Below are 57,671 nucleotides of genomic sequence, written 5' to 3'. Positions count from 1 at the left end.
GGATCGCCACGCGCTCGCCGGGTTTGATCTCCAGCTGGCCGATGCCGAGCACGTTCGGCGCATTCTCCTTATCGTAGGTATATTGCAGATTGCGTACGTTGAAGTGGCCGCTCAGCGTCGGACAGTGCGACAACTCGGCATCTGCCGGGCGGTCGATGGGTTTTTTCAGCAATTCATCCAGCCCGTGCATGGCGCTTTTGGCGTGCTGCCAGCGCGAGAACACCATGGTCAGCTGCATCAGCGGCGCGATGGTGCGCGATGACAACATGCTGCAGGCCACCAGCGTACCGGTGGTGATATCGCCGCTCAGCACCAGATACACGCCGAACACCAGCATGCCGCCGTAGGTCAGCTGCTGCACCGTCGACGCCCAGCCGGTCAGGCGCGCGCCCCACAGACGCTGCTTCATGCCGACCGCTGCGCTCACTTCATGCGTTTGTTCCCACTGACGCTGAAAGTAGGCTTCAGCCTGTAACGCTTTGATGTCTTCGATTCCTTCGATCGTTTCCACCAGTACCGCATTGCGCAGCGCACTTTCACGCATCCCCTCTTTCGCCAGTTTGGCCATCGGCCACTGGATCAAAATGCCGGGAATGACGATCAGCGGGATGGCCAGCAGCGGGATGATCACCAGCGGGCCGCCGATAAAGAACATAATGCCAAGGAACAGCAGCACGAACGGCATGTCAGCGGCAGCGCTGACGGTGGTCGAGGTGAGGAGTTCGCGCACCTGATCGATTTCGCGCAGCTGAGAGATAAAGGAACCGGTGGATTTTGGCCGGTCATCATTTTTGATGTTCATCGCCCGCACAAAAAACAGCGAGGAAACTTTGAGATCGATGCGTTTACCCATCAGATCAGACACCAGCGTGCGCATCAGGCGGATGATATATTCCAGCCCCGCCGCCAGCACCACGCCGAAAAACAGCACCCACAACGTCGGGAAAGATTGCGCCGGAATAACGCGGTCGTAGACCTGCATCGAGAACAGAATGCCGGCCAGCGCCAGCACGTTACCAATGATTGAGGCCAGTGAGATTTCGGCGATTTTCCGCCCTGAACCACGGAAGTTTTCCCAGAACCAGTGTTTGCGGTGCGGTTGCACGAACTGGTCGATGCGCTGATCGCGCCCGCGCGGTGCCACGCCGACTAAGAAAACCGGGCCGGAGCTTTGTTCGAGCATCGTCGCCAGTTCCATCGAGCGCAGTAAATCGCCGCCGTCGCTCAGCCAGTAATCGACCGTGCCGTCATCATGCAGATTTTCCAGTACCGCAATGCCACCCTGTTTCAGCGTGACCACGGCGGGCAAGACTTCCTGGCGCCAGCGCACCTGACTCCAGCTGACCATGCCGACCTGTAAACCCATCAGACCGCTGAGGCGATCGAGCTGACGGCGCAATGGCTGATGTTCGAACCAGCGCATTTGCTGGCGAAGATAAAGCGGATCGGCTGGTTTACCGAAGGATTCGGCCACGCGCCCCATGGCGCTTATCCAGACGTCTATCGACAAAGGTGTTGCTGTCTCATTACTCATTTCAACCTCGTTATCGAATGCTTCTGGGTCATTCCCGTCGTGCCTGACCTTTACAGCGACGGGATGGTGTCACCGGTTTGTTTCTGGCGGTCGATGCCTAACATATCGACCAGATTGTCCACCGCTGCGGCGTAGCGCACCGTGGCGTCCCATCCGTCATACAGTGCGCCGATGCGCATGGTGTCAGCCTGAAAAACGTCTTGTTCGACGCTGAGTAAATCGTTCAGGCTGCGTTTGCTAAGTTTGTATTCGTCCTGATAGACACTGCGGGTGTGCGTGGCGCTGCCGTACTGTTCTTCGCCCGCCACCTGACGCTGCTGGCCGCCTATCATGTCGGCGTAGGCGGTCGAGGCTTTCTGGTTAATGTCGAGCTTGGCTTTTTCCACGTCCGCCTGCGCCGCCTGACGCTGGCCTTCCGCCGCGCGCACTTTGGCGCTCACCGCGCCGCCCTGATACACCGGCGCATCTACCGCCAGCTGCACCTGATCGTCCCAGTAGGAACCGCCACCGCCGGTATTTTCGTAACGGGTGCGACCGGCCTGAATTTTCAACGTCGGCCAGTGCTGCGCCTCGGTCTGATTGACCAGCTGGATCGCCGCCTGTTGCTTGGCCTGCGCCGCACGAACCAGCGTGCTGTTCTCATAGGGGATTTTGTCGAGGGTGACTTTCTGATCCAGCAGGCTTTGCGGCAGATCCGGCAGATTATCGGAGACCACGCCGGTCAGTACCGTCAGCTGCGCCTGCGCCGAGCGCTGCTGGGCGCGGTACTGTTCAACCGTGGCGCGCATCCCGGCGATGCGGGTTTCGGCCTGCAATACGTCGGACTGCGAACTCAGCCCGGCATCGGCGCGCAGTCTGGCGGTGTCTTTCACACGTTCGATAGAAACAATATTATCGCGGGCCGCGAGGCTGAGTGCCTGGTAGCGTTTGACAGACAGATAGGCCTGCATCGTGCTGAGCGCGACGTCGGTCATGGTGCTGTAGAGGGAATAGCGATAGGAGTCAGACAGGTATTCCTGCTGATCGATACTGCCGCCGGTGCGACCAAAGTCGTACAGCAACTGGCTCAGCTGGATCCCGGCGGAGGCGTTATTGCTCAGGCTGCCCGCCGAGTCCGTCTGGTGAGATTTGCCCGCGGTTCCCTGCAGGGAAATCTGCGGATACCACGCACTTTTGGCTTCATCAAGATTGCCGTTGCCGACGCGAATTTGCGCCGCCGCCTCGGCAATTTGCGGATTGCGCGCGAACGCCCGCAAAATCGCATCACGTAACGACAGGCTGGCGCGCATCTCTTCCGTCGGCGCTGCCTGCCAGTTAAATTCCGGCTGTTTGTCAGCCGCCCATACGTCGAAGTTCCCTGTTAAAGCCGTCAGGCACAAGGTGCCCAACAACACGGCTGCTCGCCGTTTCACAGTCTTATTTTTCATTACCGACACCACTTAATTACGCCGATAGATGGATTTGCTCCTTCCCCTATCGAGGGGAAGGTTGGGATGGGTGTGGGTTTGGCGACTCAGTCGCCAGCAATCCCCGTCCCCGCCTCCCCCTTCGCAGAGGGAGGAGCAAAGTCTTAGTTTTGTTGAACGTGTAAACCGTGCTGTACCAGTACGTCTCCCAACGTATTGGACGCGTCCATTGCCGCATTGTGATAAACGTCGAAGGTCAGGCCATCCACCGTGCGTTGCCCGGTTTCCGTCCATGCGCCGTCGGTGCCCATTTGCAGATTCACCAGACTGCCCTCGCCCCCTTTAATCACCACTTCATCGGTCGGATTATCTTTCACCGTCAGCGCTTCATGCAGGTTCAGCGAGATGCTGTTGGTGCCGGAGTTGCCCAGATCAAAGATTTCGATATGTTCAACTTTCAGCCCGAGCAACGTCAGATCCAAGTGCTGATTGGTGCCCGCCAGCAACAGGGTATCGGTGCCGGTGCCGCCGTCGATCAGGCCGAAGTCCAGCGTGTGCACAGAAATGGTGTCGTTGCCCGCGCCACCGATGGCCTCACCGTTGGTGGCGGTCAGGTCGATCGCCACACCGCCGATGGAGAACACCGTATCGGCGTGAGCGGTCGTTTCCGCTGCGGACGCCGTGGTAGTGGTCTCCGTTGTCGCCAGCGCAGAGACCAGCGTGCTCGCGGCATGCGTGGTATCGGTGGTGGACGTCGAATCGGCAGTGATACTTGCGCCCGCCAGTGCATGGCTATCGTCAGTGGTGGAGAGCAGGCTGGCCTGCGCTGCCAGTGTTTCCGGCGGCAGCGTCGAACCACCGGACAGCCCGACGTGAACGTCGAACCCGTTACCCGCCACGTCCGTGGCGCGCAGTTCCACCACGTCGCCGGTCAGTGCTGCCAGCAGCGCCGGGAGGTTCAGGATGCTGAAAGCATTGAACACCGCACTGCTGAATTTCACCGTCCATGTCCCGTCGGCCTGCACGATCCCGGACAACGTATTCCCCAGTAAGGTCACCAGCACCACACCGCCTGCGCCGATGTTGCGGCTCTTACCCGTGAGTGTCAGCCCCGAGCCCAAAATGCCGCCCAGCAAACCGGTCAGCGAACCGAGTGCGTCGAGAGACGCGACCGGCAACGCATGGGTTTTCACCGTCAGCGCCTGAGTCGTGTTGCTCACGTTGCCGAGCAAGTCGGTAATCGCGACCCCGACCTGGGTTGCACCGTCAGCAATGCCTTTCAGTTCTGCCGAGGTGAACGCCACATTCCAGGCACCGTTAGTGACCGTACCGGTATGCGTGATGCCGCCGACCGTAACGGACACCAGACTGCCGTTCGCCGCGTTGGTGGTTCCGCTCACGGTTTCGCTGCTGCTGGCTTCACTCAGGTTGAGGAAGCCATCGCCACCAAACAGGGATGGTAACGGGATGTTGATCGTCGGCAGATGCAATCCGACCGACGCCGAGCCCGTACCGGAGGTTGAGTGCCCGGCGGCATTGGTCAGGTTCGCACTGACGTTGAGCACGCCATCCGTCAGAGCCCCCAGTATTGACGCGCCGACGTTAGCAGAGAACGTGCCGTCCGCTTTCACCAACGCACTGACGGTAGAATTTCCGACCGTCAGCGTGACGGTCGACCCCACCGCATTGGTGGTGTGACCGGTGATGGTCTGGGTTAACAGCGCATCTGCGGCGTTCAGCAAACCGTCGCCGAAGATGCTGTCCAGCGTGATGGTTGGCAAAGACTGCGCGATAACGCTCAGCACGCCGGTTTGCGTTGCCTGGTTACCGACGCCATCCACGACTTTAGCCACCACGTCAAACGAGCCGTTAATCAGGCTGCCGAGATCCAGCGTTGGCACCGCCACGCTGAATGCGCCACCGATACCGACCGTCGCCAGATACGTTTTGCCCCCCAACGTCACCGTAACCTGCGTTCCCTGCGCCACATTGCTCGCCACGCCGCTGATGGTCTGCGCCGTGAGCAGATCCACCACGTTGAGAATGCCGTCGCCGAAGACAGGGTTAAGCACAATGCCCGGTGCAGCGTGAATACCGACCGTCACACCGGCATTGGTGGTCGCCGTGTTGCCGACCGTATCGGTCACGGTGACACCCAGCGTCAGGTTGCCGTCGAGCAGATTAGTCAGATTGGCGGCATTCAATGCAGCGCTGAATTTGCCGTCGGCACCGACCGTGGCGGTCAGGTTTAACACGCCCAGACTGATGGTGACGGTTTCCCCCTCACGACCGTTGATGACCGTACCGCTTATCACCGGAGACAGCAGGGATTCAGCCAGATTCAGGATACCGTCGCCACCAAACAGCGGATCGAGCACCACTTTCGGCAGAGAATGAATGATGACGTTTGCGGAAGCTGCGCCCGAACCAAGGTTGCCCACAGCGTTGGCGACAGATGCGCGGATGTCCAGCCTGCCGTCCTGGAACAGACTGAGGTCGCCCGGTTGCAGCGTGACGCTGAAATTACCGGCTGCATTAGTGGTCGTGCCCAGATAGGTTTTGCCGTTAACGACCACACTGACCGTCGAACCGGTCGCCACGCCGCTGGCGATCCCGCTGATGGTCTGCGTCAGCAGCGCATCCGCCGCACTCAGCAGGCCATCGGTGAACGGCGTATTGAGGGTTACGGTTGGCGCCGTGATATTGACGGTCGCCTCCGTAGTCAGGGTGCCGGTGTTGCCGTTGGTGGCATTCACATCCACTTTCACATCCAGCAATCCATTGAGCAGATTCGTCAGCAGATTGTTTGGCACGGTGACCGAGAAGTGTCCGCTGGCATCTACCGTGGCGTTAATCGCCGGGTTGTTGCCCACGGTGACAGCCACAGTAGAACCCGCCGCCACGTTCTTCACGGTTCCGGTGACTACCTGATTGAGCAGTAAATCCGCGGCGTTAAGCAGGCCATCACCGAACAGAGGATCCAGCACAATTTGCGGCAGGTTATTCACCGCAACGGTCAGGTTCCCCAGGGTCTGGGTGGTAATGTTGCCCGCGGCATCTGCCACGGAAAGCACTACCGGCACCACGCCGTCGGCCAGCGTATCCAGCGCATGCGCCGGTACGGCAATGGAGAACACGCCGTTAACGACGTTTCCGGTGAAGGTCAGCGCACCCACTTTCAGGGTGGCCAGTGTGCCGTTGACCGCCGTGGTGGTTCCGCTGACCACCTGTTCAACACCGGTTGTGGTGGTGTTGAGCAGGCTGGTGGTGCCCGCCAGCAGACCGCCGACGGTATCAATCACCGGTGCAAGGGAAGCCACCTCAATATTCAGCGGTTCGGAATGCACGTTGCCGTACTGATCGGTGATAGACAGCGTCAGGGCATTATTCCCCTGCAACAATCCCTGCAATACGTTTGGCAGCAGCGCCAGATTCCAGTTGCCGTCTGCGCCGACAACAGAACTCGCCAGCACGGTATCGCCCAGTTTGACGTTGACGGTAGATCCTGCACCGGCATCGGTTGTGCTGCCGCTCAGCACCTGATTGACCAGCAGCGCCGCGCCGTTAAGCACCGGCAGACCGGTCAGCAGGTTGACATCAAGCAGCTGATTGAACTGGAGATTCAGACCCAGATTCACATCCGTCGTGTTACCCGCCGAGTCAGCAACTGACGCAGAAACCAGATGTGTGCCGTCACCAAGAGCCAGTCCGGTTAACTGCTCTGGCAGCAGCGTCAGTTTCCAGGTGCCATCTCCCTGAACGTTAGCGGTACCCACGGTGACACCGGCAATTTTCACTGTGACCAATGAGTTGGTACCGGCATCGGAGGTGCCGCCGATCACGGTGCCCAGTAAGGCTTCGGTCAGGCTCAGGACGTTATCGACCAGATCGCCTCCGCCACTGGTCAAGCCCAGCGTCAGCAACGCGCCCACGGTATCGACCGTGAAGTTATGCGTGACGGTGGTGTTGTTACCGGCCAGATCGGTAAGCGATGCGGTATAGCTGTTATCGCCCTGTCCAAGTGCATTCCAGTCAGACGCCGGGACGCCAACACTCCAGCCGCCTCCGCCCTGCACCACGGCGGTGTAAGTTTTGCCGTTCATGGTGATGGTAACGGTACGCCCGACATCGCCCGTGTCTGCGGTGCCGCTGATGGCCTGATTCGCCGCGGCTTCGGTGGCATTAAGCACGTTGTTGTCTGCACTGATGTTGCCCGGTGTGAGTACCGGCGGCGTCAGATCGGTAAGTACGGTCTGGTTCGCTGTCGCAGTAAGCACCGTTGCTGTAATAACTGTGCTGCTGCCATCAGTAAATAAATTGGCTGGCACATTAACCGTCCATGTCCCGTCGGCCAGAACGGTCGCTGTAACTGGCGTTACCCCCACCAGAATAGCGACTTGTGAGACACCCGGAACTACACCAAGCCCGGCAGCGGCACCGGAAAGAGTGATGGTGCCGGTGTTGTGTTCAGCAAGGTTGATGTAGTTATCACCTGCGACCACGTTGAGGGAAATGGATGGCAGCGCTGGCACAGTCAGATCGACCCCAAAGTTCGGGAGAGTATCGGTCGCGGTATTGCCCGCGACATCCGTGACAGAAACGCTGATGGTGCTGTTGTCGGTGATCGCCTGAAGCTGCACGGGTGTCAGTGTCAGCGACCAGGAACCGCCCTCGCCGACGATGGCCGTTAACGGGCCCGCCACACCAGGAATAGTGATAGTGACCGTAGACCCGACCGCAATCTTGCTGGTGGTACCCGACAAGATTTGCGGTGAAAGACTCTCGGTGTAATTCAGGCCGTCGCCGCCGACAAAGGTATTGATGTCGATGGCAGGCAGACCTGCGCCGGAAGAGGCCACAATCACGCTGCCGGTTGCCGCACCTGGGTTACCGTTCTCGTCACTGACGGTCGCGGTGATGGCCAGACTGCCCTGTGCAACCGTAGAAAGCTGAGTATTATTCAGCGTCAGCGTCCAGTTTCCGCCTGCGTCCACGGTGGTGGTAAACGGACCGGCCGCACCGATATTCACGGAGACCGTGCTACCAAATGGCGCATCGGACGTCCCGGTGATCGCCGCGCCCGACAGCAGTTCACTCGCATTCAGGTAACCATCGGTAAACACGTCTGTAATCGTGATAGCCGGTGGCGTGAAGTCGGTAGTGAAGCTGAGCGTACTGCTGCCCGTATTACCGTTGGCATCGGTCACGTTAACGATGAAAGTATGATCCGTACCGGTCAGCGAACTGAGTACGCCTGCCGGAATACTGACCGTCCATTCACCCGTTGCCGGTATCACGGTGGCCGGATAGGTTTTGCCGCCCACATCAACGGTCAGGGTCACATTCTGGTTACCCAGCGCCCCTGATAATCCGCCAATCGACACCACACCCGCCGCTTCGGCAATGTTCAGCACAGGGCCGAAACTGTCGGTGATGGTCGGCGTCAGTTGCGTCACATCGGCGGTGAAGGTGGAACTCGCCGCCAGACTGGTGTTGCCGTACTGATCGGTAACCGTCGCCGTAATGGTGTGATCGCCGGTGGTGCCGAACTGCGCCAGTTGTGCCGGGGACAGTTCCAGGCTCCACGTGCCGTCAGCGGCTGGCGTCACGGTAAACGGACTGCCGGTGATCCCGGCGATTGTCACCTGAACGCTTTGATCGTTGCCGGTGATCCCCGTCGCGCCGGTGATCGTCTGCGCTGTCGCGGCTTCTGCGAAGTTCAGTACGCTGTCGCCAAACAGCTGATCGATAACCGGTGCCGCCGGAAGCGAAATCTGGACGCCCAGAATTTCGCTGTCAGTACTGGAGTTACCCACGGCATCAGTCACGGTGACGGTAACCGTCCAGTTACCGTTTGGCAGTGTTGCCAGCTGGGATGGCAGCAATGCCAGCTCCCACGTGCCCGTCGCCGCATCGACCGTGGCGGTGGTGTAGTCAGTGCCGTTGATGTTCACCACGACAGTTTGCCCGGCGGTGGTGGCACCGGTGAGGCCGCTCAGCGTCCCGCCCGCCTGCGCTTCTGCGTAGTTGATAAGACCGCCAAAACTGTCAGTCACGGTCGCCAGTGGCAGATCGTTCACGATAGTCGGCACATTAATGGCTGTGCTGTTGGAGTTACCGCCAACGTCTGTCACTACCACGGTAACCGGGGTACCGGCAGTGCTGTCAGGTAACGCAGAAAGCACGTCAGAAGGAATAGTTGCAGACCATGAGCCGTCCGGATTCACCGTGGCGATAATCTCGGTGGTACCCACGGTGACCAGCACCGATTTCACATCCGTGATACCGGTAGTGCCGCTGATAATTTGGTCTGCTGCCGCTTCAGCTGCGTTGAGTGCACCATCGCCAAACGGTTGATTAATCACCGGAGCAGGCACCGGCGTCAGGTCAACCGTCAGGCTGCCGCTGACAGAGGCGGTATTGCCGGTGACGGCGTCCACCGCTGTCACGGAAATATCCGCCGCGGAACCGAGCAGCACATTGAGCTGTCCGGCACCGACGTTCGCGGTCCAGACATTGCCGGTCACTGTGCCGTTGAACTGCACTGTACCGATGGTCAGAATAACCGCAGTGCCGTCCGGCAGATTGGACGCTGCCCCCGTGACGATAAAGCCTGCCGCTGATTCAGCAATATTGAGAATATTGTCTCCCGCCACTGGCCCAATCGTCAGCGTTGGCAGGGTGTTAATAGCCAGCGTGAAATCATCGGTCACCGTGTTGGTATTGCCATCAGCCCCCGTGACACTGACCTCGACGGTTTTCAGCCCGTCGGTGGTGATTCCCCGCAGGTCGAGCGTTGGAATGGTGACATTCCAGTTGCCGTCGTTATCAGAAACCGTGGTGTAGGTGATGCCGTTGAGTTTCACCGTGACGGTAACGTTGCTTTCCGTGATGCCGCTCACCGGCAGGCCGGTCAGCACTTCCGCAGCATTGAGGATATTATCCAGCCCGGTATCAACATCAACGGTCAGCAGCGTTGGCGTCGTGTGAACAGTAATGTCATGCGTAGCACTGGCCGGGTTACTCGCGATGTCTGTCGCCGTCGCAGTGATCAGATTGTCGCCTTCCGGTAACGCCTGAGTTTGCGCCACGGTGAGTGTGACGCTCCACGAGCCGTCAGACTGCACCAACGGCGAATAGGTGACGTTATTCAACGTGACGGTGATGATATTACCGGTCGGTACGTGGGTGGTGGTCCCGCTGAGGGTCAGCGGCTGGTTGTGCTCCTGCGAGTTAATAATGTCATCGCCGGACACCGTTTTGATGGTTACGGTCGGTAAATCACCCGCCTGGGCAATCACGGTCGCGTTGTGGGTGGTACTCGCCGGGTTGCCAGAGCTATCGAGCGAGCCCGCTGTCACGACCAGAGGCCCATCGGAAAGCCCCGTCAGGGCAGATGCCGGAATATTCACCGACCAGCTGCCATCAGTACCCACGGTGGTCGGATAGCTGACGTTATTGAACAGTACATTGACCGGCTGGTCAGCTTCGATATTGGTCGAGGTCCCGGTGATAGTGAAACCGTCGGTTTTTTCCGCCACGTTGATGTAATCATCGCCCGCGATATCGGTGATGGTCAGCGTAGGCAGAGTGGCCCTGGCGGCATCCACGGTGAAGCTGCGCGTTTCAGTCGTCATGTTACCCGCCGCATCCGTGAGGGTGGCGGTTAAGGAGTACGGGCCATCAGGAAGTTGTTGCACGACGTTACCCGGCAGCGTAAAGCTCCAGCTTCCGTCGTTTTGTACCAGCGCGGTGTAAGTCACACCGTTGAAATTCAGCACTACGGACACCGGTTGTCCGGCATCGGCGATGTCTGAGGTTCCGCTGATCACCACCTGTTGCAGGGCTTCAGCCGCGTTGATGATGTTGTCGCCCGCAACGGCGCCAATGACCAGCTCCGGCGCGGTGAAATCAACGGTTATCTGGTTGGTCGCCGTACCGGAATTGCCCGCCGCATCGGTGGCGGTGACCACCATCGGCAAGGTATCGTCGGTGAGGTTTTCCAGCACGGTGGACGCAATTGTGATCGACCATTGTCCCTGCGCATCCGCCGTGGTGTTGTAGGTCTCCCCGGCAAAGGTGACAGAAACAGTTTGCCCCGGTCCGGTCGCGCCTGTGCTGCCGGTGATGATTTGATCACTGCCCGCCTCAAGCGCATTAAGATAACCATCGCCAAACGGCGCGGTAATCGACGGTGTCGGTAAAGTGGTCGCAATGGCGATGGTCACCGGCAACGTAGTGGTGTTACCCGCCAGATCGGTCAGGCTGGCATTGAGAATGTAATTACCGTTCTGCAATCCGGTCAGATCTCCCGCCGGGATGTTGGTGGTCCATGAACCATCGGGCTGCACCTGCGCCGTATAGGTCACGTTATTGAACGTCAGCTGAACGAATTGGCCTGCATCCTCCGGACTCGCCGTACCGGTCAGTTCGACCGCACCGAGAATTTCGGTCGCATTGATCGCGTTATCACCGGACACCAGCGCCACACTGAGCGTCGGTGCGGTAAAGTCCACGGCGACTGAACCGTTGACGGTGCCGCCGTTACCGGCCGCATCCGTAACGGTGACCAGAATATTGTCCACATCCGCTGGCAGCGCTTTCAGCGAATCGGACGGGATGGTGACGGTCCATGTCCCGTCTGTGGCGACGGTGCCGGTGTAATTCTGTCCGGCAATGCTTACGGTGACCGTCTGGCCGTCACCGGTCAGACCCGTGGTACCGGTGAGCGTCTGGGCGGTTGCCGCTTCAGCGGTACTCAGACGTCCGTCACCAAAGGCCGGTTCAATAGTCGGCGTTGGCAGGGTGGTGTAAATACCCAGCGGTTGTTCGCTGGAGACCGGGCCATTGGCGGTGGTCACGGTGGTCACGACAACCGCCGAGGTACCTTCCGGTAATGTCGCCACCTGCTCTGGCGTCAGGGTATAACTCCAGGTGCCGTCGGCTGCGGTCTGTACCGTGACGTCAATCGTACCGATCACAATGCGCACGTCGGTTCCCTCAGGGACGTCAGAGGTGGTGCCGCTGACGATCACGCCGCTTGCCGCTTCCAAAGCATTGATTTTGTTGTCGCCCGCGATGATATCGATCCCCACACCGCCGAGCGTGGTATCCACGGTGAAGTTTTCAGACGCGCTGGCCGGGTTGCCCGCCAGATCGCTAACGGAGACATTGATGGTGACTGAACCATTCGCCAGAGCACCCAACGTGGCCGCCGGGACGGACACACTCCATGCGCCACTGGCTAACACGGTGGCAGTGAAGGTGGCATCACCAATCGTGATATTCACAATCTGACCGGCTTCCACGTTCGTGGTTGTACCGCTCAGGGTTTGCGCCACCTGACTTTCTGCCGCATCCAGCAGGTTATTGCCCGCGAAGTCGTTGATGTCGATGACGGGTTGTGCCGCCGGATTGGCAGCCAGGCTGACGTTTTCACTGACACTGGCAGTATTACCGGCGGCATCAGATAAGGACGCGGTCAGCGGATAAGAACCGTTAACGACGTTTGCCAGCACACCGGCCGGAATGGTCGCCGTCCAGGTGCCGTCCGCCTGAACCGTTGCGTTATAACTGAGCCCCGCAATGGTCACCGTCACAATGCCCCCGACTTCAGCGGCATCGGTTGAACCGGTGACCTGAATGTCGGCCGCCCCTTCAATGGCGTTCACACGTCCATCACCGGTCAGCGGATTTACCGTCAGGGCTGGCGGAGTGAGATCGAGCGTTATCTGGCTGGTGGTGGTCGTCGGGTTACCGGACGGATCACTGATCAGCGCCGACACGGTATAGCTGCCTGCCGGAAGTCCGGCCAGCGCGGTGGAAGGCACGGTTGTGCTCCACGAACCATCGGGAAGGACGAGCGCCGTAAAGAATTTATCGTTGAAGCTAATGGTCACCGTCTGACCGGCTTCGTCAGGCGACGTTGTACCGCTGAGCGTTATACCGGACGTCACTTCCGCCGCACTCACCAGACCGTCACCGCCGACTGGCGTAATGGTCAGAACCGGTCCGGTCTGATCCAGCGTGACCTGTCCGGTTGTGGTGGTGCTGTTGCCCGCCGCATCTTTGAGGGTCGCGGTCAGGGTGTAATCGCCGTCGGCCACACCGGTCAGCGTGCCGCCCGGAATACTGGTACTCCAGGTGCCGTTACCCTGTACCAGCGCGGTGTAGGTCTGGTTATTGAAAGTCAGCGTGACGGTTTGTCCCGCATCTTCTGGTGATGCCGTCCCGCTAAGGCTCAGACCGCTTGCGGCTTCAGCGGTGTTGATCACACCATCGGTCGCCACCGGATTGAGAAGCAGCGTTGGCGGCGTGAAATCAACATTCACGTTGCCGGTCAGCGTGCTGCTATTACCGGCTGCGTCTGTCACGGTCACGATAATTGGGTTATCCGTGGCTGGCAGGTTCTGCAAGTCAGCGGAAGGCACGGTCACGGTCCATGATCCGTCAGTCGCCACAGTGCCGGTGTAAGGAACGCCGTTAATTTCTACGGTGACAGTCTGACCATCGCCGGTCAGGCCCGTTTTACCGGTGAGCGTCTGATCGGTGGTGGCTTCGGTGGACCCTAACAGACCATCGCCAAATGGCGTATTCAGGGTCGGTTCCGGCAGTGTGGTGTAAATGCCCACGTCCTGCTGGCTGGTCACGGTGCCGTTGGCCGTGGTCACCGTCGAGACGATAACGTGACTGGTACCGTCGGCCAGATTGGCAATATCCCCTGCCGGAACGGTGTACGTCCAGTTACCGTCAACATCCGTGGTAGTGGTGTAGGTGATGCCGCCCAGTTTGATGGTGACCGTGGTGCCTTCCGGCACGTCTGCGGTCGTACCGCTGATGACAACCCCCTGCGCCGCTTCGCTGGCGTTGATGTTGTTATCACCGGCGATGGTATTGATGGCGATGCCGCCGAGGGTGGTATCGACCAGGAAGTCTGATGAGCCAGTCGCCGGATTACCGGCTTTATCGCTCACCGAGACGTTGACGGTCAGGTTGCCATTTTCCAGCGCATTTGCCGGAATGCTGACGCTCCATGCACCGCTGGCCTGAACAACAGCTTCGTAACTCAGTGGCCCGATAGTGACAGTGACAATCTGACCGGCTTCGACGTTGGACGTCGTACCGCTCAGGGTCTGCACAACCTGATTTTCAGCCGAATCCACCACGTTGTTACCCGCAAAGGTATTCACGCTGATGGTCGGCAACTGCGCCGGGTTCGCTGTGACGGTGACCGTTTCGCTGGCACTGCCGGTATTGCCTGCAGCGTCAGAGACGCTGGCGGTCAGGGTATAAGAACCGTTCGCCACGTTAATCAATGCATTGGCCGGAATGTTCACCGTCCAGCTGCCGTCATCCAAAACAGTGCCGGTGTAAGTGTGTCCGGCAATGGTCAGGGTCACCGTACGCCCGGCTTCCGCCACGCCCGCAGTCCCGGTGACAGGAATTAATGCGCCAGCTTCGGCGTTGTTAATGGTGCCATCAACGGCAACCGGATCCACCGTGACCACCGGCGCTACCGTATCAACAGTGACATTGGCGGTGATCAGGCTTTCGTTACCCACTTCATCTTTCGCAACGACCTGAACCGGTGCGTCACCCTGAGTAAGCGCGCCGAGATCGGCTGACGGTATGCTGACACTCCAGCTGCCATCAGCGCCGACTGTCGCCTGATAATCTTTACCGCCCAGCGTGACGGTGACTATTTGCCCGGTGCCACTGACGCCGGTTGAACCGCTCAGTGTTTGTACACTGCCCGCTTCGGTTGCATTTAACAGACCATCACCAAATGGCGTATTCAGCGTAACAGAAGGCAGGCTGTGGGTGATCGCGTCAAAGCTCAGGCTGCTGCTGACCGGATTACCGGCCGCATCGGTCGCTGATACATTGAGGGTATGCGTGCCGTCAGAGAGTAAAGCCAGATCGCCCGCCGGAAGCTGAACGCTCCAGCCACCGCCGACGCCCACGGTAGCGGTGTAGGTTTTACCGTTGAGCGTGAGAGTAACAACGCCGTTGACCGGTACGTTGGTCGAGGTGCCGGTGAGCGTTACGCCCGCCGCCGCTTCGGCGGCATTGAGCAGGTTATCGCCGGTCAGAGGTTCGACTGACAGGCCGCTCAGGGTGTTATCGACGGTGAGATTTGTAGTGCCGCTCGCCGGATTGCCCGCTTTGTCACTGACGGTCGCCGTCAGGGTCAGGGAACCGTTTTGCAGCGCCAGCAGGTCAGCCGAAGGAATGCTGACACTCCAGTTGCCGCCCGTCTGCACAGTGGCGGTGTAGGTCACATTGTTGAGCGTGACAGTCACTGTCTGACCGGCTTCAACCTGGCTGGTTGTGCCGCTGAGGATTTGCGCCGTCTGCTGTTCTGCGCCATCCACCACGTTGTTGCCCGCAAAGGTATTGAGCGTCAGGGTCGGCGCCGTTGCCGGATTGCCATCGAGCTGAACGGTTGAGGTGACGGTGGTGCTGTTGCCTGCTGCATCCGAAATTTCAACACTCAGCGGATATTGCCCGTCCGCGACCGCTGACAGCGCGCCCGCAGGAACGGTAATACTCCACTGGCCATTCGGCTGCACGGTACCGGTATAGGTTTCGCCATTGAGCGTCACAGATACCGTGCGCCCGGCTTCGGAAAGTGACGCGGTACCGGTGATAGCAATCGGGCCTGCCGCTTCGGCAATACTGACATAACCGTCGCCCGCAACAGGATTGACGGTCAGAACCGGAGCGGTGAAATCAGCATTTGCCGTGGAGACCACGGTCGCAGTATTTCCCGCCGCGTCGGCTGCTGTGACAGAAATTTGCAGTGGCCCCTGAGGCAATGCCTGCAAATCTGCCGCGGGGAGAGTCACCGTCCAGCTGCCATCTGCGGCAACAGTCGCCGTGTAGGTTTGCCCGCCAACGGTCACAGTCACCGTCTGGCCTTCGCCGCTTTTACCGGTGGTACCGCTGAGCGCCTGACCGGCTGCCGCTTCGGCGAGATTGAGGAAGCTGTCGCCAAACGGCGTATTCAACGTCGGCGTAGGATCAACGTTGTCGATCCCGACATTGACGCTGTTAGTCAGGACATCGCCATTGCTGCCGACAACCGAAGCGGATAACGAAGTGGTCGCGGTGTCGATCCCGGCGATATCAGACGAACTTATTAACAGACTCCATTTGCCGTTGGCGCCCACCAATGCATAACGAGTGAGTGCGCCAAATTTGACGGTGACCTGTGCGCCAACGTCAACACCATAAGTGGTACCGCTGATGGTGATCCCCGCTGCGGTTTCAACGGCGTTAATCACGTTATCGCCGGTGACAGGGTCAATCGCGATGCCGTCATCGGTGCTGATGACGGTGAAACCTTCGCTGCCGGTCGCCGGGTTACCGGCTTTATCAGCAACGCTGACGGTGATGGTTTGTGAGCCGTCAGCCAGTGCCACCATGTCAGCAGCCGGAATGATCACGCTCCATTTGCCGCTGGCCTGAACTTCGGCCTGATACTGTTGACCATTGAGGGTGATGGTGACGATTTGACCGGCTTCTACGCGGGTAGTGGTACCGCTCAGTACCTGGGCGGTTTTGACTTCAGCACCATCGACAGCGTTATCGCTGGCAAATATATCGACGGTGATTGCAGGCTGAAGCGTGGCATCGGCAGCAACGTGAATTGAACTGGTATTGGTGGTGGTGTTACCTGCGGCATCAGACAGTGTCGCAGTGACGGTGAAATCACCATTCAGGCCGCTGAGCGCGCCCGCCGGGATGGTAGTACTCCAGACGCCATTGTCGCCCACGACAGCGATAAAGTTGAGTCCACCGACGGTGAGGGTGACGGTCCGACCGGCTTCACTGACTGATGCCGTCCCCGAAAGGGTCAGCTCGCCTGCGGCTTCCGCCAGACTAATCTGCCCGTCTCCCGCCAGCGGGTTCACGGTCAGGGTTGGCGCAAGGGTATCGACAGACACCGTAGTATTGAGTGTGGTGTGGTTACCGGCGGTATCGGTGACGTTGATGACCACCGCGTTGTTGCCTTGCGGTAATGTTGCCAGCGCGGCAGCCGGAAGGCTCACACTGTAACTTCCGTCGGGTGCTACGGTACCGGTATAGGTTTGCCCGCCAATCACCACACTGACGGTTTGTCCGTCGCCTTTCAGGCCAGTATTCCCGGTGAGCGTCTGATCGCCGCCAGATTCCTGAGCATTGAGCGTGCCATCGCCAAATGGCGGAACCAGCGTCAGTTCGCCAGGATGCACGGCCACGTTAAAATCGGTTGTGGTGGATATCTGATTGCCGTCTGCATCTGTGGTGCTGACGGTGAGCGTTGTTGTGCCATCGGTCAGCGCCTGCAAAGCATCTGCCGGAACATTCACACTCCATGCACCATTTGGGCCCGTCGTGCCGGTGTACGTCTGACCATTTAAGGTCACGGTGATAACGGAGCCTTCCGGCACGTTGGTTGCGTTGCCGGAAATCACCAGCGGAGACTGCGCTTCGACAGCATTCAGCTGGCCATCACCGGAAACCGGGTTGATGGTCAGAATGCCAGCGTTGTCGTCTACCAAAAATTCAGCAGGCGTGGAGGTCTGGTTACCGGCCGCATCGGTCAGCGATGCCGTGAGGGTGTATTCGCCATTGGTCAGCGCCTGCACCGCATCGGCCGGGATGGTCACCGACCACTTGCCGTCCGCGCCAACGACTGCGCTGTATTCAACGCCGCCGAGAGTAACAACTACGGTGCGTCCGGCTTCAGAAATTGAGGCCGTACCGTTCACAGTCAGCGGTTGCTGATGCTCATCACCATTGAGGATATTATCGCTGGCAATCTGTTCGACAGTGACCACTGGCGGCGTTCTGTCCACCACAACAGTGACACCCTGTGTGACTGAATTACCGTCGGTGCCGGTCACGGTCACGGAGATGACATAGGTGCCGTCTGCCAGATTAGCCAAATCAGCCGGAGGCAGATTAATGTCCCATTTACCGTCTGCACCTACCGTGCTGGTATAGCTTTTACCGTTGACAGTCAGCGTGATGGTCTGGCCAGCGGCAACATTTCCCGCCGTCCCTGAGAAGATTTGCTCGAGGCGAGCTTCGGCCGCATTGAGAATGTTGTCACCGGCAAAAGCTCCCAGTGTCAGACTCGCAGCCTGACCGGTATTTCCGCCGTTATTGCCGCCGTTCTCTCCACCGGTTCCGCCATTGTTGCCGCCGTTCTCCCCGCCCGTACCGCCGTTGTTGCCCCCGTTATTACCGCCGTTATTGCCTCCCTGGCTTCCACCATTGTTACTGCTGCCACCACCGCCACCACCACCGCCGCCTGCGGCAATGGCAATGCCTGCGCCGAGGGCGACAACACCAAGGACAGCGCCGAGGATTGCAGGGTCAAAGTTGGAAGAGTCGAGCAGTAAGACACCGACGTCGGGGATGGTTTCATACGCGGGAACGACGGTGACCGCGCCTGCCGTCGCGCCGGTATCGACAAAAGCAGCGTGTTCAATCGGGTGAACACCGTCGTCAAAAATCAGCTCGCTGTGGTGGCCTTTGCCATCCGTATCGAAAAAGCTGTGATAGCGTACGGTACGGCCATCTTTCATGTGGATAACCAGATCGTTACCCACGCGTTCGTAGCTGGCGACCGCATCGCGCGTTGCGTGAACGCGCACGATGCTCAATTGGTTGAGGGTAACATCCTGACTGGCATCAGAAATCTGAGAGATTACTGCACCATCTTTACGAGCAAGAACATCAATAACTACGCCGCCGTTCTGAGCCATGTTGTACCCCTGTCTGAGTCCAGTTATTACTCAAATCCGCCACGAACAACCCCTCCCGTCAGAGAGGTGCTATCGCGCAAACGAGAAGACCATTAAAGCAATGGATTAACTTCCAACTGGTGATGGGTAAAACGAGCGACTGCAAAACGAGCAAAAGTTGATTTTAGTGATGCTTTTTATGTGTTTCTGTTATGTCGTTTAGGAATTTTTTTACTCTAAACTCCATAAGTTATATGCATGATTTGAGTTAAGTGTATTAAAAAAAAGTTATCTTTGTGATAAATTTTATTCATGAAAGTATTAAAAATTATAAGTTTGACGTGAGTAAAATCATGGCCTAGCGGAGGGGTTTTAGATCAATAGGTTGATTTGTAATAGTTTTAAATTCTGAACATCAATACTGATCGTGATCATCATTAAGAAAATCAAGGATTAGCATCGAGAAATGCACATCAAAATGACTTATCAATTTTGTGACTATCCATAAAGAATTTTGGGCTTAATGTATTGAGGCTAAAAATAATTAAGACTATGCGCAATCACTGAAACTTATCGTTTCTGATAAACTGTGCGGTCTGTTTAATGTCAGGTGTTTTTTCATGAAGGAAAAGACTCATCATCATGTCAGGTAAATATTTATCGCTGACCTCAACCAACATCACGCGTTTCTTTTGGTTGTTCATTTTGCTGCTGGCACTGGGGCTGGGTCTTTACGGGTATAACTACACCAATGCTTATCTGAACGATAAACTGCGCACGGTGCAATCCACCGCCGATCAGTTGCAAAAACGTATCGATAAGTATCGTTACATGACATATCAGATTTACGACAACTTCACCGGCCAGCCGCTGCCGCCGGATGTGGTCTCCGCGCAGGAAATCCGCCTGCGTCAGGACATGTTCTATGTCTCTAAGCCGCACAAGAAAACCGACGCACTGATTTTTGGGACGCATGACAGCTCGACGCTTGATCTGACACTGAAAATCTCGTCCTTCCTCGATGAACAATGGGGTGCCAAAACGCTGCCCTATTCGCTCTATTATCTGAACGGCCAGGACAACAGCATGGTGCTGGTGACCACGGTGCCGCTCGAGGAACAGGATTCCCGCCTCAAAGAAAACTATTTCACCAGTACGCTGCAATCACGCCGTGCTGAAATGCTGCAACAGGCCAATACGCTGGACGAGCGCGAAAGCTACTCCGCCCTGCGTAAATCGCGTCAGAGCAGCGACTACAACTTTACGCTACGCACCACGTTCAATAATCCCGGTCATCTGGCGACGGTGATCGCCTTTGATTTGCCGATGAGTGATCTCATCCCGCTGAACATGGCACGGGACAATTTCCAGCTCAACGGCAGTACAGCCGCGGTGAATGAAGGCGATCCGACCGACGACAACGCCGCCAGCAGCATTGCTGTTCAGGGCTGGTCACTGGTGTTCAGCGTGCCACTGAGTAACTCTCCACTGTCGCTGACCTACCATGTGCCGTTGTTCAGCCTGGTGGTGGATCTGTCACGTAATAACTTCTGGCTGATCCTCATCAATCTATTCCTGATCGGGCTGGCGATGACCAGCATTTACTTTATTCGTCATCAGTACATCCGCCCGAGCGAAAATATGGCGGCGCAGTTGCATATGCAGCAGGCGCTGAATCAGGAAATCATCTCCGGGTTACCACTCGGTCTGCTGGTTTATAACTTCAGCAACCACAGCGTGATCCTCAGTAATAAAATTGCCGACCAGCTGTTGCCGCATCTGAGCCTGAATAAAATCGCTAATATGGCCGAGCAGCACAACGGCTCGATTCAGGCTACGGTTAACAACGAAGTGTATGAAATCCGCATGATTCGCAGCCAGATTTCTCCGGAAACGTATCTGTTCCTGCTGCACGATCAGGACAAAGAAGTGATGGTCAACCGCACGCTGCAACAGGCTAAGCGTGAGTTCGAAAAGAACCTGCAGGCGCGCAAACTGATGCTGCACAATCTGGGCATCGAGCTGAATCAGCCGTTGCAGGAGCTTAACGGGCTGGTGGAATCATTGGTGGCGGTGGAAGATCTTCACGAACGCCAGACGCTTCAGGGCAAATTGCAGGTCGAATCGCGCAACGCACTGACGCTGGTGGATAACATCACCCTGCTGACCCGTCTGGAAACGCAGGACTGGCAGCCGGCCAGCCAGCCGTATGTCTTATCCGCTATGGTGGATGAACTCCTGCTTGAGGCCCTGCCCCGCCTCAGCCAGAAAGGCCTCGGTTTGCTGAATCATTTCCATATTGCACCGGAAGCGATGTTCGTCGGCGATATGCAGGCGGTGAAGAAAATTCTCTCGCTGCTGCTTGATTACGCCATTGTCACCACGTCGCTCGGCAAGGTCACACTGACCAGCGAACAAGACGAAGATCGCCCGGATCAGCTGGTTTTCCACATAACTGACACCGGCAGCGGAATTTCGAAGGAAGAATTGAGCAATCTGAATTATCCTTTCCTGAGCCAGACGTTGGTTGATCGCTTTAATCACGGCTCCGGCCTGACATTTTTCCTGTGCAATCAGCTGTGTAAAAAGCTGGGCGGACAGTTGGAGATCCGCAGTAAACTCGACATCGGCACGCGTTATACCGTCCGGGTGAAACAACGGCAGCAAACGCAGGAAGTGGAAGACGAGCACGAGAAGTTGCTGACGGATGTCACCGCGTTACTCGACATCACCTCTGACGAGGTGCGCGGTATTGTGACCCGGACAATGAATGCGTACGGCGCGGTGTGTATCGTGGCCGATGAGCGACAACTGACGCGTGAATACGATGTTCTGCTGACGGATAATCCCCAAAATAGTGACAAATTTACGCTGCTGCTGACCGACGATGAGTCCGGTTTCCAGTCGCTGGAAAAGCATTATATTCGCGTCAATTACAACATCAGCAGCGCGCTGATCGACGCAACCCTACTGTTAATTGAACAGCAATTTGCCGTTCCTGATGACAGTGTTTCATCCGAAGAACCCGGCGATGACTCTCTTGACCATTATGAAAAGCAGTTAAAATCAAGCGATTACTATCAGCTTTTTGTCGAGACAGTACCGGAAGATCTTGAGAAACTGTATAATGAAAACCAACGTCGTGATTTCACATCACTTTCCCAAACTGCACACCGCCTTAAGGGAGTGTTCGCTATGTTGAACCTGACCCCAGGCAAGCAAATGTGTGAAGAGTTAGAACAGTACATCGCAGATGGCGATGCATTACAGATTACTGAAACCATCAATCTTATTGATTCTTTTGTCTCCAGACTGCTCCAGCAAGGTAGCTAATCACATGAATACTATGAACGTAATTATTGCTGATGATCATCCTATCGTCCTTTTTGGCATTCGTAAGTCACTTGAACAAATCGAATGGGTGAATGTTGTCGGCGAGTTTGAAGACTCGACGGCTCTGGTCAACAGCTTAAGTAAACTCGACGCCCATGTATTGATTACTGACCTCTCTATGCCGGGCGATAAATTCGGCGACGGGATTACGCTTATCAAATACATCAAGCGCCACTATCCTCAGTTGTCGATCATTGTTCTGACCATGAACAATAATCCGGCGATCCTGAGCTCGGTGCTGGATCTGGATATCGAAGGCATTGTCCTCAAACAGGGCGCGCCAACGGACCTGCCAAAAGCGCTGGCCGCTTTGCAGAAAGGCAAGAAGTTCACGCCGGACAGCGTGGCCAAGCTGTTGGAAAAAATCAGCGCCAACGGTTACGGCGACAAACGCCTGTCACCAAAAGAGAGCGAAGTTCTGCGTTTGTTTGCAGAAGGCTTCCTGGTGACTGAGATTGCTAAAAAACTGAACCGCAGTATCAAAACCATCAGCAGCCAGAAGAAATCAGCAATGATGAAACTGGGTGTGGAAAACGATATTGCGTTGCTGAACTATTTGTCCTCCATCAGCTCCATGCCGGTCGACAAAGACTGAGTTTTCGCAAAGCAGTCTTCATGCAAAAAGACAAAAGGCACCTTCACGGTGCCTTTATTTTTGGGACAAAACCTTCAGCCAGAACGCCGCTTCAGTCTTCTTTTTTATAGCTCCCTTTGCGCACGCGTTCACTGTAATAGCTCAGCGTATCGCGCAGCGTTTCCAGCGTCACCGGCTTCGACAGACAGTTATCCATCCCCGCTTCCAGACACCGCTGACGTTGCTCGGCCAGCGCGTTGGCGGTCACGCCGATCACCGGCAGGATATGGCCCAGCTCGCGCAGTTTCTGCGTCAGGCCATAACCATCGAGGCGTGGCATGTTGACATCGCTTAACACGATATCAATCTCGTGCGCGCGCATGGCATCCAGCGCATCCATCCCGTCATTGGCGGTCACCACGATGTAACCCATGGTCCCCAGCTGATCGGCGAGCAGACGGCGGTTGATTGGATGATCATCGACCACCAACAGGGTGATATCACTGTAGTCCTGCGCGATAGCGGTTTCAGCCGCCTGGGCGTTCAGGCCGTCCTCATCCCCTGCCGTCTCAATCTGGTAAATCCGGTTGAGCAGCGCGGTGATTTCCAGCGGCGTCGAGGTGCCGTGTACCCAATATCCCGGTCTGGTTTCCACCGGCGGGCCGATATGATCTATCGAGAATTCAATCTGCGCGCGTAGCGTACCCATGTGAATAAACGGCTTATCGGTGATCAGCACATCCTCGGCGCCGGTCGCCTGCTCAGGTTCATAGCGCTGGATATTCGCGCCGTGGTGGCGCAGCAGCTGCATCAGGTAGCTTTCAAGATACGCATTGCGTACGTCAAGCCAGACGATTTTATCCTGCCAGTGATCCAGCGGTTCCTCAGACGGGAACACCGCGCTGTAAAGCGGAATACGTACGGTGAAAGAACTGCCGAGACCCGGCTCGGATTCCACGTCAATATCGCCATCCATCAGGTTGATTAGCTTTTCGCAGATCGCAAGCCCCAGGCCGGTACCCTGGAAATGACGCTGCACGCCGGTACCGACCTGGAAGAACGGGTCGAACAGACGGGTGATTTCGCGCTCAGGAATACCGACGCCGGTATCGCGCACCTGGAATTCCAGATAATTTCCGCAGGTTCTGACATTCAGCACGATACAGCCGGTATCGGTGAATTTAATCGCATTATTGAGAATATTTGAGATGACCTGTTGCAGACGCACCGGATCGCCGTTGAAAGACAGCGGTACGTTGTGCTCGATAAAGCAGTACAGCCCGAGGCGCTTTTTCACCACCAGCGGCAGATAGTTACCGGCAATGTGCGTGATCACTTCACGGCAGGAGAACTCCTGCGGCTCGATTTTCAGCTGTTCGGATTCGATTTTCGAGAAGTCGAGAATGTCGCTGATGATTTTCAGCAGCAGCGCTGAGGAGTTATTCATCGCCGTCACCAGTCGATCCACGCCCTGCGGCAGCCCCTGCGTTTGCAATAAGTCCAGATTACCGATAATACCGTACAGCGGCGTTCGCAGTTCGTGGCTGACCGTTGCCAGGAACATTGATTTCGACTGGCTGGCCTGCTCGGCGGCATTCGCCATCTCCTGCAACGACTCTTCCATCCGCACGCGCGCACTGACGTCGATCAGCACGCAAATCGCGACGTCTTCGTTGCGGTAACGTGAATGGACGAAGCTAAGCTGGATGTTATTGTTATTCTTAGTAATCACGTCAACAAAATTCACCTGCTGATCGCAGATGATACGCGTAATACGTTGACGGTCTTCCTGGGTCAGCATGCTGATGTAGTTGTGCGCCAGCTCGTTACTCAGGATATTCACGCCGTCGCTGATGCGCAGAATCGAGATCCCCACCGGCGCCGACGCGACAATTTTGTGGTTAAACTGCTCGTGCTCCTCGAGGCGGAAGGCGTTCTGCTCGGCCGGTAAAAACATCTTGCGTTCAAACACCCACGCCAGAATAAACAGCAACAGGCCGGAGAATATATTGAGCAGCACCGCGTTAAATATCATGATCTTGAACCGTTCAATGACAATATTGAACGGCATGGAATACACCACGCTCAGCGAAGACGGCGACAGCGGCTTTTTGTAGATCAAGTCTTTGTAGCCATTCATGTAACCGAAGTACGAGCTTTCCTGCGGATAATTTCCCAGCGCAGCGGTATAACGGTCGCCTTCTGAAAGGCTGAGCAGCGGCTGATCGTCCTCATCGAGCAACGTAACGCTGGTGTGTTGCGCGCTCGGCGTGACCAAATCTTCCAGACGCAGGTTTTGCTGAATCCCCATCAGCGCTTCCAGTTTGTTGCCGATATAAATCGGCGTCAGCACATACAGATAACCGGACTCCCGGTTATTGGACTGAGACACCCAGTACAGGCTGTTCTCTTTGTCCTGATTTTTACCGTTGCGGTATTGCAGGATTTTTTCATGCAACGATTTCAGCTGATCCTGACTTTCACGTTCAAACGGTTCGCTGCTGATGCCAAAATCCACCACACACAGGTTTTCGCCGCTGATAAAGAACACGCGATTAAGATCATAGGCATCAGAAAAATTGTCTTTCCAGTAATGAATCATGTTCCCCAGGGACGTCAGCGAGTTACGGTAACTGTCGCTGAGCTGGGAGCAATCCGAATCCGGGAAAAGGGAAAGGTAGGACGGTGGCGTATTCTTGCTGCTGATCATCCCGTTGATGATATCCAGCCCGTTCATTGAATCGCTCAGACGCTTTTCGGCCATAAACTTAATGCTGCGCATCACGTCATTGGAGTTTTTGACGTAGCTCTGCGCGAGATCGTAGTTGAGGTTATCCTCATCCCGGATCTCCGACTCTTTATTGTGGAAGATATTCAGCACATAAAAGGTGGTCAGCAGCACCCCTAACGTCCACAGCATCAGCGCCAGCACCCTGAACAGGTAGCGGGAGATTCTCAGCGTTGTTCGAAACGAAGCAAGATATTTCAAGGATTAACCATCGGTGTAACGGCTCAGTGAGCGGAATGTGAATCAGAATACACTATTGAGGGACTTTCTAAAAAACCCGGAATGAATAAAAAAGGCATAACACGTTGCCATGTTATGCCTTCCTTTCAACCGACTAAGAAAACTTATTCTTCTTCGTCGTCTGCTGGCTGATCGTCTTCACTTTCTGCTTCGTCTGGCAGATCGGCTGCTTGTGCCGCTTCCAGTTCGCCCGCTTCGGTGGCAACGCCATCCAGTTCTTCATCTTCTACCGGTTCCGCCACACGTTGAAGACCGACCACGTGTTCTTGCTCAGCGGTGCGGATAAGCGTAACACCCTGGGTGTTACGGCCAACGGTGCTCACTTCGGACACACGTGTACGCACCAGCGTACCAGCATCGGTGATCATCATGATCTGATCCGCTTCATCCACCTGGATAGCCCCTACTACCGGACCATTACGCTCGCTCACTTTGATCGAGATAACGCCCTGCGTTGCGCGGGATTTGGTTGGATATTCGGCAGATTCAGTACGTTTACCGAAACCATTCTGCGTCACGGTGAGGATACAACCGTCGCCGCGAGGAATGATCAGGGAGACGACGCTGTCGCCTTCGCCCAGACGGATACCGCGAACACCGGTCGCCGTACGGCCCATTGAACGCACCGCTTCTTCGGAGAAGCGCACCACTTTACCGGCTGCAGAGAACAGCATGACTTCGTTGTTACCGTCGGTCAGATCAACACCAATCAGCTCATCACCCTCATTGAGGTTGATGGCGATGATGCCGGCGCTGCGCGGACGGCTGAAATCGGTCAGTGCCGTTTTCTTCACGGTACCACTTGCCGTTGCCATGAACACATGACGGCCTTCTTCGTACTCGCGTACTGGCAGAATGGCGGTGATACGTTCGTTGGGTTCGAGCGGTAACAGGTTGACGATCGGACGGCCACGTGCGCCACGACTGGCTTCCGGCAACTGATAGACTTTCATCCAGTACAGACGTCCCCGGCTGGAGAACATCAAAATAGTGTCGTGGGTGTTGGCCACCAGCAGACGGTCGATGAAGTCTTCTTCTTTAATACGGGCTGCTGATTTACCTTTACCGCCGCGACGCTGCGCTTCGTAATCGGTCAGAGGCTGATACTTCACGTAGCCCTGATGCGACAAGGTCACCACAACGTCTTCCTGATTGATCAGGTCTTCGATGTTGATGTCAGATGAGTTCGCCGTGATTTCGGTACGACGCGGATCGTTATACTGATCGCGGATCGCTTCCAGCTCTTCACGAATGACTTCCATCAGACGATCCGGGTTGGACAGGATGTACATCAGCTCTGCGATTTGCACCAACAGCTCTTTGTACTCATCAAGCAGTTTTTCATGCTCGAGGCCGGTCAGTTTCTGCAAGCGCAGATCCAAAATAGCCTGTGCCTGTTGCTCGGTAAGGAAGTATTTACCTTCATGAATACCGAACTCTGGCTCCAGCCATTCAGGGCGTGCCGCGTCATCACCGGCGCTGGCCAGCATTGCCGCAACGTTGCCCAGATCCCATGAACGCGCAATCAGGCCCGCTTTCGCTTCGGCCGGAGATTGTGCAGCACGGATCAGTTCAATGATCGGGTCGATGTTAGCCAATGCGATCGCCAGTGCTTCAAGGATATGAGCACGGTCGCGGGCTTTACGCAGTTCGAAAATAGTACGGCGTGTTACCACTTCACGGCGGTGGCGAACAAACGCGGACAGAATCTCTTTCAGACCCAAAATTTTCGGCTGACCACGGTGTAATGCCACCATGTTGATACCGAAAGAGGTCTGCAGCTGCGTCAGTGAGTACAGGTTGTTCAGAACCACTTCACCGACGGCGTCGCGTTTGATTTCGATGACGATACGCATACCGTCTTTATCGGACTCATCACGCAGCGCACTGATACCTTCAACGCGTTTTTCTTTCACCAGCTCGGCAATCTTTTCGATCAGACGGGCTTTGTTCACCTGATACGGGATCTCGTGAACAATGATGGTTTCGCGACCGGTTTTGGCGTCCGCTTCAACTTCAGCGCGGGCACGGATCGAAATCTTGCCACGGCCAGTACGGTAAGCTTCTTCGATACCCCGACGACCGTTGATGATCGCCGCGGTCGGGAAATCTGGCCCCGGAATGTGTTCCATCAGCCCTTCGATGCTGATGTTCTCATCTTCAATGAAGGCCAGGCAGCCGTTGATAACCTCAGTGAGGTTATGCGGCGGAATGTTGGTCGCCATACCTACCGCGATACCTGACGAGCCGTTGACCAGCAGGTTAGGAATACGGGTTGGCATAACAGCAGGGATTTGCTCGGTGCCATCGTAGTTTGGCACGAAATCGACGGTGTCTTTTTCTAAGTCAGCCAGCAATTCGTGAGCAATTTTTGACATGCGAATTTCGGTATAACGCATGGCTGCGGCGGAGTCGCCATCCACTGACCCGAAGTTACCCTGCCCGTCCACCAGCATGTAGCGAAGTGAGAAAGGCTGAGCCATACGGACAATGGTGTCATAAACCGCGGTATCACCGTGTGGGTGATATTTACCGATAACGTCACCGACCACACGGGCCGATTTTTTATAGGCTTTATTCCAGTCGTTACCGAGGACGTTCATTGCGAAAAGTACGCGGCGGTGCACCGGTTTCAAACCATCACGCACATCTGGTAGCGCACGTCCGACAATCACGGACATCGCATAATCCAAATAAGAGTTTTTCAGCTCTTCTTCGATGTTAATCGGTGTGATTTCTCTGGCAAGGTCGCTCATGGAGCTGCTATCCCTCTACTGATTATTCATGGCCGCTGCCCACGTAGGCATATATAGCGCAAAGGTGTAAAACTATACCACAAACCAGCCAAACGTGGAAAACAACCGCCCCCTTTTGCCTACTATTATCCAACAGGTTTCAAACCTTTGCGCAAAGCGCCTCATTTCGTATAAAGATTCGCCATAACGACAAATCTGAACCAAAGCAGACGAAATAGGTATAATCGGCCACATCAAGATATAAGGAGTTCATCACGCTCATGACAACCACATCATCCACATCGGCTTCCGCTACGCCACAGAACATCGACCACGAAGAAATCGCCAAGTTTGAGGCGGTCGCATCACGCTGGTGGGATTTGGAAGGCGAATTCAAACCGCTGCACCGCATCAATCCGCTACGCCTGAACTACATTCTTGAGCGCGCTGATGGCCTGTTTGAGAAGAATGTTCTTGATGTCGGCTGCGGCGGCGGCATTCTTAGCGAAAGCATGGCCGTTGCCGGTGCGAAAGTGACCGGGCTGGACATGGGTGGCGAACCGTTACAGGTGGCGCGTCTGCATGCGCTGGAAAGCGGCGTGAAAGTCGATTACGTCCAGGAAACGGTTGAGGCACACGCCGATGCCCATCCGCAGCAATACGATGTGGTCACCTGCATGGAAATGCTCGAACATGTGCCGGATCCGGCTTCCGTCGTGGCTGCCTGTGCGCGTCTGGTGAAACCCGGCGGCCATGTGTTCTTCTCCACCATCAACCGTAATAACAAAGCCTGGCTGATGGCGATTTTCGGCGCAGAATACGTGCTGAAGATGGTGCCAAAGGGCACGCACGACATCAAAAAATTCATCAAACCGTCAGAGTTACTGGGCATGATCGACCGCACGTCACTGTCCGAGCGTCACATTATGGGTCTGCACTACAACCCGCTGACTGATCATTTTAAACTCGGGCCGAACGTGGACGTCAATTACATGATCCACACTCAGTCGGAAGAAAGTTCTGTCATCTGACCTGCTTTAAATACCCGGTACGTCAAGCCCGGAAGATGCCTTTCGGGCGGACTTAAACGCAATTCCCTCCGCTCTGCCCGCCGCTGCTTTTACTTAAACCTTAGTTTTTAGGGCGTTGGTGGAACCGGCCCCGGCAACATGATTTTTTAGAATAGTTATCCAGATCAATATAGCGTTTTTTTCTAACGTTTAATAAACCGGCAGTCGATCACCTTTCGTAAAAATATAAGAAAATCGTATCTCAGATATTGACAGGTTTGTCGCGCCAGCAACGGCGGACTCCTCAGGCATGGCCCGTAAATTTCTCCCCAAGTTATCCACAAATCTGACCGTTTTGTTCACTTGCCAAAGGGCCATTCAGTCACTATCTTGTCATCAGAAAATAACAAACCCACAATATATTGTGTTTATATCCTGACCAGCACACTAAAGTAGAGTGGTGCTGCCGTGCTGTTTTTCACGGTCAGGTCGGACCCTTTATAAACCTTTGAGGTATCGCCCCGAATGAACCAAAGTCTGCTTGTAACTAAACGTGATGGCCGCACAGAACGCATCAACCTTGATAAAATCCACCGTGTCATTGACTGGGCAGCGGAAGGTCTTCAAAACGTATCAGTTTCTCAAGTAGAACTTCGTTCACACATCCAGTTCTACGACGGGATCAAAACCGCTGATATTCATGAAACTATCATCAAAGCGGCAGCGGATCTGATCTCCAAAGATGCGCCGGATTACCAATATCTGGCCGCGCGTCTGGCGATTTTCCACCTGCGTAAAAAAGCTTACGGTCAGTTCGAGCCGCCTAAGCTGATTGATCAGGTGACCCGCATGGTCGAAATGGGCAAATACGACAAACATCTGCTGGAAGACTACACGGCTGAAGAGTTCGAGCAGATGGACAGTTTTATTGACCACTGGCGTGACATGAATTTCTCTTACGCCGCCGTGAAGCAGCTGGAAGGGAAATATCTGGCGCAGAACCGTGTGACTGGCGATATCTACGAGAGTGCGCAGTTCCTCTATATTCTGGTCGCGGCCTGCCTGTTCTCCGGCTATCCGCGCGACACCCGTCTGGACTACATCAAACGTTTCTACGACGCGATTTCCACCTTCAAAATTTCTCTGCCTACGCCAATTATGTCTGGCGTGCGGACTCCGACCCGTCAGTTCAGCTCCTGCGTACTGATCGAATGTGGCGACAGCCTGGACTCTATCAACGCGACCTCCAGCGCCATCGTGAAATACGTATCCCAGCGTGCCGGTATCGGCATCAACGCCGGTCGCATCCGTGCGCTGGGCAGCCCGATCCGTGGCGGTGAAGCGTTCCACACCGGTTGTATCCCGTTCTACAAGCATTTCCAGACCGCGGTGAAATCCTGCTCTCAGGGCGGCGTTCGTGGCGGTGCAGCGACATTGTTCTACCCGATGTGGCATCTGGAAGTGGAAAGCCTGCTGGTGCTGAAAAACAACCGTGGTGTTGAAGGCAACCGCGTCCGTCATATGGACTACGGCGTGCAAATCAACAAACTGATGTATCAGCGTCTGGTGAAAGGTGGCGACATCACGCTCTTCAGCCCGTCCGACGTACCTGGCCTGTATGATGCGTTCTTCGCCGATCAGGAGGAATTCGAGCGTCTGTATGAAAAATACGAGCAGGACGCGAGCATCCGTAAGCAGAAAGTGAAAGCCGTTGAGCTGTTCTCACTGATGATGCAGGAACGCGCATCCACTGGCCGTATCTATATTCAGCACGTTGACCATTGCAATACGCACAGCCCGTTTGATCCGTCCATCGCGCCGGTTCGCCAGTCTAACCTGTGTCTGGAAATCGCACTGCCAACCAAACCGCTGGACGACGTCAACGACGAAAACGGTGAAATTGCGCTGTGTACGCTGTCTGCCTTCAACCTCGGTGCTATCGAAAGCCTCGACGATCTGGAAGAACTGGCGGTGCTGGCCGTTCGCGCACTCGACGCCCTGCTCGATTATCAGGATTACCCAATCAAAGCCGCTAAACGTGGCGCGATGGGTCGTCGTACCCTGGGTATCGGCGTGATCAACTACGCTTATTATCTGGCGAAAAACGGCGTGCGTTATTCCGACGGCAGCGCCAACAACCTGACGCACAAGACGTTCGAAGCGATCCAGTATTACCTGCTGAAAGCTTCCAACGAACTTGCGAAAGAACAAGGCGCGTGCCAGTGGTTCAACGAAACCACTTATTCACAAGGCATCATGCCGGTGGATACTTACAAGAAAGATCTGGATGCGATTTGCAGCGAACCTCTGCATCTCAACTGGGATAAACTGCGTGAAGATATCAAAACGCACGGTCTGCGTAACTCCACGCTGTCCGCGCTGATGCCTTCTGAGACGTCTTCGCAGATCTCCAATGCCACCAACGGCATCGAGCCACCGCGCGGCCACATCAGCATCAAAGCGTCGAAAGACGGGATCCTGCGTCAGGTGGTGCCAGAGTATGAGCGTCTGAAAGATCAGTACGAACTGCTGTGGGATATGCCTAACAACGACGGTTACCTGCAACTGGTTGGCGTGATGCAAAAATTCATCGACCAGGCGATTTCGTCAAACACCAACTATGACCCGTCACGCTTCCCGAACAGCAAAGTGCCGATGAAGCAGTTGCTGAAAGACTTGCTGACAGCCTACAAATTCGGCGTCAAAACCTTGTACTATCAGAACACCCGCGACGGTGCTGATGATGTGCAGGAAGACATGAAAGCCGATGTGGCTGATGACTGCGAAAGCGGCGCCTGCAAAATCTAATCGTCTGTTTTGATTCATCATTTTAAACAAAGCCCCTTAACAGGGGCTTTTGTCCGAGGACAATATGGCTTATAGCACTTTCTCTCAGAACAAAAATAACCAGCTGCTGGAACCGATGTTTTTCGGTCAGTCCGTCAACGTTGCGCGTTTCGACCAGCAAAAACATGAGATTTTCGAAAAGCTGATCGAAAAGCAGCTGTCCTTTTTCTGGCGTCCGGAAGAGATTGATGTTTCCCGCGACCGTATCGATTTTCAGGCGCTGCCGGATCATGAAAAACACATCTTCCTCAGCAACCTAAAATACCAGACGCTGCTTGATTCCATTCAGGGACGCAGCCCGAACGTCGCGCTTTTACCGCTGATTTCTATTCCTGAGCTGGAAACATGGGTCGAAACCTGGGCCTTTTCAGAAACTATCCATTCACGTTCATACACACACATCATCCGTAACATCGTGAATGATCCGGCGATTGTGTTTGACGACATTGTCACCAACGAAGAGATCCTCAAGCGCGCGAAAGACATCTCCGGCTATTACGATACGTTGATCGAAATGACCAGCTATTACCATCTGCTGGGCGAAGGTACGCATACCGTGAACGGCAAGACCGTCGTGGTGAATCTGCGTGAGCTGAAGAAGAAGCTCTACATCTGTCTGATGAGCGTTAACGCACTTGAAGCCGTGCGTTTCTACGTGAGTTTCGCCTGCTCCTTTGCGTTCGCCGAACGTGAACTGATGGAAGGTAACGCGAAAATCATCAAGATGATTGCACGCGATGAAGCACTGCATCTGACGGGTACCCAGCACGCGCTGAACCTGCTGCGTTCAGGTCAGGATGACCCAGAAATGGTTGAGATCGCTAAAGAGTGCGAGCAGGAATGTCACGATTTGTTCGTGCTGGCGGCACAGCAGGAGAAAGATTGGGCAGAATATCTGTTCAAAGACGGATCGATGATCGGCCTGAACAAAGAAATTTTGTGCCAGTACGTTGAGTACATCACCAACATCCGTATGCAGGCCGTTGGCCTGACCGCACCATTCAAAACGCGCTCTAACCCGATCCCGTGGATTAACGCGTGGCTGGTTTCTGACAATGTGCAGGTCGCCCCGCAGGAAGTGGAAGTGAGTTCCTATCTTGTCGGTCAGATCGATTCAGAAGTTCACGCCGACGACCTGAGTGATTTCGAGCTTTAAATGACGGACAGAACCATCACACTTTCAGCCGATGGCACACAGCTGGTGTGCGAAAGCCGCCATCGCAATCTGCTGGAAGTGTTTGAACATCATAAAGTTGACGTCGAGTATCAGTGTCGTGAAGGCTATTGCGGATCCTGTCGCATGCGGCTGGTCAGCGGTGCGGTGGAGTATAGTGAAAAGCCCCTGGCGTTTATCGCACAGGGCGACGTCCTTCCCTGTTGTTGCCTGCCGGTGGGGGATATAGAAGTGGAGTTTTAGTGGGTTTCGGCACACTGACAGCTTTTACGGCCTGCTCTAAAAACTAATTCAATTTCAGGTAGCGGCGTCGCAAAACCCTGCCGGTTTGCTCCTCCCTCGGCGAGAGGGGGGAGCAAACCGGGCACTGGTTTTAAAGCATTTCAGGGCTTGATTTTGAAATGAGATAACTAGACCTTCTCGACCCGGTCCAGCCAGGGATATTCCGCTACCGGATCCCACCCGTTCAGATACCGCCGCAACATATCCATCCCCACCATCGCGATAGTCTCCTGTCTCAACGTCAACCCGTGCCGCGTCGCGGTATAGCGGATGGTTAACCCGCTGGTTCCTGACGGCGTATGCAGCGCCAGACTGAGCTTGTCGCCGGATAATGCCCCGACGGCCAGTGCCAGCTGTGCACCGCTGGTTTCGGCCAGCGTTTGCGCCCGTGCCAATAAGTTTTCGAGGGATTTTTCCGGGGACGCCTCATCATCTTGTGGCTGGAGTTCGCCGTTGGCAAGCGGAACGCCGGCGCTTTGCAGACGCCAGTTCAGCAGGCCGCCGGTATAACTTTCACTGACCGCCAGACGCAGATTTTGCGTCAGCAGACGTTCGGCCAGGCGATCAGGCAGGCTGCCGAAACCTTCGAAAATGGTACTCTCCCCCGCCACTTCGCGCACACGCTCGAAAATCCGATGCATCGCCACTTCCTGAGAACGCGGGCCAGTGACTTTCAGTTCAATGATCGGCGAAGACGAGCGGTAACCCATCACCACGCCTTCAGGCATCTCGATTTTATCCAGTTCAGTCGCCAGATCGCTTTCGCCACGCCCAAAGGTCGTCAGACGCAAACACAGCGGGGCTTCCAGCGCTGGGAACTGCTTTTGCAGGCGCGGAACGATTTGCTGTTCGACCATGACTTTAAATTCAGAAGGGACGCCCGGCGTGAAGAAAATCTGGCAACGGTTGAGCCTGACGCTGAAACCGCAGGCAGTGCCGACTGGATTGTCCAGCAATTCGGCGTTGGCCGGGATCTGCGCCTGTTTGCGGTTAGACTCGGCCATCGGACGACCGCGTTCGTTGAAGAAAGCCTGCATGGTGGCAATCCATCCGGCATCCTCTGTCAGTTCAACGCCACACGCCATGGCCGCCGCCTGCGCGCTGAGATCATCAGTGGTCGGGCCTAACCCGCCGTTAACGATCAGCACATCGGCAATATGGCTGCGCTCTTTCATGACGTTAACCAGCTCGTCCAGACTGTCACCCACCGTTTCACGGCTGGTCATCGGGAGGCCTTGATCGAACAGATAACTGGCCAGCCAGGCGGCGTTTGAATCCACAATTTGACCGTGAAGAACTTCCTCGCCGGTACTGAGCATCTCAACCCTAAGCATCACTTTCTCCTCTCGTTTTGTCCTTCCACTGTAGAAAGGCTGACGCCGAAACACAATCGCATAGGCACAAAGTGATAGTACAGACGAAAAAAAAGCCTGCTAAGCAGGCTTTATGATTCAGACGTAAACCTTAGAAATTCACTGCGCCGCCGACGTATGCGCCGTCCGCAACGATGTTATCGCGGTTGCCGTCTTTGCCGTCCAGCGCCATGTAGCGATAACCCACGCTCACGGTCACTAACGGAATAGCGGTCAGACGCACGCCCGCGTTCGCTTCTTTGTAGTTACCGATGCCGCTGGAAAGTGAATCCGGGGAATAGTAGTAGTCACCGTATAAGGTGAACATTTTGGCGATTGGGAGTTGCAGTCCGCCGCCAACGGCCGCTGCGTAACCTTCGTCACCGTCTTTCGGATTGGTGTACAAGCCTTTACCGCCAACGGTCGCCATGAAAGGACCCAGTGGAATGTTGTAGCCCAGACCCAGACCCGCAACGTCGCCGTCATCGTCGTTATGGGTGTAATCGCCGGTCAGCGCAAGACCTGGAGAAGTGGTGCCGAAACCGGCGCCCACATGAGTGTAGTGCTCGCCGACTTCACCGTTCACGCTGATAGCGCTCGCAGACGTTGCCGTCAGCAGCATGCCAAGGGCCGCGCCCGCTACAATAACTTTTTTCATCATCATTCCTGAACATTCATACAACAGTGGGGAAATATTTAGTGCGCAGTCTAAATTAATTTGCCGAAAGGTGACATCTTTCAGAGCTTTAAAAATCCCTTAGCTCGCAAATAAAATGTAAAGAAACACATTTATATTCACTATTTCTATTCTCTTAATCAGAACAATAAGCCTTACCTATTTGCCCATGATCAATGTAAGGGTAAACACTAGCCGTTAAGGTAAATTTTCCCATGGAAGGGGGAACGCATGCCTGGATGCAGAAAATTTGCTGTCAGAAGTGATCGTTGATTACGCAATTCACACCCGATCTACGCAATACAAGGAAATGAGGGTTATGGAAAAGAAAGGACTGACCACCGCTGCCGGCGCGCCCGTCGTCGACAATAATAATGTCATTACCGCAGGCCGTCGCGGACCGCTTTTACTCCAGGATGTCTGGTTTCTCGAAAAACTGGCTCACTTTGATCGTGAGGTAATTCCTGAACGTCGTATGCACGCAAAAGGTTCAGGTGCTTACGGGACTTTCACCGTGACCCACGACATTACGAAATACACCCGCGCGAAACTCTTCTCAGAAATCGGGAAGCAAACCGAAATGTTCATCCGTTTCTCCACCGTCGCCGGTGAGCGCGGTGCAGCCGATGCAGAACGTGACATCCGCGGTTTCTCCATGAAGTTCTATACCGAGCAAGGCAACTGGGATTTAGTCGGCAACAACACTCCGGTGTTTTATCTGCGCGATCCGCTGAAATTCCCTGACCTGAACCACGTGGTGAAACGCGACCCGCGCACCAACCTGCGTAACCCGGCCTATAAATGGGATTTCTTCTCGCACCTGCCTGAATCTCTGCATCAGTTGACCATCGACGTCAGCGACCGTGGCCTGCCGACCTCTTATCGTCACATCCACGGTTTTGGCAGTCACACGTTCAGCTTTATCAATGCTGAGAATGAGCGTTTCTGGGTGAAATTCCACTTCCGTTGCCAGCAGGGTATTGAAAACCTGATGGATGACGAAGCAGAGAAACTGGTGGGAACCGATCGTGAAAGTTCTCAGCGTGATTTGTATGACGCCATCGAGCGCGGTGATTTTCCCCGCTGGAAGTTATTCGTGCAAATTATGCCCGAGCATGAAGCCTCTGAACTGCCCTATAATCCGTTCGATCTGACCAAAGTCTGGTTAAAAAGTGATTATCCGCTGATCGAAGTCGGTGAGTTTGAACTGAACCGCAACCCGGAAAACTATTTTGCAGAAGTTGAACAGGTAGCAATGAGCCCGGCAAACGTGGTTCCCGGCATCGGTTTCTCACCTGACCGTATGTTGCAGGGGCGCCTGTTCTCCTACGGCGACGCGCACCGCTACCGTCTGGGCGTAAACCATCACCAGATCCCGGTGAACGCACCGAAATGCCCGTTCCATAACTATCATCGCGACGGCGCAATGCGTGTTGATGGCAACAGCGGCAACGGCGTGACCTACGAGCCAAACAGCGCCGGTCTGTTCCAGGAGCAACCTGATTTCAGCGAACCGCCATTGTCTGTCGAAGGCGCAGCGGATCACTGGAATCACCGCGAAGATGATGATTACTTCACTCAGCCACGTTTGCTGTTCAACCTGTTGTCTGATGAGGAACATCAGCGCATGTTTGGCCGTATTGCCGGTGAACTGAAGCACGCTTCGCCAGAAACACAGAGACGTCAGCTGGACTTGTTCTATAAAGTCGATCCGGCTTACGGAGCGGGCGTTGAGCAGGCGCTGAAAGGCTGATTATTACTGCAATAAACACATCAGGGCCGCATTGCGCGGCCTTTTTTATCTGCATGAAATGAATAATTTAATTCATCCTGCTGCTTTTAAAATGGGCTTATTGGGGGTTAATCCAGAGGGCAATGGCTTTTCTTGATACCTTAATGCCTCCGTTCGTCAGATGCTCAGGCAGCGCACAGTACTTTACTGGTTGCTGAAAACGCGCCAGTTTTTCCTGAATCCATTCAGTAAGGGTGTGAAAATCTAATGTTATTTCGGCATCAAGAACGGCGACGGGCCGCTGGCCGAACTCTTCATCATTCACGGGGATAATGAATGCCTGATGAATTTCAGGGTGTTGCAGCAATATACGTTCGATAGCTTCCGGCTGAATGTTCTCGCCTCCGCAGAAGAAGACGTTATCCAGACGCCCGCCAATATGCAGCTCTTCACCCTGCCATTCTCCACGGTCGCGGGTGCTGAACCAGCCCTCTGCGCCGGGCAATGGCGTGAGTTGGCCGGATTTCCAATACCCTGCCGCCAGACTGCGTGAACGGATCTGCACTTCATTTATCACCAGCCGTACGTCTTTACCTGTCAGCGCCTGTCCGACGCCCGGCGAACCGTCAGCGCGTTTGGCGGTTACCGTCGATGCAGCCTCGGTCATTCCATAACCGCACCAACAACGAATCCCCACGCGTTCAGCCTGTACAGTCAGTTCCTGTGGAATGTGCGCGCCGCCCAACAGGACGTCTTTCAGGCTTGCCGGTAATACAGGCTGCTGAAGCAATCGCCATAATTGTGTCGGCACCAGCGAGGCATGGCTGCACTCCGCCAGCGCGTCATCAAATGATTGCCCGTCGGCAACGACCACCGTGGCACCGGCAGACAGCCAGCGCCAGATAATCCCCTGCCCCGAAACGTGGAACAACGGCAGCGAAAGCAGCCACCGGTCAGCCTGCGTGAAGGGGATAAGCCCCAGTACGCCCTCTGCGCTGGCCAGATGCGCGGCTACGCTGTGCGCGGCGGCTTTCGGTAAGCCGCTCGAGCCTGAGGTCAGCGTCAGAGTAGCGATGCGAGCTGGCTGCCAGTCAGCAACAGGCTCTGAAAAAGCATGATGAAGTGCTAATAAGGGGATGTTAAGGGATAAAGGCACACCGGTAAGATCGACCATAAAATCGATATTCAGCTGTGGCAGCAGTTCATCAAACAGGGTTTGCGGCAGTTGCGGATTCAGCGGCAGCAGGCGCGCACCGGCCTGCAAGAGAGCCAGATAACAGAGCAACGCGTCGGGGGTATTTTTACTGCGCAGCACCACGCCTGAGCCTTCACGCACACCCTGCTGAATAAATCCGCCCGCCAGTAAATCAATGCGGTGGCGTAAATCGCGCCAGCACCAGCTGATTTCCCCTGCTTTAATGGCCACGGCGAACGGCGAACGCGCCGCCCATACGCGCCATGGCCAGTCCGACATCATTGGCTCTGCCACACCACCTCCAGATCAGGTTCGGCAATCACCGGTAATACAGAATCCGGCCAGCGTCGGATCAGCTGTGCCTGCATGAGATCCAGCGTATCCAGTCCCGGCACCGCATCCGGCGTCAGCCATTGTGCGATGCGCGCCAGCTGCGTCAGCCCGAGGCTGGATTCGATAGACGAGCTGATGACAGCCTCCAGCCCGGCGGCGTGCGCCTGAGAAATCAGCTGACGGCAGCGGTTCAGGCTGCCGGTGAGGGTCGGTTTGATGATAATCGCCGCCAGCCCGGTTTCGGCCTGCACGGTGAAACCGGCGTCACGCACGCTTTCGTCCCACGCAATCGCAATGCCGGTAGCGCGGGCAAACTCACGAGACTGTTCACGGGTCTGGCAGGGTTCTTCGATAAAGACAATGCGCGAACGCAGTTCTGGCGCGACGTGGCGGGCAAACCCTTCGGATTTCGCCAGCGTCCAGCTGCGGTTGGCATCGAGACGCAAACGCAGATCCGGCAGCGCTTCCAGCAACATACTGACGTTCAGTCCGTCGCCGACCGATTCGTACAATCCGACTTTCACTTTCGCCAGCTTATCACCCGGCAATGCGCCCAGACGCGCATACAGTTCATTCGGATCGCCATGACACAGCGGCGCACAGCGGGTGCTCAGCACGTCAGGCAGCTCACCGCGCAGCTCCGCATCGGCACAGCTCAGGCCGAATGCCACCGACGGCAAGGCGCTGAACGCTGAAGCAACCGCCGTCAGCGACGCGCCCTGCATCCACTGGCTCAGGCCGTGCTTTACCGCCTCCTGCGCCTGAGTGACATCTTCCGCGCTGAACCCCGGCAGAGGCGCAATTTCACCCCAGCCGGTTTTCTCGTCCTGCCACAGTGAAACCAGCAGCCCGTCGCGGGTTTTCAGTCGCTGATTGCGCAACACCACGCCCGCCTCCATTGGCAGGCTGTACCGGTACACCGTGGCGCGGCGCATTACGGATTCCGCTTAAATTTGCTGAAGTCAGGCTGGCGTTTTTCAACAAACGCGTTGCGGCCTTCCTGACCTTCGTCGGTCATATAGAACAACATCGTGGCGTTACCCGCCAGCTCCTGCAAACCGGCCTGGCCGTCGCAGTCAGCATTTAGCGCGGCCTTCAGGCAACGCAGCGCCATCGGGCTGTTTTCCAGCATCTCACGACACCAGCGTACGGTTTCTTTCTCCAGATCCGCCAGCGGAACCACGGTATTGACCAGCCCCATATCCAGTGCAGCGGCCGCATCGTACTGGCGGCACAGGAACCAGATTTCGCGGGCTTTTTTCTGGCCAACGATGCGTGCCATATACGACGCGCCCCAGCCGCCGTCGAACGAGCCGACTTTCGGGCCGGTCTGCCCAAAGATGGCGTTATCCGCAGCAATGGTCAGATCGCACATCATATGCAGCACATGCCCGCCGCCGATGGAGTAACCGGCGACCATCGCGACAACAGGTTTCGGACAGGTGCGGATCTGGCGCTGGAAATCCAGCACGTTGAGATGATGCACACCGCTGGCATCCTGATAGCCGCCGTAGTCGCCGCGCACTTTCTGATCGCCTCCTGCGCAGAAAGCTTTATCGCCTTCGCCGGTCAGCACGATCACGCCAATACCTTCGTCATAGCGGGCGTCATCAAGCGCGCGGATCATTTCTTTCACGGTCAGCGGACGGAAGGCATTGCGCACCTGAGGACGGTTGATGGTAATTTTAGCGATGCCGTCGGTGGATTTGTGATAGCGAATATCTTCAAAATCTCCGGTGCAATCACGCCATTCGACCGGCGCGTACAGTACTTTTTCATCAGAATAAATCATGCTCAACTTCCTTTAAAACAGGTGAAGTAATGAATGCCAGCGCCTGACGGGCAAATTCCGCCGGATTGTCACGATGGGCGTTATGCCCGGCATTGGCGACGGTGCGCAGTTCGAAACCCGACTGCTGCGCGAGGGTGATAAATTTGGTGTCGGCGCTGCCGCAAAGCCACGCCAGCGGCAGGGAAAGCTGATGCAGCTTCTGACGTAAATCTGGCTGAACCGACAACGACGTGGCGGCAAGCATGGCGGAGACAGTGTGGGGATTATTGTTTTCACGCAGCAGAATCAGCTTTTGGCGCTGCACATCGGTCAGGCTGGCAAACACCGGCTGGCGATACCAGGCGGTGAGCGCCTGCTTCCACGGCAACTGCACGAAGCGCGTTGCCCATTGCTGATCGTGATGACGGCGCTGCGCGCGCTCCGCCTGACAGATCAGCCCCGGATGTGCGCCTTCGACTATTACGCCCATCAGCCCTGCGCTGTCGCCCTGACTGGCGTGATAAAGGCTGATGCGTCCGCCGAGCGAATAGCCAATCAGCCAGTACGACGTAATTCCCTGCTGCTGCAACGTGTCGGTGAGCAGTTGGCTGACGTCGGCAAATCCCGCGGCGGTGAACTCTGCCGAACGGCCATGCCCCGGTAAATCCACCAGCAGACAAGGCCAGCCGGATAATTGTGCCAACAGCGGCTGCCAGTCATCGGCGCTGCCGAGCAGACCGTGCAGAAACACCAGCCACGGACGCCCTTTCACGTCGGTATTCAGGCGCGTACAGGCCAGCGTCATGACTGGCTCGCCTCGCTGACCAGACTGCGCAGACATTCCGCACCATCGGTTTCATTCACTTTCAACTCGACCAGTTTTACCCCACCGTGCTGCCAGCATTGCGTAACCGCATCATGCAGCTCAGTCATGGAGGTCGGGCTGGCGTAATCGAGCCCGAACATCGCCGCGGCGTGCTGAAAATCAACGTTCTGCGGCATGCAGTAGAACTGCTGACGCTCAGCCTCGGGCGTCGGCAGCAGAGAGAAAATCTGCCCCCCGTTGTTGTTCACCACGATGATCACCGTCGGCGCAGAGCACTGACGCATCAACGCCAGCGCGTTCAAATCGTAGAGTGCAGAGATATCGCCGAGCAGCACCAGCGTCGGTTTGCAGGTAGCCCGCTGAACGCCTGCCGCGGTAGAGAGCAGACCGTCGATACCGCTGGCGCCGCGATTGGCGAAAATCGGATACCCGGCGGGCAACTGCGCGAAGGCATCTGCCAGCCGGACGATCAGACTGTTACCGAGAAACAGCTGGCCGTGCTCCGGTAAAAGAGACGGTAATTGCCACGCGGCTGCGGCTTCGCCAAACGTACTTGCGAGATGTAATTCAATGGCGTGACCCGCACGCGCGGCGCACTCATCCAGCTCAGGCGCCCAGTCGGGCTGATGCTGCGCCGGATGCTGAAGCAGAAACGCCGGGACCGGAGTCTGAATACGACGACCGCGATGCTGTGCCGGATCCAGACGCCCCGGCAGTGCATCGATCAGCCAGTATTCTTCTGGCTGGCAGGCTGCCTGCCATTGCAATAACCGTTTACCGGTCAGCCCGCCACCGAACTGCACCACCAGCTGCGCGCGCTCAAGCACGCTTTTCGCCTGCGGTGATGCCAGCCATAAATCGGCGTACGGCAGCGGATTGCCGGTCGCAGCCTGTACGTCACTGATCAACGGCCAGCCGAGCTTATCAGCCCACTGCACCAGCAATTCACTTTCATGCGCGCAAATCCGCCCGGCGATAATCACGCCGCGTTTCTGTCGCCAGGATAACCAGTCTGGCTGCGCGGGAGAATTCTGCACCGGCGCGAAACTCAGCCACGGCTGATGCCCCTGCCACCAGTCGCCTAGCTGCTCCAGCCATTCGGTATATTCGCCGGTATCCTCGCCGTAAAGCGGTTCTGCGAACGGACAGTTAATGTGGACCGCGCCGTGGGTTTGCTGCGCCATCGCGTTGTCGATGGCCGACACCAGCCAGCGCGCGCTGATTTCAGGGGTCGGACGTGGTAAATCCAGCGCCTGCACCGGATAGCTGGCGAACATTCCAGGCTGGCGGATAGCCTGATTGGCGCCGCAGTCAATCAATTCCGGCGGACGGTCGGCGGTCAGCAGAACAAGTTTTTCGCCGGTCAGACTGGCTTCGATCAGTGCCGGATAGAGGTTCGCCACCGCCGTGCCGGAGGTCACTATCACCGCCACCGGCGTGCCGCTGGCTTTCGCCAGACCGAGTGCAAGATGACCGAGGCCGCGTTCGTCAAAATGGGTGTGGCAGATGAGATGCGGATGCGCTGCTGCCGCGAGCGTCAGCGCGGTGGAACGCGAACCCGGCGCAATGCAGACATGCTTAACCTGATGGCGTGTCAGCGACTCAAGGATCAGCGTCGCCCAGCGGCGATTGAAGACGGCAACGGACATGAATGACTCTCCCGGCAACGGATTATCCGGCCTGAACGACAGGCGTGTAGTGTTCTTCCAGTAAAGTCCGCAATCCTGCGGCTTTATTTTCGATCTCCTGCCATTCCTGTGCAGCATCGGAACCGGCGACAATTCCTGCGCCCGCGAAGAGTTCCAGATGATGTCCTTTCACCGCCGCTGAACGCAGCGCCACGGTAAATTCGCTTTGTTCATTGCTCAGATACCCGGCGGAACCGGCGTACCACTGGCGGTCAAAAGGTTCATGCTCGGCGATAAATTTACGCGCCGCCTGACGCGGTAATCCGGCCACGGCGGCGGTAGGTTGCAGACGTTGCAAACATCCCGCATCGTCTGCGTCAGTCAGTTCACCGTGGATGCTACGGCGCAGATGCTGCACTTTGCGCAGTCGCAGGATTTCAGCGGGCATCACATCCAGAGAGTGAGCCCCGCCCTGCAAACGCTGGCAAATATCATCGACCACCAGCAGGTTTTCACGCTGATTTTTTCCGTCGCTGAGCAGCCATTCGCCGAGTTCATGGGCTTTCTGATTATCAGAATGATTAGCTACCGTGCCGGCCAGCGCCTCGGTGAAAAGCTCGGTGTGATCGCGCAGAAAAAGACGTTCCGGGCTGGAACCAAGAAACGCCTGTTGCGGCGTGAAAGCCAGCATAAAATGATAGCAATGATGATTCACCGCGCGGCTTGCGGCGAGGAACGCGCAGGCATTCAGCGGCTGACTGAGCGTCAAAGTGGTTTTGCGCGCCAGCACGACTTTGTCAAACCTCTGCTGTTCGATACTTTTCAGTGCGCGGGTAATAAGCTGGTTCCATTGCGGCTCTGCGGGTAAATGCTGGTGCTGAACGACGCGGGAAGTGATGGGCGGTAACGCGCGACTGGCGACCAGCGAACGGAGGAACAATCGCGTGCGGTGCGCTTCTTCATGCAGCGAAACCGCGCTGAATAACGTGCAGCGCAGCCAGTAAGTGTTGCCAAGTCGGCAGAGTTCGATGCGCGGCAAAAACAGCGCATTTGCGGGGACGTCAGAAGAGTCAGCACCGTTGAAGGCATTGAGGCCCCAGATGTGCAGATCGGAAATGTCCTGATGCTGGCGGATAAATTCCTGAGCCCGCTGCATATCGCCGAAAGAACAGCAATCGCCGCAGACGGCGGCTTCTTCGTGGCCGTCGCGCTGTTGCCAATAGAATTTCGGGTAGCAGGGTTGCGCTGACAACCATTCAAGCAGACCCGTATCAGGCTGTTTTTGCAGGGAATAACTGAGCTGCCGGATGCCCGGCGCGTCAGGCCATTCGCCTGCGAGCGCTGTATCAAGCTGGTCAATGATTGCTGAGATTTGTTTCACCGCTACCTCGGGCCATACCGGATGTTTTGTGACGGGCAGAAATGCCCTTCTGGATCAAAAAACGGGTTGGATCAATTACGGATGAATTATGCGGCGTTACGAAAAATGAAAATATGCGACAGATCAAGCTGCAGTGAGTGCAGTCAGATAGGAAGGAGTATAGGAGGAGAAAAAAGGATTATCCAAGCGAGAAAAACGAAAAAAACAAGGGCAGCCATAAGCTGCCCTGCGGTATTGTTTTTACATGGTGCTATCTGGTAATCAGTCTGCGGTTTAGCGGCGCAACAACAGGCCGACAACTAAACCTACCGCAGCGCCGACACCCACGCCGTGCCACGGATTTTCACGCACATAGCTGTCGGTTTGCTCGGCAACGTCACGAGCTTTGCGGCAGTATGAACGGGCTTTCGGATCAAGACGGGATTTGATGTCTTTCAGCGCGTCTTCTGCGCGGGTCTTGATTTCAACGTATTTATCGTCAGCTTTATCACCGGAAGATTTCAGCACTTCTTCCAGCGTTTCAGTCAGCATGCGTAAATCGTCATCTAACGAATTCTGCTGTGCTTCAAATTGGTCAGCCATGGTTATCTCCTTATGATGTGATCGTTCACTTGCCTTTAACCCTAGCGCAGATCGGGATGAATTGCCTGTGAGATTTCACATAAACTTCCATAAAAACGGGGTTTTAAGAACCTTCCGAGCCTTTTGCCTGACCGAGTGCGTGCGTATTTTTCGCGTCCAGCAGCTGCTTCTCGCGCTGTTTCGCCAGCCATAATCCGCTGTTTTTCATCGCGTATCCGAAAACCAGTCCAACCAGCAATGAGATGACCACCAAACGCCAGTGGCCCTGTGCCGCAAATGTCGCACAAGCGCCAATGAATGTGCCAGGCACAAACGCCAGCCACTGCTGGCGTGCCTGAATGCACATCAGGAACGCCACGACGCCGGTCAGCATGTAACCCAGAATGCTCCACTCGGGTCGAATAGCGCTGCCCGCGATGATGACCACAGCCCAGAAGACGCCGCTCATGCAGGTCAGCGTGCTGATCGCCAGTCCGCGCAGGCCGCCCTGAGGGCAGGCGAAATAGGCCGTGCAACCGAGGAATCCCGCCCAGCCGATCAGACCCAGGCTGATAGCCACCCAGCCCCAGATACCAGAGAGGATCCCGGTAGTGATCGCGATCATTACTAAAACATTCATGGTTTAAAACCTGCGCAAATTTGGACAAGCGCGAAGTGTACTCATTGGCGGGAAGAATGGAATGGGCGAGATCACAAATTGAATGTAATTTTATGCTGAACGTACATATAAATGTGATTTAAGTCACACTAATGAGCATTATTGACTAAAAAAGCCGCTCAGGTGAGCGGCTTTATCATGCATTGCACTCTTGATCAGAGCATCGGTTGTGCCATCTGAACCAGCGTGATCAGCGGTTGCGGGAAGATACCCAGCAACAGCACGAGAATCGCGGAAATCAGTACCACGACGCCGCCAGCCGTTAACGCCCAGTTATTCGGTGTGTCACGAACCAGCGTTTCCGGCGCACTGAGGTACAGACTCACGGTCACACGCAGATAGTAGTAAAGACCAATAGCCGAACCTACGACGACTGCACCGGTCAGCCACCACAGATGCGCGGTCACACCGGTAGCAATCACGTAGAACTTACCAATAAAGCCAAGGGTCATCGGGATACCGGCCAGTGACAACATCATCACGGTCATGACCGCAGACAGAATCGGCTTGTGCCAGAACAGACCGCGGTAGGAGAACAGTGATTCTGCGTCCGGGCCTTTGTACGGGCTGGACATCAGACTGACCACACCGAACGCACCGAGGCTGCTGAACAGATAACCGGCCAGATACACACCGACGGTTTCCATCGACAGCTGATGGGTTTGCACCGCAATCAGCGCCACCAGCAAGTAGCCGAGGTGTGCGATGGAGGAGTAACCGAGCAGGCGTTTAATGTTGTTCTGACTGATCGCCATGATGTTACCGACCAGAATCGAGCAGAAGGCAATAATGCCCAGCACGATACGAATCGCTTCGCTGTCGGCCACCGGTGCGTACAGGAACAGACGCATGACCACGGCAAAGATGGCAATCTTGCTGGCGGTGGCCAGGAAGGTCGATACCGGTGCAGGTGCGCCCTGATACACATCGGGTGTCCACAGGTGGAATGGAACCAGCGACAGCTTGAAGCCCAGACCGACGATCATCATACCGAGGCCCGCCAGCAACAGCGGCTGGTGTAACATCACGCCATCTGCCAGGTTTTTACCCAGCGCCGCGAAGGACAAATCCCCTGACTGTGCGTACAGAAGCGCCATACCGAACAACAGGAAAGATGATGCGGCAGCAGACAGCAGCATGTATTTGATGGCTGCTTCCAGTGAGCGTTTCTGGCGGTAGGCATAACCAATCAGACCAAACAATGGCAGGGAAATCAGTTCGATTCCGAGGAACATTGACGCCAGATGGTTAGAGCATGCCAGCAGAATGCCGCCCATGGCCGCGATGAGCACTAACAGATAGAACTCTTCGCGGTTGTCCGGATAACCGGCCAGCCACGGGTAGGCAAATGTGCTGGTTGCCAGACTCGCCAGCAATACCAGCCCGATGTAAAACATCGAGTAACCGTCAATACGCAGCAGCGGCGTGACGTCCTGCGGCCCGGCCTGCCCGACGTAGTACAGGGAAAGTAAGGCAACGTTCAGCCCGATGACTGTCAGTGTGGCATTAAGAAAATGGTCGCGTCGCCACGCAATGGACAGCATCACCACCACCACCGTCAATCCGACGATCATCAGCGGTAATAGTGCGATCAGATTTTGAAGTGTAAATGTCATGGCGAGTTACGGCCTTGTCGTTGAAATAGTGGAAACTGATGACCCGAACCAGTGCTGAATGTTGGTCATCGCTGCACTTGAAGTATCGAGGATTGGCTGCGGATACAGACCCAACGCCACCAGCAATACAACGAGTAACAGAATGATCGACAATTCGCGTGCGGTCATGCCTGGCAGCGGCTGGTCAGACTTCGCTTTACCGTAGTAAGCGCGCTGCATCATCACCAGGGAATACACCGAGGCAAATACCAGACCGAAGGTCGAGATGACAGCGATCACCGGTACAACCGGGAAGCTGCCAAACAGGATCATGATTTCACCCACAAAGTTACCGGTACCCGGCATCCCTAAGGTCGCCACGGCAAAGAACAGTGACAACGCTGGCAGGTATTTTATGCGTCCCCACAGTCCGCCCATCTGGCGCATATCGCGGGTATGCAGACGCTCGTATAGCTGACCACAGATGATGAACATACCGGCTGCGGACAGACCGTGTGCAATCATTTGAATCACTGCGCCCTGGTACGCCAGCTGGCTGCCGGTGTAGATAGCAATCAACACGAAGCCCATGTGCGAGACAGACGTGTAAGCAATCAGACGTTTGATATCAGTCTGCGCAAAGGCCATCCACGCACCGTAGAAGATACCAATCACACCCAGCCACATAGCAATCGGGGCGAATTCATGCGAAGCGTTAGGGAACAGCGGCAGACAGAAACGCAACATCCCGTAAGCAGCGGTTTTCAGCAAAATACCCGCTAAGTCAACGGAACCTGCAGTTGGCGCCTGACTGTGCGCATCTGGCAACCAACCGTGCAACGGTACCACCGGCATTTTCACCGCAAAGGCGATGAAGAAGCCCAGCATCAGCAGATATTCAACATTATTCGACATCGGCGTTTTCAGCAGATCAGCGTAGTTGAATGTCCAGATACCGGTCGCGTTGTAGTGCACGAACACCAGACCGAGGATTGCAATCAGCATGACCAGACCGCTGGACTGCGTATAGATGAAGAACTTGGTTGCTGCGCTGATACGCGTTTTACCGTCTGACGCTTTGTGACCCCACAGAGCAATCAGGAAGTACATCGGCACCAACATCATTTCCCAGAAGAAGAAGAACAGGAACAAGTCGATGGCAAGGAACACGCCGATAACGCCGCCGAGGATCCACAGCAGGTTCAGGTGGAAGAAACCCTGATACTTCTGGATTTCACGCCACGAACAGAGGATCGCCAGTACGCCGAGCAAACCCGTCAGTACAACCATCAGCAGGGACAAACCGTCCAGTGCCAGATGGAAGCTGATACCAAAGCGAGGGATCCACGGCACCGAGTACTCGGATTGCCACTGTGGAATGCCCGCAGGTGATGTTAATGAGTATCCTCCCTGCAACCACAATTGCACGGAAAGAGCCAGCGTCAGCCCCATCGCAATCAACGCGATCCAGCGCGGTACTTTGCTCCCAAAGCGCTCAGTCTGCCAGCACAGCAGCCCGCCGATAAAGGGGATAAATATTAGCCAAGGTAATAGCATGGCGTGTCGTTCCCTTCTTTTATGCCCGTAGGCTATTTCACTTGCCGGCGGTCAGACAGACAAACCGGCATTGATAATGACACTCGTAAGACAGGCTTAAATCACCAGCAGCAGTGCAAGTACTACCACTGCACCCAGCCCCATCGACGCGACGTACCAGCGGACCATACCGTTTTCGCTGAGGGTCAGACCGCGGTTACCCAGACGGGTAAAGATCGCAGGCAGATTCATCATCGAGTTCAGCGGGTCACGCTGCAGGAGTTTCGCGATAGCCAGATACGGTTTCACGAAAATCATGTCGTACAGCCAGTCGAAGCCCCAGGCGTGGAACCACCAGGTCGTGAAGAAACGGCCCGGGGCACTTTTCGCGATGCTGTTGACCAGCGAGCGTTTACCCAGGTACAGGGCCGCCGCCAGCAGAATACCGGCAATCGCAATCACGCCTGACGTGATTTCCAGGGTCAGCACGCTGCCATGCGCCAGCTCAGTGGTTTCCGGCAGTACGCCTTGCAGTGGCGGAACAATCATTGCGCCAATGAAGGTGGACAGAACCAGTAACACCAGCAGCGGCAGGTGGTGAGTGATGCCTTTACCGGCATGAGCTTTGATTTTTTCTTCGCCGTGGAACACGATGAAAATCATGCGGAAGGTGTACAGCGAGGTCATAAACGCACCGACCAGACCGGCAACCATCAGATTGAGATGACCGTTAGCCAGCGCACCGGCAAGGATTTCATCTTTACTGAAGAAACCTGCGGTAATGATTGGCAAGGCAGACAACGCCGCACCACCGACCAGGAAGCAGACATACACCAGCGGAATGGATTTACGCAATCCACCCATCTTGAAGATGTTCTGTTCGTGGTGGCAGGCCAAAATGACCGAGCCGGAAGAAAGGAACAACAGTGCTTTAAAGAACGCGTGCGTCATCAGGTGGAAGATCGCTGCATCCCACGCCTGAACGCCCAACGCCAGGAACATGTAACCAATCTGGCTCATGGTCGAGTAAGCAAGTACGCGTTTGATGTCGGTTTGCACCAGCGCGGCAAAACCCGCCAGCACTAACGTAACGGCACCGATAATGCCCACCAGATGCAGTACTTCCGGCGCCATCAGGAACAGGCCGTGTGTACGTGCAATCAGATAAACACCGGCGGTCACCATGGTCGCGGCGTGGATCAGCGCGGAAACCGGTGTCGGACCGGCCATGGCGTCTGCCAGCCAGGTCTGCAACGGCAACTGTGCGGATTTACCCACTGCGCCACCCAGTAACATCAGGGTTGCCCAGGTAATTGCCGTATCGCCGACCGCCAGTTTCTGTGGTGCCAGCACCATCAGTTCACGAATGTTCAGCGTACCGAGCTCGCGGTAAAGGATGAACAGTGCGAACGCCAGGAACACGTCACCAACGCGAGTCACAATGAAGGCTTTCATTGCTGCCGCGCCGTTAGCCGGATTGGTGTAATAGAAACCGATCAGCAGGTAGCTGCACAGGCCTACACCTTCCCAACCGAGATACATCAGCAGTAAGTTGTCTGCCAGTACCAGAATCACCATGCTGGCGATAAACAGGTTGGTGTAAGCGAAGAAGCGAGAGTAGCCCTCTTCACCGCGCATGTACCAGGATGCGAACATGTGGATGAAGAAGCCGACGCCGGTAACCACGGAAAGCATGGTCATCGACAAACCGTCGAGGGTTAGCGTTGCGGAGATATTGAAATCCCCGACCTGCATCCAGTTCCACAATGTCTGGTTGAAAACCTCAACGCCCGCCGCTTTCTGGCTAAGGAAGTTGATGCCCACATACACGGTGGTCAATGCTGCAAGACCAATCGAACCCACGCCAACCGTAGCCGACGTATTTTCAGACCAGCGACCGCGTGAGAAGGCCAGTAACAGGAAGCCAATCAGCGGGAACAGAATAGTTAAATAGAGTAAGTTCATCCGCGCATCTCACTGACAGTATCAATATTCAGGGTGTGGCGACGGCGATACAGTTGCAGCAGCAACGCCAGACCAATACTGGCCTCCGCCGCAGCCAGGCTGATTGCCAGGATGTACATCACCTGACCGTCTGCCTGACCCCAATAGCTTCCTGCCACAATGAACGCCAGCGCCGCTGCATTGATCATCACTTCCAGACTGATCAGCATAAACAGCAGGTTACGACGAACAAGCAGTCCGGTCAGACCCAACACAAAGAGGATCGCGGCCAGGATCAGGCCATGTTGTAGAGGGATCATGCTCTCTCCTCCGTTTTTCTTTTCGCCATTTCCGTCGTGGCCGGTGCGTCACCAAAGACTTCACCCGCTTTATGTTCACGACCAATGTGGAACGCTACGACCAGACCGGCCAGCAGCAGCATTGACGCCAGTTCAACCGCCAGAACGTAAGGACCAAACAGCGCGATGCCGACCGCTTTCGCGTCAACCATGTCACCTTTGATACCGTGATCGTGCAGACCCACGATAGAGGCGATCATTACGCCCAGCAGCACCACGGCCAGAATCGATGGCCCGATCCAGGTCGAAGGCTGTAACCATGCGCGTTCCTGTTCCTGGACGTTGCCAAGGTTCAGCATCATCACCACGAACACAAACAGCACCATGATGGCCCCGGCGTAGACGATGATCTCCAGCGCACCGGCGAAATAGGCGCCGAGCGAGAAGAACACCGCCGCAATCGCCAGCAAAGAGACGATCAGATACAGCAGTGCATGTACCGGGTTGGTGTGCGTGATAACACGCAATGTCGCCAACACGGCCACCAGGGCTGCAATATAAAATGCAAATTCCATGCTTGCGGCTCCTTAGGGCAACAGACCTTTGACGTTGATCGGTTTGGCTTCGTTTTCCGCATCGCCTTTCGGCTTGCCGTCAACGGCCATACCGGACATCCGGTAGAAGTTATATTCCGGATACTTACCCGGTCCAGAGATCAACAAATCTTCTTTTTCGTACACCAGATCCTGGCGCTTGAATTCACCCATTTCGAAGTCCGGCGTCAGCTGAATCGCTGTTGTCGGGCAAGCTTCTTCACACAGACCGCAAAAGATGCAGCGTGAGAAGTTGATGCGGAAGAATTCCGGATACCAGCGGCCATCTTTATGTTCTGCTTTTTGCAGAGAAATACAGCCTACCGGACAGGCTACCGCACACAGGTTACAGGCAACGCAGCGCTCTTCACCGTCGGGGTCGCGCGTCAGCACGATACGACCACGGTAACGCGGAGGTGGATTGACCGGTACTTCCGGGTACATCTGGGTTTCGCGCTTGGCGAAGGCATGCAAGCCTATCATCCACAAGCTACGAACCTGGGTCCCGAACCCGACCACTAAGTCTTTCAATGTCATGGTTTCATCACCCCTTATTGCGCGTTGTACAAGATGACCGCAGCGGTCGCCAGCAGATTAAGCAAGGTCAGTGGCAGGCAAACTTTCCAGCCAAATGACATCACCTGGTCGTAGCGGGGACGCGGTAAAGCAGCACGGATCAAAATGAACATCACCATGAAGAACGCCGTTTTCAGCGCAAACCAGATCACCGGGTAAAGGAACGGACCCTGCCAGCCACCGAAGAACAAGGTGACGATGAGTGCAGAGACGGTCACGATACCGATGTATTCCCCCACGAAGAACAAACCGAATTTCATACCGGAATATTCAATGTGGTAACCATCGGCCAATTCCTGCTCGGCTTCCGGCTGGTCAAACGGGTGGCGGTGACAGACGGCCACGCCGGCAATCGCAAAGGTCACGAAGCCGAAGAATTGCGGAATGATATTCCACATGTGCGCCTGAGAGATGACGATGTCTTGCAGGTTGAAAGACCCTGCCTGCGCCACGACGCCCATCAACGACAGGCCGAGGAACACTTCGTAGCTCAGCGTCTGGGCGGATGCACGCATCGCACCCAGTAACGAGTATTTGTTGTTACTGGACCAGCCAGCGAACAACACCGCATAGACAGTCAGACCAGCCATCATCAGGAAGAACAAAATACCGATATTCAGATCTGCGGCGAACCAGGTCGGACTGACCGGAACGATCGCAAAGGAGATCAGCAGGGACGTAAACGCAATCATCGGAGCCAGTGTAAAGATGGCTTTGTCGGTGAATTTAGGTACCCAGTCTTCCTTGAAAAACATCTTGATCATGTCGGCAACCAGCTGCAGGGATCCGCCCCAGCCGACACGGTTTGGTCCGTAACGGTTCTGGAACAGACCGAGCAGACGGCGCTCACCGAAGCTCATGAAGGCCCCGCAGGTCACGACGACCAGCAGGATCACGATGGCTTTCAGGATAGCGATCAGCGAATCGATCACGACAGGTGTAAACCAGCTCATTGTGCTGCCTCCCGCAGATTTTCAACCGTAGTGCCTACCAGAATCGGTGGAATACCTGGCAGCCCCAGCGGCAGGCCAAGCTGGCCCTGATTCAGGGTTTCACTCAACCGCACCGGCAGTTTCAGCAACTGACCGGCGCAGGTGAATTCCACCTGAGAACCGGCGTTCACGCCTAACTGTGCGGCATCGGCCGGGTTAACCATCACATAAGGCGCTGGCATACGTTGCTGAATTACAGCAGAACGCTGCGTCATCTCTTCACTGCCGAACAGATGGTAATAAGGCGCGATACGCCAGTTCCCTTCGGTCGCGGTGAAGACGGCAGGGATCGTGGTGAAGTACTCGAGACTCCCCTCCCCTGCTTCGATAAGACGCACACCCGGATCACCATGACGAAGACTGCCGCCAACTTCGCTCTGGAATTTGTTCCAGGCTTGGGGTGAGTTCCAGCCTGGCGCCCAGGCGAATGGCACCTGGTTGCGGTTAGCTGTCGGGCTGTTGTTACCTTCCATCGAGAAGGCAAACATGGTGTCTTTGTCTTGCGGCTGACGCGGTTCGTGAACGCTGATGTTTGCGCGCATCGCCGTACGTCCACTGGAACGGTTCGGAGAACGCGCCAGTTTCTGTCCGCGAATGCGGAAGCTGGCGTTAGGTGCCGCTTCAACCATGCCTTTCAGCTGCGGCAGTGCCTCGACGCAGGCTTCGATTACGTGATCAAGCTGCGTCCAGTCCACATGACGGCTGTTGACGGTAGAATGCAGCGAGTGCATCCAGCGCCAGCTTTCCAGCATCGCGACGGTGGTGTCGTAGTAAGCCGGATCGTAAACCTGGAAGAAGCGCTGAGCGCGGCCTTCCTGATTCACCAGCGTGCCATCACTTTCTGCGAAACTCGCCGCAGGCAGGATCAGAGTGGCTTTATCCATAATGCGCGTGCGCTGATGGTCAACGACCAAAAGGTTCTGCACGTTGGCCAGCGCAGCATCCACTTTCGCTTCAGGTGCCTGACGATAAAGGTCGTTTTCCATCACGATGGCGCTGTCTGCGTCGCCCTGAGTCAGTAACTCAAGAGCTTCATCAAGCGATCCACCGCCGATCATCGACAGGCCGATGCTGTTGGCGGCCGAAGCTACGAAAGTAATGCCGACATCGCTGCCTGCCACTTTCAGTGCTTTGGCAATGTTTGCCGCCGCTTCAATGATAGCGTCAGAACCGGCGTTGGAACCGGTGATGATCAGTGGCTTGCGCGCACCGGTCAGTGCCTGCACGATCACGTCGATTTTCTTGTTCAGGCCATCGGCCAGATCGTTGACCGCCGGGGCTGAATTGTCCAGCGCGTGGGCGATAGCGAAGCCGAAACGGGCCTGCTCATCTACCGGCGCACGGTAATTGTAAGCCGCGATATCGTCGAGTTTGGTGTTGTCTACGTTGGTGATAAACAGCGGGTGTTTAGCATGCTGACCGATGTTTTGCACCGCAGCGATTTGCCAGTCAGCCACACGCTGAGCGGCGGCCATCGCGCGTGCTTTACCTTTTACTGCCTGACGAACAGACAGCGCGATACGTGCGCCGGTCTGCGTCAGGTCTTCGCCCAGCACCAGCACCGCATCGTACTCTTCAATTTCACGCAGCGCAGGTGTGTGAACACCGCTGTTGCGCAATACGTTGAGCATCAATTGCAGACGGCCCTGCTCTGCGGCATTAATACCGGTGTAGAAGTTTTCGGCTCCCACCAGTTCGCGCAGTGCAAAGTTGCTTTCAAGGCTGGCACGCGGAGAACCGATACCGATGGTTTTCTTCGCCTGACGGAGGATATCCGCCGCGCCCTGCATCGCCTGTTCGGCGTTAAGTTCGATCCAGTCGTTGCCACGTAACTGCAATGGCTTCTTAGGACGATCTTTCAGGTTGACGTAGCCATAACCGAAACGACCACGGTCGCAAAGGAAGTAGTGGTTTACGGTACCGTTGTAACGGTTTTCGATTCGACGCAATTCGCCATAACGCTCACCCGGGCTGGTGTTACAGCCAACGGAACATTGCTGGCAGATGCTTGGCGCAAACTGCATGTCCCATTTACGGTTGTAGCGTTCGGAGTGGGTCTTATCGGTAAACACACCGGTCGGACAGACTTCTACCAGGTTACCGGAGAACTCGCTTTCCAGCGGGCCATCTTCCGGGCGACCGAAGTAGACGTTGTCGTGCGCGCCATATACACCCAGATCGGTGCCGTCGGCGTAATCCTTGTAGTAACGGACACAACGGTAGCAGGCGATACAGCGGTTCATTTCGTGAGAGATGAACGGGCCGAGATCCTGGTTGTTATGGGTACGCTTGGTGAAGCGGTAACGGCGCATACTGTGGCCGGTCATCACTGTCATATCCTGCAGGTGACAGTTACCGCCTTCCTCACACACCGGGCAGTCATGCGGGTGGTTGGTCATCAGCCATTCCACAACGCTCTCACGAAACTCTTTCGCTTCGCCGTCGTCGATGGAAATGAAGGTGCCATCGGACGCTGGTGTCATACATGACATCACCAGACGACCGCGCGTATCTTCCGCGTTTTGGTATTGCTTAACCGCACATTGGCGGCAAGCGCCGACGCTTCCCAGCGCCGGATGCCAGCAAAAATAAGGAATATCGAGGCCGAGAGAGAGGCAAGCCTGCAACAGGTTGTCCGCTCCGTCTACATCGTATTCTTTGCCGTCTACATGAATCGTAGCCATAGTCAGCATGCTTCCACGTGGCCCACCTGACGGCGGGCGTTAATCAAAAATTCTTGCCGGGTTGGCGTCTATCAATCGACAGCGCGTCCCTTGTTTTGGGATTTCGCGCACAGCGGGCTCACGTCCGCTGCCTGTTGCCTTCACTACCAACGCTGTTTCAGCAGGTTGTTTGGCTGAATACCGCCAATCGCCCGCGCGTTGCTGTAATGCTGTTTGGCGATGCCCGCCTCGAACTCTTCCCGGAAATATTTAATCGCACTCTGCAATGGCTCCACGGCACCCGGCGCGTGTGCGCAGAAGGTTTTGCCCGGACCCAGTTGGCGGCAAAGCTGTTCGAGAGTTTCGATATCTCCCGGCTGGCCTTCACCACGCTCCAGCGCGCGCAGGATCTTCACACTCCACGGCAAACCATCGCGGCACGGGGTACACCAGCCACAAGATTCACGGGCGAAGAACTCTTCCAGGTTACGTACCAGCGGTACCATGCCTATTTCGTGATCGACGGCCATCGCCAGCGCAGTACCCAGACGACTACCGGCTTTGCCGATACTGGCGAAATCCATCGGCAGATCCAGATGATCAGCGGTCAGGAAGTCTGTCCCTGCGCCGCCCGGTTGCCAGGCTTTAAATTTCAGGCCATCGCGCATACCGCCGGCATAGTCTTCAAGAATTTCACGTGCAGTCGTTCCGAAAGGCAATTCCCAAACGCCCGGATTTTTCACCCGGCCGGAGAAGCCCATCAGTTTTGTACCCGCATCTTCGCTTTTGCCCGCTGACATGCCTTTGTACCAATCCACGCCGTGCTCCAAAATGGCAGGCACGTTGCACAGGGTTTCGACGTTGTTCACACAGGTCGGTTTCCCCCAGGCACCGGCAGAGGCCGGGAACGGTGGCTTGGAACGCGGGTTAGCGCGGCGGCCTTCGAGTGAGTTAATCAGCGCGGTTTCTTCACCGCAGATATAACGACCCGCACCGGTGTGGACGATAAGTTCAAAGTCAAAACCGGTACCGAGAATATTTTTACCCAACAGACCCGCTTCTGTGGCTTCCGCAATCGCGCGACGCAGATTCACAGCAGCTTCGATGTATTCACCACGCAGGAAGATGTAGCCACGGTAAGATTTCAGCGCGAAAGCCGAGATCAGCATGCCTTCAACCAGCAGGTGCGGCATTTGCTCCATCAGCATGCGGTCTTTGTACGTACCGGGTTCCATCTCATCGGCGTTACACAGCAGATAGCGGATATTCATGCTTTCGTCTTTTGGCATCAGGCTCCACTTCAGACCGGTGGAGAAACCTGCGCCGCCGCGCCCTTTCAGGCCAGCGTCTTTTACCAGATTGACTATCTCATCCTGCGCCATGCTTTTGAGCGCCTTCTCTGCGCCGACGTAACCGTTTTTACTGCGGTATTCGTCGAGCCAGACCGGCTGCTCATCGTCACGCATACGCCAGGTCAGCGGATGCATTTCCGGCGTGCGTTCAATGTGTCTTGGCGTATAACCGTTGATTGTCATACATAGCGCTCCAGTAGCTGGCCGATAGCTTCTGGTGTCAGGCGGCTGTGCGTGTCCTCATCGATCATCATCGACGGGCCTTTG

Annotated in this window: 32 protein-coding genes (2 of these 32 cut by a window edge); 7 read left to right on the top strand and 25 right to left on the bottom strand. The window is 55.8% G+C overall.

From position 1 onward, the window contains the following. The 3 genes from TU92_RS10635 to TU92_RS10625 form a co-directional block, all read right to left on the bottom strand. Positions 1-1,534, bottom strand: partial view of a type I secretion system permease/ATPase gene (locus tag TU92_RS10635; protein ID WP_112166952.1) — the 5' portion only. It extends 644 nt beyond the left edge of the window; 1,534 of the gene's 2,178 nt are visible here — the first part of the coding sequence; the start codon lies at positions 1,532-1,534; its stop codon lies beyond the left edge, outside the window. Between the two features lie 50 nt (positions 1,535-1,584). Then, positions 1,585-2,961: a TolC family outer membrane protein gene (locus tag TU92_RS10630; protein ID WP_112166951.1), complete on the bottom strand. Its 1,377-nt coding sequence runs from the start codon at positions 2,959-2,961 to the stop codon at positions 1,585-1,587. 143 nt (positions 2,962-3,104) lie between these two features. Next, positions 3,105-18,698 (bottom strand): Ig-like domain-containing protein, encoded by a 15,594-nt coding sequence (locus TU92_RS10625; protein WP_112166950.1) that lies wholly within the window; start codon positions 18,696-18,698, stop codon positions 3,105-3,107. A gap of 621 nt (positions 18,699-19,319) precedes the next feature. Here TU92_RS10625 and rcsD point away from each other — a divergent pair. Continuing rightward, positions 19,320-22,010, top strand: coding sequence for a phosphotransferase RcsD (gene rcsD, locus TU92_RS10620; protein ID WP_112166949.1), 2,691 nt, complete (start codon positions 19,320-19,322; stop codon positions 22,008-22,010). Between the two features lie 4 nt (positions 22,011-22,014). Further along, positions 22,015-22,665 carry a response regulator transcription factor RcsB gene (gene rcsB, locus TU92_RS10615; RefSeq protein WP_112166948.1) on the top strand — a complete coding sequence of 217 codons (651 nt, stop codon included), beginning with the start codon at positions 22,015-22,017 and terminating at the stop codon, positions 22,663-22,665. Between the two features lie 91 nt (positions 22,666-22,756). On the opposite strand, the gene rcsC is transcribed toward rcsB, so the two are convergent. Together rcsC and gyrA are read right to left on the bottom strand one after the other, a co-directional pair. After that, positions 22,757-25,633 (bottom strand): two-component system sensor histidine kinase RcsC, encoded by a 2,877-nt coding sequence (gene rcsC, locus TU92_RS10610; RefSeq protein WP_112166947.1) that lies wholly within the window; start codon positions 25,631-25,633, stop codon positions 22,757-22,759. A gap of 143 nt (positions 25,634-25,776) precedes the next feature. Continuing rightward, entirely contained in the window at positions 25,777-28,428 is a 2,652-nt protein-coding gene (gene gyrA, locus TU92_RS10605; RefSeq protein WP_112166946.1) for a DNA topoisomerase (ATP-hydrolyzing) subunit A, read from the bottom strand. Between the two features lie 260 nt (positions 28,429-28,688). Between gyrA and ubiG the strand changes: the two genes are divergently transcribed. The 4 genes from ubiG (at position 28,689) to yfaE (ending at position 33,681) form a co-directional block, all read left to right on the top strand. Continuing rightward, complete coding sequence (gene ubiG, locus TU92_RS10600; protein WP_112166945.1) at positions 28,689-29,438, top strand: bifunctional 2-polyprenyl-6-hydroxyphenol methylase/3-demethylubiquinol 3-O-methyltransferase UbiG; 750 nt, start codon at positions 28,689-28,691, stop codon at positions 29,436-29,438. 504 nt (positions 29,439-29,942) lie between these two features. Next, a complete protein-coding gene (nrdA, locus tag TU92_RS10595) occupies positions 29,943-32,225 on the top strand; it encodes a class 1a ribonucleoside-diphosphate reductase subunit alpha (RefSeq protein ID WP_112166944.1) in 2,283 nt (760 codons plus the stop codon). 64 nt (positions 32,226-32,289) lie between these two features. After that, entirely contained in the window at positions 32,290-33,420 is a 1,131-nt protein-coding gene (gene nrdB, locus TU92_RS10590) for a class Ia ribonucleoside-diphosphate reductase subunit beta (RefSeq protein ID WP_112166943.1), read from the top strand. Further along, positions 33,421-33,681 (top strand): class I ribonucleotide reductase maintenance protein YfaE, encoded by a 261-nt coding sequence (gene yfaE / locus TU92_RS10585; protein ID WP_112166942.1) that lies wholly within the window; start codon positions 33,421-33,423, stop codon positions 33,679-33,681. 167 nt (positions 33,682-33,848) lie between these two features. Here yfaE and TU92_RS10580 read toward each other — a convergent pair whose 3' ends face one another. Both TU92_RS10580 and TU92_RS10575 read right to left on the bottom strand, forming a co-directional pair. Beyond that, a complete protein-coding gene (locus tag TU92_RS10580) occupies positions 33,849-35,054 on the bottom strand; it encodes a nicotinamide mononucleotide deamidase-related protein YfaY (protein ID WP_112166941.1) in 1,206 nt (401 codons plus the stop codon). A gap of 130 nt (positions 35,055-35,184) precedes the next feature. Beyond that, positions 35,185-35,730 carry a YfaZ family outer membrane protein gene (locus tag TU92_RS10575; RefSeq protein ID WP_112166940.1) on the bottom strand — a complete coding sequence of 182 codons (546 nt, stop codon included), beginning with the start codon at positions 35,728-35,730 and terminating at the stop codon, positions 35,185-35,187. A gap of 337 nt (positions 35,731-36,067) precedes the next feature. Between TU92_RS10575 and TU92_RS10570 the strand changes: the two genes are divergently transcribed. Next, on the top strand, positions 36,068-37,501 hold the full coding sequence (locus tag TU92_RS10570) for a catalase (RefSeq protein ID WP_112166939.1): 1,434 nt from the start codon (positions 36,068-36,070) through the stop codon (positions 37,499-37,501). Positions 37,502-37,598: 97 nt separating this feature from the next. Here the strand turns inward: TU92_RS10570 and menE are convergent, their stop codons facing one another. The 18 genes from menE to nuoE form a co-directional block, all read right to left on the bottom strand. Next, complete coding sequence (gene menE / locus TU92_RS10565; protein ID WP_112166938.1) at positions 37,599-38,969, bottom strand: o-succinylbenzoate--CoA ligase; 1,371 nt, start codon at positions 38,967-38,969, stop codon at positions 37,599-37,601. Next, positions 38,954-39,943: an o-succinylbenzoate synthase gene (gene menC, locus TU92_RS10560; RefSeq protein WP_112166937.1), complete on the bottom strand. Its 990-nt coding sequence runs from the start codon at positions 39,941-39,943 to the stop codon at positions 38,954-38,956. The genes menE and menC overlap by 16 nt, the downstream gene beginning before the upstream one ends. Further along, a complete protein-coding gene (gene menB / locus TU92_RS10555) occupies positions 39,943-40,800 on the bottom strand; it encodes a 1,4-dihydroxy-2-naphthoyl-CoA synthase (RefSeq protein ID WP_112166936.1) in 858 nt (285 codons plus the stop codon). The genes menC and menB overlap by 1 nt, the downstream gene beginning before the upstream one ends. Then, entirely contained in the window at positions 40,787-41,584 is a 798-nt protein-coding gene (menH, locus tag TU92_RS10550) for a 2-succinyl-6-hydroxy-2,4-cyclohexadiene-1-carboxylate synthase (protein WP_112166935.1), read from the bottom strand. Before menH ends, menB begins: the two co-directional genes overlap by 14 nt. Continuing rightward, the gene (menD, locus tag TU92_RS10545; RefSeq protein ID WP_112166934.1) at positions 41,581-43,254 is read right to left on the bottom strand and encodes a 2-succinyl-5-enolpyruvyl-6-hydroxy-3-cyclohexene-1-carboxylic-acid synthase; all 1,674 of its coding nucleotides are present in this window, start codon (positions 43,252-43,254) and stop codon (positions 41,581-41,583) included. The genes menH and menD overlap by 4 nt, the downstream gene beginning before the upstream one ends. Before the next feature lie 22 nt (positions 43,255-43,276). Then, a complete protein-coding gene (gene menF, locus TU92_RS10540; RefSeq protein ID WP_112166933.1) occupies positions 43,277-44,614 on the bottom strand; it encodes an isochorismate synthase MenF in 1,338 nt (445 codons plus the stop codon). A gap of 273 nt (positions 44,615-44,887) precedes the next feature. Next, on the bottom strand, positions 44,888-45,196 hold the full coding sequence (locus TU92_RS10535; protein ID WP_112166932.1) for a DUF883 family protein: 309 nt from the start codon (positions 45,194-45,196) through the stop codon (positions 44,888-44,890). A gap of 103 nt (positions 45,197-45,299) precedes the next feature. After that, the gene (locus TU92_RS10530) at positions 45,300-45,815 is read right to left on the bottom strand and encodes a DUF1097 domain-containing protein (protein WP_112166931.1); all 516 of its coding nucleotides are present in this window, start codon (positions 45,813-45,815) and stop codon (positions 45,300-45,302) included. A 194-nt stretch (positions 45,816-46,009) separates the two neighbouring features. After that, complete coding sequence (gene nuoN, locus TU92_RS10525; RefSeq protein ID WP_112166930.1) at positions 46,010-47,470, bottom strand: NADH-quinone oxidoreductase subunit NuoN; 1,461 nt, start codon at positions 47,468-47,470, stop codon at positions 46,010-46,012. A gap of 6 nt (positions 47,471-47,476) precedes the next feature. Then, the gene (gene nuoM, locus TU92_RS10520; protein ID WP_112166929.1) at positions 47,477-49,006 is read right to left on the bottom strand and encodes an NADH-quinone oxidoreductase subunit M; all 1,530 of its coding nucleotides are present in this window, start codon (positions 49,004-49,006) and stop codon (positions 47,477-47,479) included. A gap of 96 nt (positions 49,007-49,102) precedes the next feature. Then, positions 49,103-50,950, bottom strand: a complete 1,848-nt coding sequence (nuoL, locus tag TU92_RS10515) for an NADH-quinone oxidoreductase subunit L (protein ID WP_112166927.1) — start codon at positions 50,948-50,950, stop codon at positions 49,103-49,105. Continuing rightward, entirely contained in the window at positions 50,947-51,249 is a 303-nt protein-coding gene (gene nuoK, locus TU92_RS10510; protein WP_004936014.1) for an NADH-quinone oxidoreductase subunit NuoK, read from the bottom strand. Before nuoK ends, nuoL begins: the two co-directional genes overlap by 4 nt. Beyond that, the gene (gene nuoJ, locus TU92_RS10505; protein ID WP_112166925.1) at positions 51,246-51,803 is read right to left on the bottom strand and encodes an NADH-quinone oxidoreductase subunit J; all 558 of its coding nucleotides are present in this window, start codon (positions 51,801-51,803) and stop codon (positions 51,246-51,248) included. Before nuoJ ends, nuoK begins: the two co-directional genes overlap by 4 nt. A gap of 12 nt (positions 51,804-51,815) precedes the next feature. After that, positions 51,816-52,358, bottom strand: a complete 543-nt coding sequence (gene nuoI / locus TU92_RS10500; RefSeq protein WP_112166923.1) for an NADH-quinone oxidoreductase subunit NuoI — start codon at positions 52,356-52,358, stop codon at positions 51,816-51,818. 14 nt (positions 52,359-52,372) lie between these two features. Continuing rightward, positions 52,373-53,350 carry an NADH-quinone oxidoreductase subunit NuoH gene (gene nuoH, locus TU92_RS10495; RefSeq protein ID WP_112166921.1) on the bottom strand — a complete coding sequence of 326 codons (978 nt, stop codon included), beginning with the start codon at positions 53,348-53,350 and terminating at the stop codon, positions 52,373-52,375. Then, a complete protein-coding gene (nuoG, locus tag TU92_RS10490; RefSeq protein WP_112167391.1) occupies positions 53,347-56,073 on the bottom strand; it encodes an NADH-quinone oxidoreductase subunit NuoG in 2,727 nt (908 codons plus the stop codon). The genes nuoH and nuoG overlap by 4 nt, the downstream gene beginning before the upstream one ends. 143 nt (positions 56,074-56,216) lie before the next feature. Further along, complete coding sequence (gene nuoF, locus TU92_RS10485; RefSeq protein WP_112166919.1) at positions 56,217-57,587, bottom strand: NADH-quinone oxidoreductase subunit NuoF; 1,371 nt, start codon at positions 57,585-57,587, stop codon at positions 56,217-56,219. Then, positions 57,584-57,671, bottom strand: partial view of an NADH-quinone oxidoreductase subunit NuoE gene (gene nuoE, locus TU92_RS10480; protein WP_244207705.1) — the end only. 449 nt of this gene lie beyond the right edge of the window; only the last 88 of its 537 coding nucleotides appear in the window; the start codon falls outside the window, past its right edge; it ends in the stop codon at positions 57,584-57,586. The genes nuoF and nuoE overlap by 4 nt, the downstream gene beginning before the upstream one ends.

The organism is Rahnella inusitata (genome assembly GCF_003263515.1).
GTDB classification, from domain to species: Bacteria; Pseudomonadota; Gammaproteobacteria; order Enterobacterales; family Enterobacteriaceae; genus Rahnella; species Rahnella inusitata.
Note: the sequence above shows the minus strand (reverse complement) of the source record. Positions and strands in the feature narration are given on the sequence as shown.

Excerpts from the sequence above, each read along its gene's own strand:
- TU92_RS10575 (WP_112166940.1), bottom strand. The coding sequence starts at position 35,730 with ATGAAAAAAGTTATTGTAGCGGGCGCGGCCCTTGGCATGCTGCTGACG.
- nrdA (WP_112166944.1), top strand. The coding sequence starts at position 29,943 with ATGAACCAAAGTCTGCTTGTAACTAAACGTGATGGCCGCACAGAACGC.
- ubiG (WP_112166945.1), top strand. The coding sequence starts at position 28,689 with ATGACAACCACATCATCCACATCGGCTTCCGCTACGCCACAGAACATC.
- nuoI (WP_112166923.1), bottom strand. The coding sequence starts at position 52,358 with ATGACATTGAAAGACTTAGTGGTCGGGTTCGGGACCCAGGTTCGTAGC.
- rcsD (WP_112166949.1), top strand. The coding sequence starts at position 19,320 with ATGTCAGGTAAATATTTATCGCTGACCTCAACCAACATCACGCGTTTC.
- menC (WP_112166937.1), bottom strand. The coding sequence starts at position 39,943 with ATGCGCCGCGCCACGGTGTACCGGTACAGCCTGCCAATGGAGGCGGGC.
- nuoM (WP_112166929.1), bottom strand. The coding sequence starts at position 49,006 with ATGCTATTACCTTGGCTAATATTTATCCCCTTTATCGGCGGGCTGCTG.
- TU92_RS10630 (WP_112166951.1), bottom strand. The coding sequence starts at position 2,961 with ATGAAAAATAAGACTGTGAAACGGCGAGCAGCCGTGTTGTTGGGCACC.
- TU92_RS10535 (WP_112166932.1), bottom strand. The coding sequence starts at position 45,196 with ATGGCTGACCAATTTGAAGCACAGCAGAATTCGTTAGATGACGATTTA.
- nuoJ (WP_112166925.1), bottom strand. The coding sequence starts at position 51,803 with ATGGAATTTGCATTTTATATTGCAGCCCTGGTGGCCGTGTTGGCGACA.
- nuoK (WP_004936014.1), bottom strand. The coding sequence starts at position 51,249 with ATGATCCCTCTACAACATGGCCTGATCCTGGCCGCGATCCTCTTTGTG.
- TU92_RS10530 (WP_112166931.1), bottom strand. The coding sequence starts at position 45,815 with ATGAATGTTTTAGTAATGATCGCGATCACTACCGGGATCCTCTCTGGT.
- nuoF (WP_112166919.1), bottom strand. The coding sequence starts at position 57,587 with ATGACAATCAACGGTTATACGCCAAGACACATTGAACGCACGCCGGAA.
- rcsB (WP_112166948.1), top strand. The coding sequence starts at position 22,015 with ATGAATACTATGAACGTAATTATTGCTGATGATCATCCTATCGTCCTT.
- nuoL (WP_112166927.1), bottom strand. The coding sequence starts at position 50,950 with ATGAACTTACTCTATTTAACTATTCTGTTCCCGCTGATTGGCTTCCTG.
- TU92_RS10570 (WP_112166939.1), top strand. The coding sequence starts at position 36,068 with ATGGAAAAGAAAGGACTGACCACCGCTGCCGGCGCGCCCGTCGTCGAC.
- nuoH (WP_112166921.1), bottom strand. The coding sequence starts at position 53,350 with ATGAGCTGGTTTACACCTGTCGTGATCGATTCGCTGATCGCTATCCTG.
- gyrA (WP_112166946.1), bottom strand. The coding sequence starts at position 28,428 with ATGAGCGACCTTGCCAGAGAAATCACACCGATTAACATCGAAGAAGAG.
- menH (WP_112166935.1), bottom strand. The coding sequence starts at position 41,584 with ATGACGCTGGCCTGTACGCGCCTGAATACCGACGTGAAAGGGCGTCCG.
- TU92_RS10580 (WP_112166941.1), bottom strand. The coding sequence starts at position 35,054 with ATGCTTAGGGTTGAGATGCTCAGTACCGGCGAGGAAGTTCTTCACGGT.
- menD (WP_112166934.1), bottom strand. The coding sequence starts at position 43,254 with ATGTCCGTTGCCGTCTTCAATCGCCGCTGGGCGACGCTGATCCTTGAG.
- TU92_RS10625 (WP_112166950.1), bottom strand. The coding sequence starts at position 18,698 with ATGGCTCAGAACGGCGGCGTAGTTATTGATGTTCTTGCTCGTAAAGAT.
- nuoG (WP_112167391.1), bottom strand. The coding sequence starts at position 56,073 with ATGGCTACGATTCATGTAGACGGCAAAGAATACGATGTAGACGGAGCG.
- menB (WP_112166936.1), bottom strand. The coding sequence starts at position 40,800 with ATGATTTATTCTGATGAAAAAGTACTGTACGCGCCGGTCGAATGGCGT.
- yfaE (WP_112166942.1), top strand. The coding sequence starts at position 33,421 with ATGACGGACAGAACCATCACACTTTCAGCCGATGGCACACAGCTGGTG.
- nrdB (WP_112166943.1), top strand. The coding sequence starts at position 32,290 with ATGGCTTATAGCACTTTCTCTCAGAACAAAAATAACCAGCTGCTGGAA.
- nuoN (WP_112166930.1), bottom strand. The coding sequence starts at position 47,470 with ATGACATTTACACTTCAAAATCTGATCGCACTATTACCGCTGATGATC.